At 48.5% G+C, this 55,001-nt stretch carries 60 protein-coding genes, 1 tRNA gene, 6 pseudogenes and 1 riboswitch (2 of these 68 cut by a window edge); of the genes and pseudogenes, 40 read left to right on the forward strand and 27 right to left on the reverse strand.

The annotated features are described in order from the left end of the window. Positions 1–741: the 3' portion of a nucleotidyltransferase family protein gene (locus OGX91_RS20650; protein ID WP_137473365.1), read on the forward strand. Its footprint begins 258 nt before the window's first position; the window shows 741 of its 999 coding nt (coding positions 259–999); its start codon lies beyond the left edge, outside the window; the stop codon is at positions 739–741. 3 nt (positions 742–744) lie between these two features. Further along, complete coding sequence (locus OGX91_RS20655; RefSeq protein ID WP_286627243.1) at positions 745–1,662, forward strand: S-4TM family putative pore-forming effector; 918 nt, start codon at positions 745–747, stop codon at positions 1,660–1,662. A gap of 91 nt (positions 1,663–1,753) precedes the next feature. On the opposite strand, the gene OGX91_RS20660 is transcribed toward OGX91_RS20655, so the two are convergent. The 4 genes and pseudogenes from OGX91_RS20660 to OGX91_RS24105 all read right to left on the reverse strand — a co-directional run bounded on the left by OGX91_RS20660 (position 1,754) and on the right by OGX91_RS24105 (position 3,723). After that, positions 1,754–2,233, reverse strand: coding sequence for a hypothetical protein (locus OGX91_RS20660; protein ID WP_137473366.1), 480 nt, complete (start codon positions 2,231–2,233; stop codon positions 1,754–1,756). After that, entirely contained in the window at positions 2,233–2,508 is a 276-nt protein-coding gene (locus tag OGX91_RS20665) for an ECs_2282 family putative zinc-binding protein (RefSeq protein ID WP_137473367.1), read from the reverse strand. Before OGX91_RS20665 ends, OGX91_RS20660 begins: the two co-directional genes overlap by 1 nt. 98 nt (positions 2,509–2,606) lie before the next feature. Then, a pseudogene (locus OGX91_RS20670) lies at positions 2,607–2,756 on the reverse strand (ISNCY family transposase); the annotation flags it as partial. A 259-nt stretch (positions 2,757–3,015) separates the two neighbouring features. Further along, complete coding sequence (locus OGX91_RS24105; RefSeq protein ID WP_137473368.1) at positions 3,016–3,723, reverse strand: toll/interleukin-1 receptor domain-containing protein; 708 nt, start codon at positions 3,721–3,723, stop codon at positions 3,016–3,018. A 378-nt stretch (positions 3,724–4,101) separates the two neighbouring features. On the opposite strand from OGX91_RS24105, the gene OGX91_RS20685 reads away from it, so the two are divergent. Both OGX91_RS20685 and OGX91_RS20690 read left to right on the forward strand, forming a co-directional pair. Beyond that, a complete protein-coding gene (locus OGX91_RS20685) occupies positions 4,102–4,635 on the forward strand; it encodes a hypothetical protein (protein WP_015059152.1) in 534 nt (177 codons plus the stop codon). Between the two features lie 5 nt (positions 4,636–4,640). Beyond that, a complete protein-coding gene (locus OGX91_RS20690; protein WP_137473369.1) occupies positions 4,641–5,225 on the forward strand; it encodes a tetratricopeptide repeat protein in 585 nt (194 codons plus the stop codon). 450 nt (positions 5,226–5,675) lie between these two features. Here the strand turns inward: OGX91_RS20690 and OGX91_RS20695 are convergent. Continuing rightward, positions 5,676–5,912: pseudogene (locus OGX91_RS20695) on the reverse strand (DDE-type integrase/transposase/recombinase); the annotation flags it as partial. An 18-nt stretch (positions 5,913–5,930) separates the two neighbouring features. On the opposite strand from OGX91_RS20695, the gene OGX91_RS20700 reads away from it, so the two are divergent. Then, on the forward strand, positions 5,931–6,125 hold the full coding sequence (locus tag OGX91_RS20700) for a carboxymuconolactone decarboxylase family protein (RefSeq protein WP_227653126.1): 195 nt from the start codon (positions 5,931–5,933) through the stop codon (positions 6,123–6,125). Between the two features lie 265 nt (positions 6,126–6,390). Here OGX91_RS20700 and OGX91_RS20705 read toward each other — a convergent pair whose 3' ends face one another. The 6 genes and pseudogenes from OGX91_RS20705 to OGX91_RS20725 form a co-directional block, all read right to left on the reverse strand. Beyond that, the gene (locus OGX91_RS20705; RefSeq protein ID WP_071359955.1) at positions 6,391–6,834 is read right to left on the reverse strand and encodes an N-acetyltransferase; all 444 of its coding nucleotides are present in this window, start codon (positions 6,832–6,834) and stop codon (positions 6,391–6,393) included. Between the two features lie 315 nt (positions 6,835–7,149). Beyond that, on the reverse strand, positions 7,150–7,443 hold the full coding sequence (locus OGX91_RS20710) for a hypothetical protein (RefSeq protein WP_224299677.1): 294 nt from the start codon (positions 7,441–7,443) through the stop codon (positions 7,150–7,152). Positions 7,444–7,737: 294 nt separating this feature from the next. Then, complete coding sequence (locus OGX91_RS24110) at positions 7,738–7,878, reverse strand: hypothetical protein (RefSeq protein WP_327641910.1); 141 nt, start codon at positions 7,876–7,878, stop codon at positions 7,738–7,740. Between the two features lie 73 nt (positions 7,879–7,951). Further along, positions 7,952–8,152, reverse strand: a complete 201-nt coding sequence (locus OGX91_RS20715) for a RepB family plasmid replication initiator protein (protein ID WP_224299678.1) — start codon at positions 8,150–8,152, stop codon at positions 7,952–7,954. 15 nt (positions 8,153–8,167) lie between these two features. After that, a pseudogene (locus OGX91_RS20720) lies at positions 8,168–8,476 on the reverse strand (integrase core domain-containing protein); the annotation flags it as partial. 11 nt (positions 8,477–8,487) lie between these two features. Further along, a pseudogene (locus OGX91_RS20725) lies at positions 8,488–8,685 on the reverse strand (hypothetical protein); the annotation flags it as partial. A 177-nt stretch (positions 8,686–8,862) separates the two neighbouring features. On the opposite strand from OGX91_RS20725, the gene OGX91_RS20730 reads away from it, so the two are divergent. Both OGX91_RS20730 and OGX91_RS20735 read left to right on the forward strand, forming a co-directional pair. Continuing rightward, positions 8,863–9,450 (forward strand): LOG family protein, encoded by a 588-nt coding sequence (locus tag OGX91_RS20730; RefSeq protein ID WP_071359879.1) that lies wholly within the window; start codon positions 8,863–8,865, stop codon positions 9,448–9,450. Then, entirely contained in the window at positions 9,443–9,856 is a 414-nt protein-coding gene (locus OGX91_RS20735; protein WP_071359878.1) for an NUDIX hydrolase, read from the forward strand. Before OGX91_RS20730 ends, OGX91_RS20735 begins: the two co-directional genes overlap by 8 nt. Positions 9,857–9,955: 99 nt before the next feature. Here the strand turns inward: OGX91_RS20735 and OGX91_RS20740 are convergent. Further along, positions 9,956–10,069 (reverse strand): annotated as a pseudogene (locus tag OGX91_RS20740) (hypothetical protein); the annotation flags it as partial. Positions 10,070–10,093: 24 nt separating this feature from the next. Here OGX91_RS20740 and relB point away from each other — a divergent pair. From relB to mdtQ, 3 genes are all read left to right on the forward strand, one after another. After that, complete coding sequence (gene relB / locus OGX91_RS20745) at positions 10,094–10,333, forward strand: type II toxin-antitoxin system antitoxin RelB (RefSeq protein ID WP_000534858.1); 240 nt, start codon at positions 10,094–10,096, stop codon at positions 10,331–10,333. Further along, positions 10,333–10,620, forward strand: coding sequence for a type II toxin-antitoxin system mRNA interferase RelE (gene relE / locus OGX91_RS20750; protein WP_191226007.1), 288 nt, complete (start codon positions 10,333–10,335; stop codon positions 10,618–10,620). Before relB ends, relE begins: the two co-directional genes overlap by 1 nt. A 147-nt stretch (positions 10,621–10,767) precedes the next feature. Then, positions 10,768–12,207: a multidrug resistance outer membrane protein MdtQ gene (mdtQ, locus tag OGX91_RS20755; protein ID WP_005129191.1), complete on the forward strand. Its 1,440-nt coding sequence runs from the start codon at positions 10,768–10,770 to the stop codon at positions 12,205–12,207. Between the two features lie 30 nt (positions 12,208–12,237). Here mdtQ and OGX91_RS20760 read toward each other — a convergent pair whose 3' ends face one another. Continuing rightward, entirely contained in the window at positions 12,238–12,813 is a 576-nt protein-coding gene (locus OGX91_RS20760; protein WP_005129190.1) for a DedA family protein, read from the reverse strand. A 162-nt stretch (positions 12,814–12,975) separates the two neighbouring features. Here OGX91_RS20760 and OGX91_RS20765 point away from each other — a divergent pair, with 162 nt between their 5' ends. Both OGX91_RS20765 and pbpG read left to right on the forward strand, forming a co-directional pair. Continuing rightward, positions 12,976–13,563, forward strand: coding sequence for a Yip1 family protein (locus tag OGX91_RS20765; protein WP_005129189.1), 588 nt, complete (start codon positions 12,976–12,978; stop codon positions 13,561–13,563). Between the two features lie 179 nt (positions 13,564–13,742). After that, the gene (pbpG, locus tag OGX91_RS20770; RefSeq protein ID WP_005129188.1) at positions 13,743–14,690 is read left to right on the forward strand and encodes a D-alanyl-D-alanine endopeptidase; all 948 of its coding nucleotides are present in this window, start codon (positions 13,743–13,745) and stop codon (positions 14,688–14,690) included. Between the two features lie 64 nt (positions 14,691–14,754). Here pbpG and dld read toward each other — a convergent pair whose 3' ends face one another. Beyond that, on the reverse strand, positions 14,755–16,467 hold the full coding sequence (dld, locus tag OGX91_RS20775) for a D-lactate dehydrogenase (RefSeq protein ID WP_005129187.1): 1,713 nt from the start codon (positions 16,465–16,467) through the stop codon (positions 14,755–14,757). 232 nt (positions 16,468–16,699) lie between these two features. On the opposite strand from dld, the gene bglX reads away from it, so the two are divergent. The 5 genes from bglX (at position 16,700) to OGX91_RS20800 (ending at position 22,983) form a co-directional block, all read left to right on the forward strand. Then, complete coding sequence (bglX, locus tag OGX91_RS20780) at positions 16,700–18,997, forward strand: beta-glucosidase BglX (RefSeq protein WP_005129186.1); 2,298 nt, start codon at positions 16,700–16,702, stop codon at positions 18,995–18,997. A gap of 231 nt (positions 18,998–19,228) precedes the next feature. Next, on the forward strand, positions 19,229–20,146 hold the full coding sequence (gene osmF / locus OGX91_RS20785) for a glycine betaine ABC transporter substrate-binding protein OsmF (protein WP_142879381.1): 918 nt from the start codon (positions 19,229–19,231) through the stop codon (positions 20,144–20,146). Between the two features lie 15 nt (positions 20,147–20,161). After that, on the forward strand, positions 20,162–21,328 hold the full coding sequence (locus OGX91_RS20790; protein WP_040230632.1) for an ABC transporter permease: 1,167 nt from the start codon (positions 20,162–20,164) through the stop codon (positions 21,326–21,328). Next, positions 21,321–22,268, forward strand: a complete 948-nt coding sequence (locus OGX91_RS20795) for an ABC transporter ATP-binding protein (protein WP_286627246.1) — start codon at positions 21,321–21,323, stop codon at positions 22,266–22,268. The genes OGX91_RS20790 and OGX91_RS20795 overlap by 8 nt, the downstream gene beginning before the upstream one ends. Beyond that, positions 22,252–22,983: an ABC transporter permease gene (locus tag OGX91_RS20800; protein ID WP_286627247.1), complete on the forward strand. Its 732-nt coding sequence runs from the start codon at positions 22,252–22,254 to the stop codon at positions 22,981–22,983. Before OGX91_RS20795 ends, OGX91_RS20800 begins: the two co-directional genes overlap by 17 nt. On the opposite strand, the gene OGX91_RS20805 is transcribed toward OGX91_RS20800, so the two are convergent. Next, the gene (locus OGX91_RS20805; protein WP_003027354.1) at positions 22,964–23,071 is read right to left on the reverse strand and encodes a protein YohO; all 108 of its coding nucleotides are present in this window, start codon (positions 23,069–23,071) and stop codon (positions 22,964–22,966) included. The genes OGX91_RS20800 and OGX91_RS20805 overlap by 20 nt on opposite strands. A gap of 51 nt (positions 23,072–23,122) precedes the next feature. Then, positions 23,123–23,854, reverse strand: a complete 732-nt coding sequence (gene mlrA, locus OGX91_RS20810; protein ID WP_286627248.1) for an HTH-type transcriptional regulator MlrA — start codon at positions 23,852–23,854, stop codon at positions 23,123–23,125. 225 nt (positions 23,855–24,079) lie between these two features. Between mlrA and OGX91_RS20815 the strand changes: the two genes are divergently transcribed. The 3 genes from OGX91_RS20815 to OGX91_RS20825 are packed head-to-tail and all read left to right on the forward strand — an operon-like array spanning position 24,080 to position 26,998. Further along, complete coding sequence (locus OGX91_RS20815; protein ID WP_005129175.1) at positions 24,080–25,765, forward strand: sensor histidine kinase; 1,686 nt, start codon at positions 24,080–24,082, stop codon at positions 25,763–25,765. Next, a complete protein-coding gene (gene btsR, locus OGX91_RS20820) occupies positions 25,762–26,481 on the forward strand; it encodes a two-component system response regulator BtsR (RefSeq protein ID WP_005129174.1) in 720 nt (239 codons plus the stop codon). Before OGX91_RS20815 ends, btsR begins: the two co-directional genes overlap by 4 nt. A 46-nt stretch (positions 26,482–26,527) precedes the next feature. After that, a complete protein-coding gene (locus OGX91_RS20825; RefSeq protein ID WP_005129173.1) occupies positions 26,528–26,998 on the forward strand; it encodes a YehS family protein in 471 nt (156 codons plus the stop codon). Between the two features lie 117 nt (positions 26,999–27,115). Here the strand turns inward: OGX91_RS20825 and metG are convergent, their stop codons facing one another. Further along, positions 27,116–29,149 carry a methionine--tRNA ligase gene (gene metG, locus OGX91_RS20830; protein WP_286627249.1) on the reverse strand — a complete coding sequence of 678 codons (2,034 nt, stop codon included), beginning with the start codon at positions 29,147–29,149 and terminating at the stop codon, positions 27,116–27,118. A 164-nt stretch (positions 29,150–29,313) separates the two neighbouring features. On the opposite strand from metG, the gene apbC reads away from it, so the two are divergent. The 6 genes from apbC (at position 29,314) to OGX91_RS20860 (ending at position 36,065) form a co-directional block, all read left to right on the forward strand. Continuing rightward, a complete protein-coding gene (apbC, locus tag OGX91_RS20835; protein ID WP_040230634.1) occupies positions 29,314–30,423 on the forward strand; it encodes an iron-sulfur cluster carrier protein ApbC in 1,110 nt (369 codons plus the stop codon). A 276-nt stretch (positions 30,424–30,699) separates the two neighbouring features. After that, positions 30,700–30,981, forward strand: a complete 282-nt coding sequence (locus OGX91_RS20840; RefSeq protein WP_040230635.1) for a DUF2574 family protein — start codon at positions 30,700–30,702, stop codon at positions 30,979–30,981. Between the two features lie 277 nt (positions 30,982–31,258). After that, positions 31,259–31,831, forward strand: coding sequence for a fimbrial protein (locus OGX91_RS20845; RefSeq protein ID WP_149691490.1), 573 nt, complete (start codon positions 31,259–31,261; stop codon positions 31,829–31,831). Between the two features lie 51 nt (positions 31,832–31,882). Next, positions 31,883–32,566 (forward strand): fimbria/pilus periplasmic chaperone, encoded by a 684-nt coding sequence (locus OGX91_RS20850; protein ID WP_149691491.1) that lies wholly within the window; start codon positions 31,883–31,885, stop codon positions 32,564–32,566. 12 nt (positions 32,567–32,578) lie between these two features. Beyond that, entirely contained in the window at positions 32,579–35,059 is a 2,481-nt protein-coding gene (locus OGX91_RS20855) for a fimbrial biogenesis outer membrane usher protein (protein WP_149691492.1), read from the forward strand. Between the two features lie 10 nt (positions 35,060–35,069). After that, positions 35,070–36,065, forward strand: a complete 996-nt coding sequence (locus OGX91_RS20860) for a fimbrial protein (protein WP_149691493.1) — start codon at positions 35,070–35,072, stop codon at positions 36,063–36,065. Between the two features lie 63 nt (positions 36,066–36,128). Here OGX91_RS20860 and OGX91_RS20865 read toward each other — a convergent pair whose 3' ends face one another. Then, positions 36,129–36,461: an RcnB family protein gene (locus tag OGX91_RS20865; protein WP_149691494.1), complete on the reverse strand. Its 333-nt coding sequence runs from the start codon at positions 36,459–36,461 to the stop codon at positions 36,129–36,131. A 234-nt stretch (positions 36,462–36,695) separates the two neighbouring features. Continuing rightward, a riboswitch (TPP riboswitch) is annotated at positions 36,696–36,792 on the forward strand. A gap of 31 nt (positions 36,793–36,823) precedes the next feature. Here OGX91_RS20865 and thiM point away from each other — a divergent pair. The 3 genes from thiM to OGX91_RS20880 are packed head-to-tail and all read left to right on the forward strand — an operon-like array spanning position 36,824 to position 39,207. Beyond that, a complete protein-coding gene (thiM, locus tag OGX91_RS20870) occupies positions 36,824–37,612 on the forward strand; it encodes a hydroxyethylthiazole kinase (RefSeq protein ID WP_149691495.1) in 789 nt (262 codons plus the stop codon). Further along, positions 37,609–38,409: a bifunctional hydroxymethylpyrimidine kinase/phosphomethylpyrimidine kinase gene (gene thiD / locus OGX91_RS20875; protein WP_040230642.1), complete on the forward strand. Its 801-nt coding sequence runs from the start codon at positions 37,609–37,611 to the stop codon at positions 38,407–38,409. Before thiM ends, thiD begins: the two co-directional genes overlap by 4 nt. Before the next feature lie 51 nt (positions 38,410–38,460). Continuing rightward, on the forward strand, positions 38,461–39,207 hold the full coding sequence (locus OGX91_RS20880) for a GntR family transcriptional regulator (protein WP_005129153.1): 747 nt from the start codon (positions 38,461–38,463) through the stop codon (positions 39,205–39,207). Here the strand turns inward: OGX91_RS20880 and OGX91_RS20885 are convergent. The 3 genes from OGX91_RS20885 to OGX91_RS20895 are packed head-to-tail and all read right to left on the reverse strand — an operon-like array spanning position 39,181 to position 42,421. Further along, the gene (locus OGX91_RS20885; protein WP_182290257.1) at positions 39,181–40,146 is read right to left on the reverse strand and encodes a PfkB family carbohydrate kinase; all 966 of its coding nucleotides are present in this window, start codon (positions 40,144–40,146) and stop codon (positions 39,181–39,183) included. The genes OGX91_RS20880 and OGX91_RS20885 overlap by 27 nt on opposite strands. Then, entirely contained in the window at positions 40,143–41,147 is a 1,005-nt protein-coding gene (locus OGX91_RS20890; protein WP_005129149.1) for an ADP-ribosylglycohydrolase family protein, read from the reverse strand. Before OGX91_RS20890 ends, OGX91_RS20885 begins: the two co-directional genes overlap by 4 nt. Next, a complete protein-coding gene (locus OGX91_RS20895) occupies positions 41,144–42,421 on the reverse strand; it encodes a nucleoside permease (protein ID WP_005129141.1) in 1,278 nt (425 codons plus the stop codon). The genes OGX91_RS20890 and OGX91_RS20895 overlap by 4 nt, the downstream gene beginning before the upstream one ends. A gap of 252 nt (positions 42,422–42,673) precedes the next feature. On the opposite strand from OGX91_RS20895, the gene fbaB reads away from it, so the two are divergent. Continuing rightward, positions 42,674–43,726: a class I fructose-bisphosphate aldolase gene (gene fbaB / locus OGX91_RS20900; RefSeq protein ID WP_005129139.1), complete on the forward strand. Its 1,053-nt coding sequence runs from the start codon at positions 42,674–42,676 to the stop codon at positions 43,724–43,726. A gap of 21 nt (positions 43,727–43,747) precedes the next feature. On the opposite strand, the gene yegS is transcribed toward fbaB, so the two are convergent. Together yegS and OGX91_RS20910 are read right to left on the reverse strand one after the other, a co-directional pair. Then, positions 43,748–44,647: a lipid kinase YegS gene (gene yegS, locus OGX91_RS20905; protein ID WP_005129138.1), complete on the reverse strand. Its 900-nt coding sequence runs from the start codon at positions 44,645–44,647 to the stop codon at positions 43,748–43,750. A 347-nt stretch (positions 44,648–44,994) separates the two neighbouring features. Beyond that, a tRNA-Ser gene (locus OGX91_RS20910) sits at positions 44,995–45,082 on the reverse strand. A gap of 236 nt (positions 45,083–45,318) precedes the next feature. Here OGX91_RS20910 and ghrA point away from each other — a divergent pair. The 4 genes and pseudogenes from ghrA (at position 45,319) to OGX91_RS20930 (ending at position 48,273) form a co-directional block, all read left to right on the forward strand. Further along, a pseudogene (gene ghrA, locus OGX91_RS20915) lies at positions 45,319–46,257 on the forward strand (glyoxylate/hydroxypyruvate reductase GhrA). A gap of 116 nt (positions 46,258–46,373) precedes the next feature. Continuing rightward, positions 46,374–47,111 (forward strand): phosphatase, encoded by a 738-nt coding sequence (locus tag OGX91_RS20920; RefSeq protein WP_286627250.1) that lies wholly within the window; start codon positions 46,374–46,376, stop codon positions 47,109–47,111. Between the two features lie 23 nt (positions 47,112–47,134). Continuing rightward, on the forward strand, positions 47,135–47,689 hold the full coding sequence (locus OGX91_RS20925) for a TorD/DmsD family molecular chaperone (RefSeq protein WP_005129133.1): 555 nt from the start codon (positions 47,135–47,137) through the stop codon (positions 47,687–47,689). Positions 47,690–47,790: 101 nt separating this feature from the next. Continuing rightward, the gene (locus OGX91_RS20930) at positions 47,791–48,273 is read left to right on the forward strand and encodes a DUF1097 domain-containing protein (protein WP_005129130.1); all 483 of its coding nucleotides are present in this window, start codon (positions 47,791–47,793) and stop codon (positions 48,271–48,273) included. Between the two features lie 45 nt (positions 48,274–48,318). Here the strand turns inward: OGX91_RS20930 and csgG are convergent, their stop codons facing one another. Genes csgG through csgD form a run of 4 tightly spaced genes read right to left on the reverse strand, consistent with a single transcriptional unit; the run spans position 48,319 to position 50,670 of the window. Continuing rightward, the gene (gene csgG, locus OGX91_RS20935) at positions 48,319–49,152 is read right to left on the reverse strand and encodes a curli production assembly/transport protein CsgG (RefSeq protein ID WP_005129128.1); all 834 of its coding nucleotides are present in this window, start codon (positions 49,150–49,152) and stop codon (positions 48,319–48,321) included. 25 nt (positions 49,153–49,177) lie between these two features. Next, positions 49,178–49,591: a curli production assembly/transport protein CsgF gene (gene csgF, locus OGX91_RS20940; RefSeq protein ID WP_005129126.1), complete on the reverse strand. Its 414-nt coding sequence runs from the start codon at positions 49,589–49,591 to the stop codon at positions 49,178–49,180. Positions 49,592–49,616: 25 nt separating this feature from the next. Beyond that, a complete protein-coding gene (gene csgE / locus OGX91_RS20945) occupies positions 49,617–50,015 on the reverse strand; it encodes a curli production assembly/transport protein CsgE (RefSeq protein WP_040230652.1) in 399 nt (132 codons plus the stop codon). A 4-nt stretch (positions 50,016–50,019) separates the two neighbouring features. Beyond that, positions 50,020–50,670: a biofilm master transcriptional regulator CsgD gene (gene csgD, locus OGX91_RS20950; RefSeq protein WP_005129125.1), complete on the reverse strand. Its 651-nt coding sequence runs from the start codon at positions 50,668–50,670 to the stop codon at positions 50,020–50,022. Positions 50,671–51,430: 760 nt separating this feature from the next. Here csgD and csgB point away from each other — a divergent pair. The 6 genes from csgB to OGX91_RS20980 all read left to right on the forward strand — a co-directional run. Then, positions 51,431–51,886 carry a curli minor subunit CsgB gene (gene csgB / locus OGX91_RS20955; RefSeq protein WP_005129122.1) on the forward strand — a complete coding sequence of 152 codons (456 nt, stop codon included), beginning with the start codon at positions 51,431–51,433 and terminating at the stop codon, positions 51,884–51,886. 41 nt (positions 51,887–51,927) lie between these two features. Then, positions 51,928–52,380 carry a curli major subunit CsgA gene (gene csgA, locus OGX91_RS20960; RefSeq protein ID WP_005129121.1) on the forward strand — a complete coding sequence of 151 codons (453 nt, stop codon included), beginning with the start codon at positions 51,928–51,930 and terminating at the stop codon, positions 52,378–52,380. Positions 52,381–52,440: 60 nt separating this feature from the next. After that, positions 52,441–52,773, forward strand: a complete 333-nt coding sequence (csgC, locus tag OGX91_RS20965; protein ID WP_005129120.1) for a curli assembly chaperone CsgC — start codon at positions 52,441–52,443, stop codon at positions 52,771–52,773. A 151-nt stretch (positions 52,774–52,924) separates the two neighbouring features. Continuing rightward, positions 52,925–53,245 carry a YmdA family protein gene (locus tag OGX91_RS20970; protein ID WP_199946885.1) on the forward strand — a complete coding sequence of 107 codons (321 nt, stop codon included), beginning with the start codon at positions 52,925–52,927 and terminating at the stop codon, positions 53,243–53,245. Between the two features lie 100 nt (positions 53,246–53,345). After that, positions 53,346–53,888, forward strand: a complete 543-nt coding sequence (gene ymdB, locus OGX91_RS20975) for an O-acetyl-ADP-ribose deacetylase (protein ID WP_005129111.1) — start codon at positions 53,346–53,348, stop codon at positions 53,886–53,888. Further along, positions 53,824–55,001 carry the 5' portion of a phospholipase D family protein gene (locus OGX91_RS20980; RefSeq protein ID WP_137378516.1) on the forward strand. It continues 310 nt past the right edge of the window, so the window shows 1,178 of its 1,488 coding nt (coding positions 1–1,178); it begins with the start codon at positions 53,824–53,826; the stop codon falls past the right edge of the window. The genes ymdB and OGX91_RS20980 overlap by 65 nt, the downstream gene beginning before the upstream one ends.

Consider the following 55,001-nt stretch of genomic DNA (forward strand, 5'->3'; position numbering starts at 1 on the left):
TACATCGAGAGTGATGGGAAAATATTAATCACTGCGCGTGAAGGAACAGTTCGCTTAAAATACTATAAGCATGATGGCACAAATTTTATTAACTCTAGAAAAATAATAAACAGTTTTATCTCAAGTCTAAATCAAATTCCGCAATATGATAAGGCGGATGTAAAAAGAAATCAGGAAGCAGCTACTCTGAAGCTAAAATCCTATGACTGGAATTTTGATATAGTTCCTGCATTCATTACTACTCCAGACTCATTTGGAAAGACATATTATTTAATACCAGATGGTAATGGTCATTGGAAGAAGACAGATCCACGAATTGACAAGCAAAAAGTCACAGATCTTAATGTTAAACTCTCAGGAAACATGTTAAATGTCATTCGTGTAATAAAATATTGGCAAAAACGTCCTACTATGCCTTCAATGAGTAGTTACTTGTTAGAGACAATGTTACTTAACTACTTCAACGGTCGCCCAGAATGTTATCAATGGGTCGATTTAGAGATTGTCAATGTTTTAGGTTACTTAGCCTCTGCTATATTTAGTCCAGTATACGATCACAAAGGCATACAAGGGAATATAAACAACCTTAGCGATGATGATAAATTAAAGATATCCATCCGCTGTTATCTTGACCAAGGAAAAGCAACGGAAGCCCGTAATTACGAAAGCCAAGATAACCACAGAGCCTCCATTAATAAATGGCAGGATGTTTTTGGTGTCAACTTCCCATCATACGGATGAAAAATGAGTCAAATATTTTTGCGTCAAAATGATAGTAAAAACATTGAGTTACTAATGGCAATGAGGCGGACTTACTCACAGGTTAAATTTGTTAACTGGGTAGTGTTTTTTCTTAGTGTCGTAATATCTGTCGCTATAGTAATATTTACTACAGTGATAAAGAAAATGGGGCTGTTCCCTCATTTGGCTATAGCTCCTTACCTCGGTTATTACGGTATAATTGTATTGGTCATCACAATTATTTTTTCCACAGTGATTTCCTCAATGAAAAAATGTGCAGCCACTATTCAGGAAATGTTTGACTGTGATGTTTTACATATTCCATGGAGTGAATTAAAAGTAGGTAAGCGGGTTGGTAGAGAAGATATTTTTAAGGCTTCAAAGTATTACAAGAAAAGAAACAAAAAGGATGAGTTTCTTAACTGGTATCTAAATAAAGATTACGAAGCCAATGAAAACGTGATGGCATTATTATGCCATGCGAAAAATTTCGGCTGGGATAAGTCACAACGTGATGTTATGAGTAAAATCTACTTTATCACTATGTTACTTTCCTTTTTGATACTTCTTGCATATGGTTTGTGGTCTAAATCTTCACTGGAAGATTTTTTATTTTATATTGTTTTCACGCTTCCTTTCTTTAGACATGTGATAATGTTATACGTTGAAAACAACAAATCAATCAATCGAATTATTCGCGTCAAAGATTTTATTGAGAAAAAAATACAGAGCATAAAGATAAGTGGCATGATAAACGATGATATCTTATCTCATGAATTAAGAGCGATTCAGGATGAGGTTTATGCCCATAGATCGACCTCTAATCCTGTTCCCAATTGTCTCCACAGATTCATGCGAAAGAATAATGAGGCGATTTATGATGATTATTTTGAAGAGAACTTAAAAATCTTACCACAGTAGAGATGTTCGTATACCAGAAAAGTTGAAATGGCCGCTGAGGAAATATCTTCCACAGCGGCTTTTTTGGTTTAAAGTTGTTGAGTGAGTAAATTCATATTGAAATGAAAAACTCTTCTTCATTTCTTTTTTTATAATCATCATCCCATATGAGTTTTATCCGGTATTTGGTTTTACTACCGAAACTTAGCCCCGCAATGATCTCAATTCCGTGTTGCGGATGCAGTATCTCATATGGGAATTTTTCTTCTACATCAGATATTACAAGGTATTCATCACCATCATTGTCAGGGAAATGAATTTCTATATTCCTAGCTTCAACTTTGCCTCTGTTAAATACTTTTAACCTGTAATTATTTCTGGCTATTTTTACCAAGCGAGCACCAAGCTCAGCCTTCATATCATTGATGGCTGACTTTGTTTCTTTTTCCAGAAGCAACTTACGTAACCTATCTTGCTCATCTTTGATAACCTTTTGTTCTCTTTCATTTTTCCTTGATCTAATCTCGGATGATATGATGGTGTAGATTGATACTGCAAGCGCACCTAAAGCGATGACGTCACTTGTCGTCATTATTTTATCCTTATATTTTTACTTCCCTTAAATGCTTTCTTCAGTATGTCGTTAAACTGCTTCTGTATATCCTTCGACAACTCTTCTTTTACTTCATTAACATGCGCATCAATACTTACGCCATTCTCTTGGATTAACTCATCGTTAGTGAATTCTTTTCCGCATCCTACGCATTTGACGTCCTCCAACTCTTCGGTATGCTCCATTTCTGACCCTCCGCATACAGGGCATAATAGAGTAATTTTTCTATTGTATTTCTCAGGATTCAATTTCATATATTTCCACCTTTCTTATTTGCCATTTTTAGGAATGCTATGGACTTAAAAATTGGGGGGTACTTAATTTATCCTTACTTATCATAACACTGAAGCTATTACCTTGTACCGAAGATTTCCTCAGAACGTGACTGTAATGTCTTCAACGCATCGAGCATATCGTCGCCGTTAAGTGAACGTTGGGATTTATTCTCAGTTGGTTTTCTTTTCCGCCGCCAGGGGCCATCTCCGGCAGGGAGAGCCTGAGATGTCAAAGCTCAGTGAAAATGTCTAATCACTGGCTCATTAGAAATGTCCATATGTTGAAAAGGCTGCTGCGAAAATCCCTCCCGCAGCGGCCTATTTAGCATAACGTCATTATGCGAACCTACTATCTTCCTGCGTTACTTGCCGCAAGTAGGACAGGTATTTGCATCACCAAAACGCATAGTACATTTGTTTATACTGGGGGCGGGCCGTCTGCGGGAAGGCTCATCACCAGAACAAGGTAATAATTGTGAGCGATTACTAAACAGTAATCAGTTCTGCGATTTTTGTGGCAACAACTGCCAGCGTATCCTCTCCTGTATCCAGACCACTTCGGGATGCGAGTAAAGGACTGACGTTACGAAGTGCTTCATACGTTGTGTTATGCACGATAGGAACGAGCTGGTTACCAGCCAATAATGCTGAAAGTTCTTTATCAGCAACGCCTTCTTTAGGCAGGCGACTCAGCAATGCAGGGGTTACCAATACCAAGCCGATTCGTGAATTGGCTAAACCTTTATCGATGGCACGCATCATAGGAACACCGAGGGCGAGATCCTTTTCACTGAACCATACTTTGACACCTGCTGCTTCGAGTAAATCATGTAGTTCTTTGGCTATGCCTTGTCTGTCATCCCAGGCATGGCAAAGAAACACGTCACGCAAATCTGGCTGTTCAGCGGCAAGTTTCTCAACCACTTGTCGAATCGGCGTGAGTGATTGTACTTGGGCAGTCGTATAAGATACTGAAGAACTTGATTTTGACCAGCGAGGCTTCGTACTACTGCTGGAACCGCCGCCACTCCTGCCATAGCTTCCGCCGCCGCTATTGCCCGAAGAGGGGTAAGAAGAATAACTATCATAACCGTAGCTACCACGACTATAGCTACCACGATTGCGACATGCTGGACAGGCAGCCGCTGCTGCTGATGAGCTGTGTCCACGTACAGGAGCTGTACATCTTGCCATACTCGGGTTCCCCTTATTATTCTGGAATATATCTGCTGTGATAGTAAGAGCAGAACAGTAATGAGGGTTCTTGGTTATAAAACCAACTGGCGTGTTTTCAGAAGTTTGCACTCCATCACACTGCTAAGGGACGTTATGGTAAATACCATTCTGCAATAACTATCCATGTATAGATCATCCTTTATCTCCGTATGGCATAACCCATCTGAATCCATTAAGCATGACAAAACCTTCTTTATAAATAGCACTTTCAGTAGTACTTGATGTAGAAAATTGATTGGCATTTGTGTTTTTACTTGATATCTCCGCAATATACTGATATTAATTAAAGCGTAAATTATCTAAACCTAGATTTTCAATATGTTATAGGTGGTTCAAATGCCAGGTACTAAGTGTGTTACTGTTCTTACTGCTCGTGGAATTACTGAGATTTTAAAAACAGGTGGAAGCAAAGCCTGGAGACTCAATGCAACCCATGCAGGAAAATGTTCGTATGTTGTTTGCGTTCAGAACTCGAAGATTGATTGGGGAACCCAGGAGGCAAAGCATCACCATGCTTTTATGATTGGCCGTATTTCTGGGATTAGCAGGATTCCAGACCATCCCAAGAAGCGTTGGATAATCAACATTGATTCTTATGCTGAGATTGATATCCCTGACCAATGGGATGGAAACCGGAATCCGGTTTCTTACCGAAACCTTGAGGATATGGGGATAGATCTTGATACTCTCGATTTTAAACCTGTTGGTCATATTGTATCTGGAATAAAACAGACTAGTGGTGACGAATACGATGAGTATGAAGAAGTTGATGTCAGCGATAGACCTTTAAGCCTGAAAGAAGCTAAGGCTGGTCTAGCACTTCATTTTGGCGTCAATGAGGATGACATTCAGATCACTATTAAGGGGTGACCTTTATGGAATCATTCTCTGTTGAGCATTGGTTACCACAGGCTACTGCTGGAGATAGTCAGGCTAGATTTTATTTGGGGAAGATATTCTCATGCGGGCTGGGTGTTCATCAGGATTATAAGCTGGCTATATACTGGTTTCAGCTTGCAGCGGAGCAAGGCCATGATGATGCCCAGTTTAATCTTGGGTGGGTATATCATTTGGGGTTAGGTGGATATAAACATGTCCAAAAAGCGTCTGAATGGTATCAGAAGGCCGCTCTGCAAGGTCATGCAGAGGCTCAGTTTCATCTAGGAAGGCTGTATGCTTTCTCTGATTTAAGAAATGATGGGCTTGCAGTTGAATGGTTTCTCTGTGCCGCGAAGCAAGGCTATAGTAGTGCGCAATTTAAACTTGGCTGGATGTATCATCTCGGTATGGGCGTTAAGCAAAGTGACAGGCAGGCTTTCCATTGGTTTATTCGGGCTGCTGAGCAAGATCATGCAGGGGCTCAGGCATCTCTTGGTGAGATGTATAAGCATGGGTGGGGAGTCGAGCAAGACGAAACGATGGCACAGTATTGGTTTCGACTCGCAAGAACAATGCCATAGCATCAAGCCCGCCCTGCGGGCTTTTTTATGTCTGCGCATAATGCGGCGTTATGGTAAATAGCCTATGCTAATGTCCGCTAAGAGCGAAGAGCGGAAGTTCGCAATTGTTCTCACAACTGGTTAAGGCATTACTAACATCACGATGTATTAATTAACGGGGAGCAGGTCAAATCCTCAGTACATCGGCAGAAGGTGGGCTGATGGTTACGATTGACTTCCCAAATCACAAGTCCGACTGAAAGAAAACACAAAGTTGATCCGCCCCGGCGGAGGTCATCTACCTGGATGATGGAGTTAAAAGAGAAATACGTTACCCTGGCAAGCCTGTTATTTTCATTCTCACTTAGTGGGTGCGCTATTACCGTCAGCGAACTAAAAAGCCGTCACTCCTCTTTTGATGGTAGTTTCATGAGCAAGGCAAAGTCTTCTGATACCTATCGAACCATAAGGCACATCAGCGTTCATTCGTCCGCCCATGCTCCAGCCGATAACCCTGCGTGAGAAGAGATCGAGAACAACAGCCAGATACAGCCAGCCATCATGCGTCCTTATATAAGTCATGTCACTCACCCAATGCGTATTTGGGGTTGGGACAATGAACTGGCGTTCAAGGTAATTTGGACTGGCAAAAGAAGGCTTTCCGCCACCGTAATAGCGTCGTTTTCGGTATCCAGTCTGAGATGCTAGTTCAGCGAGCCTCTTCGAATTTCTGAGATTAATGGTTGTGCATTCTGTGTTCGCCTTCACACTCAAGATGTTGCTAAATGCAATATCAGTACCGATAAAATAGCCTTAGTGGCCGCATGGCAGGAGGCTGAATATTTCTCAGAAAAAGAAAAATCAGCGTTAGCTTTAGCTGAGGCTGTAAATTTAATAAATAAAGGACACGTCCCAGATTAAATTTATAAAGAAGCTACTCATCATTGGGATGATATACAAATAGCAGCAATAGAATGGCTATCTACTATCATGGGTACTTTTAATCGTATCTCTATCACAAGTCGCTATATTGTTAAGCCGTAAATTTTGATAAATCAATATATTGAGATTGTTTAGTCATTACTACTAATATCAAAGGCCATCTAAATGGTCTTTGATATAATAAAGGTCCACTGCAGTTAGGCGCCAGATTTTCCATCCATATCCCTTTTATGTTAAATAGGTTTCAAAAAATCCTATCCCATCGCATTAGAAATTCTTTTGATTCAGTTTCTTCATCTAAGGTTTCTTCTACAACTTTAAAACCAACAGACTTATAAAACCTGACGCTGTTCGTATTTTGTTGATATACATTTAATTCTAAGTTATCTCTAATTCCCTTCGCATGATTAATTAGTAATTTACCTATCCCTTTACCTTGCTGTTCAGGTGATACGAAAATTGCAGCTATCGTATTTTCGACTAAAGCAATAAATCCATAAATATTATTTACATTTTCTACAAGGTAAACTTCTGACATTGGAAGATAGATATCTTGCATTTGTGCTTTATTATATTCCCAATATATTTCTGGAATAAAATCATGAGCTTTAACTGATGCATTAAACCAGATATCTGTTAACTTACTAAAGTCATGAATATTCGCCTGTCTAATTTCTATTGAACTCATAATGTTTAACTCTAAAATTAACATAATCGTGCTTTAAGCGACCCAACGTTTAGGAACTCAATCAAAAAAACGCCTTCAATCACTCAAAACCCCCTATCTTCCTACCGTAAAAAGCCCCATTTCTGTGTTGCTCATTTGTTATCAAAATGGCGATTTTAGTTTCAGAGAAAAAATGAAACCAATCAGCTATTTCTTCCAGAATTGCCATGATTTTTTGGCTGGCACTGGTGCAACGGGTTCAGGTGTGGTTGGTAGTTTTGATTCGATTAACAACATGGCATTTTTTAAACTATCGACATGAGCGATTTTATCTTATCATCTTTTCTTTAAAAACTCAATTTCTTTTTTCAGTAACTCATTTTCTAATTTTGAACTGTCATTATCATGGGTGATACAATGTGACATCGTCACTATCTTTGGTGTGTTGTTGGGTGTGACCTCTTCTTTATTTATTTCACCAAAAACTCTTATAAGTTCTGATATATCAATGTTTTTTTCTGTTGTGTCATTATGTGATAATGATAGCTTTCCTGTCGCGACATAACGTTGTATTGTCCTGCGACTTTTTCCCGTTAGTCTCGCCGCTTCACTAATTGATACCTGTGCCATGAGTACCTCAGATCCGTCCGTATTTAGCTAAAATTTTCTCTAGCGTAATATGTTGTTTTTGAGTGAGCCATGAGAACGAGCCGTTTAGATCATATTTGCTCTGCATGTCACTCAGAAATTTAGCTTCAAAGCTGGTAAGTTGAATTTTTGCTGTTAAGGCATCGTGTAATGTTATTTTTAGTCCTTCATATAGATGGTGAGCAGGTGATAGTTTGACTGATTTGGTCGTTTTTCCTAGTGTTGGTATCTGGTCTTTAGCTAACTCTGTTACTAGATCAATTTGTTTATCAATTTCTACTGAAGTATCAGTGTGTTAGTAGGTCGACCACGTTTTTTAATCGCTAGTTTCATATTGCTGTAGATATACAGATCTTTGGCTATTGGTTTTAGAACCCATTGGTTAAGCCTTTTAAATTCTGGGTGTTTTTTTTTCAATCATCAGTATGAACTTAAATTCATCAAGGCTGATTTCAATATTGGCTTTATGGTTTTTTCTGTGTTAATTCTTTTAGGAGCCACTCATAAATTCGCATGGAATAATTTTTTCAAAGGCTTTGACATGCTCAAGGTTATATTTGATAAATTTCTTTAACTGAAACAAATACGGTAAAAATTCTTCACTGAAAATCAATTCTAATTTTTCACTGGAAATTTTCGCATAGTTAGTCCACTGGAAAATTTCAAAACCTTTAACTAAAGGATCTCGCATGTGAGTATCCCAGCTTTAGTTCCACACACTTTTTGAGATTTCCGGTTTCTCAGTCATCAGCCGATATTCTTCCGGCGTCAGATTATTCAGGGATTCATGAGGCCGCTCACTGTTGTATTCCATGAGCCAGCGTTCCGTGATTCCCCTGACTTCATTCAATGTTCTGAACAGATAAAAATCCAGTATTTCAGTCCGATACGTTCGGTTAAATCGTTCTATAAACGCGTTCTGTGTTGGTTTACCCGGTTTGATAAATTCCAGCATCACGCCATGCTCTTCAGCCCATTGCGCCAGAGTAATTGAAACAAGTTCAGGTCCATTCTCATTTTCAGTGGATAAGGCGTAAACACCACCGCCACAATCCAGGAAGCAATCAGGGCGATACCGACAATCCAGAACATTTTGCTGGTATATTCGCCGGCTGTGGACTGGGCAAAACCGTTGGGCATGAATCCGACGGCGGTGACCAGTGTGCCTGCCAGCATCGGGGCCGCCGAATGGCTCCAGGCATAGGCCGAGGCTTTGATGCGATCGCAGGGTCACTGGGTTGGAGGTCCGCTGTGAGCGAAGAGCAGTCGTTTGGTCTTCAAATCATTTGCCTTGTTTTACTGAAGAATAGCATTTATCCACTTTCCCGCGGGGGACATGTTAAGATGTGCCTCCCTGAATCTCCCATCACGGGGATTTGTTTATTTTTTTGAGGAGAAAATATGCACACCGTGGGTATATTCTGTGGTTCTTCTGAAGGCTGTACACCGGCGTACATGGAGGCTGCTCGTCATGTTGGTAGATGTTTAGCTGAACAGAGTATAAATATCGTTTATGGTGGCGGGCGCGTTGGTTTAATGGGTGCCATAGCCGACTCAGCTCTCGCATATGGTGGTCATGTAACGGGTGTTATTCCAAAATCCTTACTGGAACGTGAAATTGCCCACACCGGGTTGTCCGAGTTGCAGGTGGTGGATAATATGCACCAGAGAAAATCTGTGATGGCAGAATTAGCATCCTGTTTTATCGCATTACCCGGTGGTGCAGGAACTGCTGAGGAGATATTTGAACAGTGGACTTGGGCCCAATTAGGAATACATGATAAACCTTGTGCGTTTCTGAACGTTAATCACTTTTACAATCCTCTAAGAGTGATGGTACATCAGATGGTAAGTGAAGGTTTTATGAAACAGGATTATGCCGATATGCTTCTTTTTTCTGAGAATTTGCACGATATTATCGATTATTTTAAAACCTATACACCACCTGCTTCAAAATGGACAACGTGGAACGGAAATCGCTATGCTTGAGCAAAAAACGATTCATATTGCTGCTGCTGTCATGAGAGATGACAAAGGGCGATTGCTTCTGGTCAGGAAGAGAGGCACCGTGTATTTTATGCAACCCGGAGGGAAAATTGAGCCAGGAGAAAACGCTCGCTCAGCACTGATTCGGGAACTCAGGGAAGAGCTTAATCTTGAACTATCACAAGAAGAGCTTATCCCGCTTGGCGAATTCACAGATAGCGCTGCTAACGAACCCGGACATCTGCTTCATGCCTGCATGTTCAGCATGGAAAGGCACATTCAGGATGTGAAGCCTGCTGCTGAAATTGAGGAAATTCTCTGGTTATCTCCTTCCAATATCTCGTCCAGTCAACTGGCACCGCTAACGTTAAACAAAATTGTCCCACACGTCTGGCCATCGACACCGTAGTCAATCTGTTGCCCGGTTTCAGATAGCCATCTCTACCATCGTCTGGAAGGTGGCTATATTATTATAAAAGTCCCTCATCAATGAACCCTACCTGATGTTAGATACTTCCGCTATTGGCACAAAGCGGACAGTGATCACCGTTCTTACGACTACTTTCTGACTTACTTCGTGACTTGCCCTAAGCATGTTGTAGTGCGATACTTGTAATGACATTTGTAATTACAAGGGGTGTAAGACATGGGTAGCATTAACCTACGTATTGACGATGAACTTAAAGCGCGTTCTTACGCCGCGCTTGAAAAAATGGGCGTAACTCCTTCTGAAGCGCTTCGTCTCATGCTCGAGTATATCGCTGACAATGAACGCTTGCCGTTCAAACAGACACTCCTGAGTGATGAAGATGCTGAACTTGTGGAGATAGTGAAAGAACGACTTCGTAATCCTAAGCCAGTACGTGTGACGCTGGATGAACTCTGATGGCGTATTTTCTGGATTTTGACGAGCGGGCACTAAAGGAATGGCGAAAGCTGGGCTCGACGGTACGTGAACAGTTGAAAAAGAAGCTGGTTGAAGTACTTGAGTCACCCCGGATTGAAGCAAACAAGCTCCGTGGTATGCCTGATTGTTACAAGATTAAGCTCCGGTCTTCAGGCTATCGCCTTGTATACCAGGTTATAGACGAGAAAGTTATCGTTTTCGTGATTTCTGTTGGGAAAAGAGAACGCTCGGAAGTATATAGCGAGGCGGTCAAACGCATTCTCTGAACCAAAGCATGACATCTCTGTTTCGCACCGAAGGTGACACTTCTGCTTTGCGTTGACAATTTCAAAAGATGTATTGCCACGCGTAACTAAAAAAGAGAATGTGGTAAGTCGTACTCTCTGTGCATCTTTTCTAACCTGTATATTCCCATGAATCGTAATTCTGTTCTTGTTGCAACGGCATGTTTGCCGCTGCTTATTTTGATGGTTGGTTGTGCACCCATGCATGACAATCGTCAATCGCTGTCACAGCAGACGCCCACTGTGAACGTTGATTCCGCGTTGCCTGCGGCATTAAAAAATGGTTGGCCGGATAGCCAATGGTGGAAGGCGTATCACGATCCACAGCTGAATGCGTTGATTGACAGCACCCTCAAGAATTCTCCAGACATGCAGGTAGCAGAACAGCGCATTCAACTGGCAGAAGCGCAGGCTAAAGCGGTTGAGGCGCAGGATGGTCCAGAAGTTGATTTTTCCGCAGACGTTGAACGTCAAAGAATGTCGGCAGAAGGTTTAATGGGACCGTTTGCCATTACCGATCCTGCGGCAGGCACGACCGGGCCGTGGTACACCAATGGAACCTTTGGTTTAACCGCAGGCTGGAACCTGGATCTGTGGGGTAAAAACCGGGCTGAAGTGGCGGCGCGTATTGGTGAGGTGAAAGCGCGTGAGGCTGAACGTGAGCAAACTCGCCAGTTACTGGCGAGCGGCGTATCGCGTCTGTACTGGGAGTGGCAGACGCAGGCGGCGCTTAAAACCGTTCTGACGCAGATTAAAACCGAGCAACAGAACGTCATCACCGTCGATCGTCAACTGTATCAAAACGGGATTACCTCTTCTGTCGAAGGTGTTGAAACGGATATTGACTCCAGTAGAACGGAGCAGCAGCTGAACGATGTCAGCGGCAAAATGAAGGTGATAGAGGCGCGGCTGAGCGCACTGACCAACTCGCAATCTTCCGTCATGAAGCTTAAAGCGACGACGCTACCAGCGGTAGAAAGCCAGCTACCGTCCCAGCTTGGTTATTCGCTGCTGGCCCGCCGCCCTGATTTACAGGCCGCACACTGGTACATCGAGTCATCGCTGAGCAGCATTGATGCGGCAAAAGCGGCATTCTATCCGGACGTTAACCTGATGGCGTTTTTACAGCAGGATGCGCTGCATCTGAGTGATTTATTCCGCCATTCCGCGCAGCAGATGGGGGTGACGGCTGGGCTGACACTGCCTATTTTTGATAGCGGCAGACTGAATGCGAATCTCGATATCACGAAAGCGCAGAGCAACCTGACGGTGGCAAATTACAACAAGACAGTGGTCGATGCGGTGAATGACGTTGCTCGTGCGGCATCACAGGTAGAAACGCTGGCGCAGAAGAACCAGCATCAGCAGCAAATTGAACATGACGCACAGCGCGTTGTGGGGCTTGCGCAGGCACGATATAGCGCCGGTATCATTGCGGGTTCCCGGGTTAGCGAGGCCAAAATTCCGGCGTTACGCGAACAGCTTAATGGTCTGGTTCTACAGGGACAGTGGCTGGATGCTTCTATACAGCTGACCAGCGCACTGGGCGGCGGTTACCGCGCCTCCTGATAGTCTGACCCGGCAGAAGTCTCTGTCGGGTCAATTTGCATGTTCTTTGCGTTTACTTCGCTGTTTCATCCACCAGCGGGCAGCCACCACAACGCCGATAACCAGAACCAACCACACCGCATGTTTAATATGCTGGTCGAGGCTATGCAACCATGGGGCAATCACTTCACCGCCCACATAGCCGAGCGTGGTAAACAGCAATGCCCAGACAAACGCCCCCAGGATATTCAGTGGGATGAAAATCTTCGGTGGCAGGTGGCTGGCCCCAATCAGCAACGGGCCAATGACGCGAAAACCGTACATAAAGCGCGTGCCGACCACAAACAGGTAGGGACGCCGTTGGATCATCTTCTGCGCGTAGTGGATTTTTGCCCGATGACGCGAGAAACGACGTAAGATTTTGCCGCCATAACGACGCCCAAGTAAAAAGAGTAATTGATCGCCAATCATCCCACCCAATGCGACGGAGAGCACCACCAGCGGAAATTTAAGAATTCCCTGGTGCGCAGCAACACCGCCTAGCAAGGTAATGGTTTCGCCTTCGGCAAGGCTGCCAATAATCAGCGCCGCATAGCCGTATTGCTCAACATAATGCGTTATATCCATACGTTGTATGACCTCCACGCTCCATAGCATACACCCAGTGAATTGTTCATGCCGGAAAAGCAGCAACTCAGCGTATCGGTATTTTTCATGTGTACATAAAATAATCAAAAGCTGAATTATACTTGAAGTGTTGAGGTCCGGAGCTGACAAGAAGGGGGCGGTATGAACCATGTCTGGGGGCTGTTTTCCCATCCCGATCGTGAAATGCACGTGATCAACAGCGAAAACGAAAGTGTTTCGCATCACTATACCCACCATGTACTGCTGATGGCGGCAATCCCGGTGATTTGTGCGTTTATTGGCACCACGCAAATTGGCTGGAATTTTGGCGACGGCAATATACTGAAGTTATCCCTGTTTACCGGATTTGCGATGGCAATTCTGTTTTACGGCGTGATGCTGGCAGGTGTGGCTATCATGGGCAGAGTTATCTGGTGGATGGCGCGTAATTACTCGCGACGCCCGTCGCTGGCACATTGTATGGTCTTTGCCGGATATGTTGCCACGCCGCTGTTTTTAAGCGGGCTGGTGGCGCTGTATCCGCTGGTCTGGCTGTGTGCGCTCGTGGGAACCATCGCGCTGTTTTACACCGGCTATTTACTCTATCTCGGTATTCCAACGTTCCTGAATATCACTAAAGAAGAAGGGCTGAGCTTTTCCAGTTCAACGCTGGCGATTGGCGTGCTGGTGCTGGAGGTTCTGCTGGCGATTACGGTGATCCTGTGGGGCTACGGGTACCGATTGTTCTAGGTGTACAACCTGTCTGTGCCGCGTTGTTGGCGTAAAAGCCAGCAACGCAGCATTTCGAGATGATTCTTCTGTAGCGGCAAACCTGCCGGATCGCTATGATGCCAGAGCTAGCCTGAGATAATCCTTATTTCAGGCGGTGTGCGTTGTGACGTGCGTGAACCATTATCAGAAACCTCATCATGCTGAAATTCCGAGTTTCATTATTAAGTCTTGCCCTGGTGCTGGCCGTTCCTTTTGCACCCCAAGCCGTAGCGAAAACGGCGACTACTGCAGCGGCATCTCAACCTGAGATTGCTTCTGGTAGTGCGATGATTGTTGATCTGAATACCAACAAAGTTATCTATTCGAACCACCCGGACCTCGTGCGTCCGATTGCGTCGATTACCAAATTAATGACGGCGATGGTGGTGCTTGATGCACGACTGCCGCTGGATGAAAAACTGAGAGTTGATATCAGCCAGACGCCGGAAATGAAAGGCATCTACTCTCGTGTGCGTCTGAACAGTGAGATCAGTCGTAAGAATATGCTGCTACTGGCGCTGATGTCCTCAGAAAACCGCGCAGCGGCAAGCCTGGCGCACCACTATCCGGGCGGTTATAACGCATTTATCAAAGCGATGAATGCGAAGGCGAAGTCGTTGGGAATGACCCAGACGCGCTTTGTGGAACCGACCGGGTTATCGATTCATAACGTCTCGACGGCGCGTGATTTAACTAAACTGCTGATTGCCAGCAAGCAGTATCCGCTGATTGGTCAGTTGAGTACGACGCGTGAAGACATGGCGACCTTTGCTAATCCGGCTTATACGTTGCCGTTCCGTAACACCAACCATCTGGTATACCGCGATAACTGGAACATTCAGCTCACCAAAACTGGGTTTACTAATGCCGCTGGTCACTGCCTGGTGATGCGTACGGTCATTAATAACAAGCCGGTAGCGCTGGTGGTCATGGATGCCTTTGGCAAATATACCCACTTTGCTGATGCCAGTCGTTTACGCACCTGGATCGAAACCGGCAAGGTGATGCCTGTTCCGGCCGCGGCGCTGAGCTATAAAAAGCAAAAAGCCGCACAGATGGCGGCGGCAGGTACAGCGACGGGCGAGCAAACGGCGCAAAACGATTAAACCGTAGGCCGGGCAAGCGAAGCGCCCCCGGCAACGTGCCCGATGGCGCTTACGCTTATCGGGCCTACGATTCTTTCCAGTACTTCTGCTTACTGGTTTTACCAATACCTGGATTCATACTGTTGGTCGGGTCGTTCTCGCGATAAAAACGCGTCAATGTTTCTGGTGCTTTATACAGATGCCCCACGTTATGTTCTGCAGGGTATTGTGCCCCGCGCTCACGCAGTAACACCAGCATTTGCTCTTTCAGTTCGTGAGCATCCACACCTTTCTTCACGATGTAATCCTGATGGAAGACATAGCACATAAAGTGGCCGTAATAGAGTTTGTGCACCAGCTTGCTGTCTATTTCCGGCGGCAGGTGCTCATACCATTCGGTATCGTTACGACGCAGCGCAATATCCAGCGCCAGAATATCTTCCACTTCATCCGCATGGACGGCCTGATATCGAATGGCCGCGCCCGCCGCTGCGAAGCGGTGCAAAAATGCCTTGCTACCTTCTTCCGGCGTACAGGCAAAGAAATCACCTTCGGCGGTTTTGAAAAACTCAGTCAGCCAGCTCTGTGCTTCTGCTACGCCGCCACCGGCCATTTTTAACAGCAGATGATGTTCGTATTTATCACGCCAGCTTTTCATCCGTGCCGGTAAATGGCTGGGGAATAAATGGCCGAACTTCTGCATTGCCCGGTCGGTAAAGTGCGGGCGGAAAATTTTCACTTTTTCCAGCATCGCATCGGTGCGGCCTTTCAGCGTAAAGAAAAACGGCATTTTGTCAGTGCCGAGTTTGTCGATCATCAGAAACGTATCTTTGCCATAGGTTTCGGCGATGTCATAGATATCGCGGTGCATATATTCACCCGCGACCGGCAGATGTTCAAATTTGGCCAGAATATGACGACGGATTTCCGTCAGCACTTCTGGCTGGTTGGTACCGATATAAAAGACCTGCTGGTTTTTCTCTGCTTCAAAGGTATCCAGGCGCACGGCGAACACTGCAAGCTTTCCGGCGCAACCAGAAGATTCAAACAGACGCTCAGGGTCTGCGTTATAGCGTGCCGGCGTATCGGCCTCAATATCTCTGACGCGGGTGATGTAATCATGATCGTGTGCATGACGCCCATCGTGCTGGACATCATCATCTTTGATCTGCTCGTCATCAAGTTTGCTCAGGATCTGCTCTGGTGTCTGACCCAGCTCGATACCCAGATGGTTGACCAACTGCAATTTACCTTGTTCGTCAATACGCGCAAACAGCGACATTTCTGTGTATGCCGGACCGCGTTGTACCAGCGAGCCGCCAGAGTTGTTGCAGATACCGCCGATCACGGAAGCACCGATACAGGAAGAGCCGATCACCGAATGCGGTTCACGGCCAAAAGGTTTGAGCGCCTTTTCCAGCGAATAAAGTGTCGTACCGGGATAAGCCAGCACCTGTTCACCGTTGCCGATGACGTGCAGCTTATCGAGGCGCAGGGTGCTGATGATGACGATGTCGCGATCGTAATCATTGCCGCTAGGCGTGGAGCCTTCGGTCAGACCGGTATTGGCGGCTTGCATCAGAATTATTTTGTCAGCCGAGACGCAGGCGTTGAGGACACGCCACAGTTCTAATAGCGAGCCAGGGAAAACGACGGCGAGCGCATCGCCCTGACCCGAGCGAAAGCCTTTACGATAACGGGCAGTTTTGGCCGCTTCGGTGAGCAGGTGTGAATGGCCGACCAGTCGGGTCAATTCAGTCAGAAACGCTTTATTATCAGTTGTTGTAATGGAAGACATTCTCCACTCCTTGTGGTGGGACTCAATATCAGGAACAAGCATAGCGCTATGTATGACAATACGCTTTCTCATTCGCATTGTCTCTGTGTTGTATCCCACTGATTCATGCTGGTTTTGAAAATTCAGAGAATATCCTTAGCTTTCTTCCCCACTCCCGTTTAGGCTTACGGCAAGCTGCGGTTTTTGTTATATTTTCGCTGCCTCGTCGGGTAGAAATTAAGAGAGAATCAACATGAAATGGCTATGTTCTGTAGGTGTCGCGGTGGGCCTGGCGTTGCAACCAGCGCTGGCGGACACCTTGTTTGGTAACCATCCACTGACGCCTGAAGCGCGGGATGTGTTTGTGACCGATTTACTCAAACAGATGACTGTGGATGAGAAAATTGGGCAACTACGCTTGATAAGCGTCGGGCCTGATAACCCGAAAGAAGCCATCCGCGAGATGATCAAAGACGGGCAGGTTGGGGCAATTTTTAACACCGTCACGCGCCAGGATATCCGTAAGATGCAGGATCAGGTCATGGAACTTAGCCGCCTGAAAATCCCTCTCTTTTTCGCCTATGACGTGCTGCATGGTCAACGCACCGTGTTTCCGATAAGCCTTGGCCTGGCATCCTCTTTTAACCTTGATGCGGTCAGAACCGTTGGTCGGATTTCTGCGTATGAAGCCGCAGACGATGGTCTGAACATGACCTGGGCGCCGATGGTCGATGTCTCCCGCGATCCGCGTTGGGGCCGTGCGTCCGAAGGTTTTGGTGAAGATACGTATTTAACTGCCATCATGGGCAAAACCATGGTGGAAGCGATGCAGGGGAAAAGCCCGGCCGACAGGTATTCAGTGATGACCAGCGTCAAGCACTTCGCTGCTTATGGCGCCGTTGAGGGCGGAAAAGAGTACAACACTGTGGATATGAGTCCGCAGCGTTTATTCAACGACTATATGCCGCCCTACAAGGCCGGACTGGATGCCGGTAGCGGTGCGGTGATGGTGGGGCTTAACTCACTGAATGGGACGCCAGCCACCTCTGACGCCTGGCTGCTCAAAGACGTGTTGCGCGATAAGTGGGGCTTTAAAGGCATAACGGTTTCCGATCACGGCGCAATTAAAGAATTGATTAAACATGGAACCGCGTCCGACCCCGAAGATGCTGTGCGCGTGGCGATCACGTCCGGTATTAACATGAGCATGAGCGATGAATACTACAGCAAGTATCTACCGGGACTGATTAAGTCGGGTAAGGTTACGATGGCGGAACTCGACGATGCCGCGCGCCACGTGCTGAACGTGAAATATGATATGGGGCTGTTTAACGACCCGTACAGTCATCTGGGGGCCAAAGAATCTGACCCACAGGACACCAACGCGGAAAGCCGTTTGCACCGCAAAGAGGCGCGTGAAGTGGCGCGAGAAAGCCTGGTGCTGCTGAAAAACCGTCTGGAAACATTGCCGCTGAAAAAATCCGCCACCGTGGCAGTCGTCGGTCCATTGGCCGACAGCAAGCGTGATGTGATGGGCAGTTGGTCCGCTGCCGGTGTTGCCGATCAGTCGGTAACGGTGCTGACGGGGATTAAAAATGCCCTCGGCGAGCAGGGTAAAGTGGTGTACGCCAAAGGGGCGAATATCACCAACGACAAAGGCATTGTCGATTTCCTCAACCTGTATGAAGAGGCGGTGAAGGTTGACCCGCGCTCGCCGCAGGCAATGATTGATGAAGCCGTTAATGCGGCGAAGCAGTCTGACGTGGTTGTTGCGGTAGTGGGTGAAGCGCAGGGGATGGCGCATGAAGCCTCTAGTCGAACCGATATCACTATCCCGCAAAGCCAGCGTGATCTGATTGCTGCGCTGAAAGCGACCGGTAAACCGCTGGTGCTGGTGCTGATGAACGGTCGTCCACTGGCATTGGTGAAAGAAGATCAGCAGGCTGATGCGATCCTCGAGACCTGGTTTGCCGGCACCGAAGGCGGTAACGCCATTGCCGATGTGCTGTTTGGCGATTATAACCCGTCAGGTAAGCTGCCGATGTCTTTCCCACGATCGGTGGGGCAGATCCCGGTCTATTACAGCCATCTTAATACTGGTCGCCCGTATAACGCCGATAAGCCGAACAAATATACGTCGCGCTACTTTGATGAAGCGAATGGCCCGTTGTATCCCTTTGGCTATGGTCTGAGCTACACCACGTTTACCGTGTCTGATGTGAAGCTCTCTGCACCGACAATGAAACGTGACGGAACAGTGACTGCCAGCGTGCAGGTAACCAACACCGGTAAGCGTGAAGGCGCGACAGTCATTCAGATGTATTTACAGGATGTGACGGCCTCAATGAGTCGTCCGGTAAAACAGCTGAAAGGTTTTGAGAAAGTGAACCTCAAGCCAGGTGAAACCCAGACCGTTAGCTTCCCCATTGATATTGACGCGCTGAAGTTCTGGAACCAGCATATGAAATACGATGCGGAGCCGGGCAAATTTAACGTCTTTATCGGCGTAGACTCCGCCAGAGTGAAGCAGGGCGAGTTTGAACTGCTGTAATGGCTGAATAAACCACGCACAGTGCCTGATAGCGCTACGCTTATCAGGCCTGCGAAATCCTATCATCCGGTAAATTCACGTTGGGTTTGCCGGATTTTTTTTATTTTGTTCTCGCCTTACCGCTAATAACTCTCAGTGTTACCCCCCAATAGCCAGGTTAAGACTGGATTTTTCAACTATGCTTTTTCCTCAAGTCTCTGAAAAGGGCAGCAAAAGGATGAGGAGAGCAGCATGATAATCTCAAAGGTATGGGTGGGTTCGCTGGCGCTGTTAGCGACGATAAGCTTGCCCTTACAGGCCGCGTCACCCGTCACGGTCGGTTCAAAAATAGATACCGAAGGGGCGCTGCTCGGCAATATTATTTTGCAGGTGCTTGAAAGCCACGGCGTGAAAACTGTCAATAAAGTACAACTGGGCACTACGCCCGTGGTGCGTGGGGCCATCACTTCCGGTGAGCTGGATATTTATCCGGAATATACCGGCAATGGCGCATTCTTTTTTAAAGATGAAAACGACCCCGCCTGGAAAAATGCGCAGGCAGGTTTCGAGAAAGTGAAAAAACTGGACGCTGAGCAAAATAAACTGATTTGGCTAACGCCTGCTCCCGCCAACAATACCTGGACTATTGCAGTACGTCAGGATATCGCTGAAAAAAACAAACTTGTCTCTCTTGCGGATTTAGGCCGCTACCTGAAAGAGGGGGGGACGTTCAAACTGGCGGCCTCTGCTGAGTTTATTGAACGTGCAGATGCGCTGCCCGCATTTGAAAAAGCGTATGACTTCAAGCTCAATCAGAACCAATTGTTGTCACTGGCAGGGGGCGATACTGCGGTGACAATTAAAGCTGCGGCGCAGCAGACTTCAGGGGTCAATGCGGCGATGGCCTACGGCACCGACGGCCCGGTTGCGGCGCTCGGTTTGCAAACATTGAGCGATCCAAAAGGCGTCCAGCCCATTTATGCGCCTGCGCCCGTCGTGCGTGAATCGGTGCTGAAGGACTACCCGCAAATGGGGGAATGGCTACAGCCGGTCTTTGCCAGTCTGGATGAAAAAACGCTGCAACAGCTGAATGCCAGCATTGCCGTGGAGGGACTGGATGCGAAAAAAGTTGCTGCAGATTACCTGAAGCAAAAAGGATGGGTGAAGTAACGGCCTTTGCAGCGGATGGGTGTTTTGTCGAAAATCTCAATCAATCGGGTGCTGTTGCTGCTGGTGTTTCTCACCTTCGCGGCGGCAGCGCTTCCTTTCATCAGTTATGCCCCTAATCGTCTGGTTTCCGGTGAAGGTCGTCAACTCTGGGAGGTCTGGCCCAACATGGCGTGGGGACTGGCGGCGACACTTTTACTGCTCGTGGTTTTATGCATCATACCCGGTAAATCCGGCAGTGTTTTGACGCTGGTTGTTGTCCAGTTACTGGTGATTGCGGCGTTGTTTATGGCCGGGAAAGCGGCAACGCACCTGGCTCAGACAGGAACTTCTGTCGCCAGAACCAGCCTGGGGAGCGGTTTCTGGCTTGGGTCAGGGGTGTTGTTGCTGGCTGGCAGTGACGCCATTCGACGTATTACCACTCAGCCACTGTGGCGCTGGGTACTGCATGCGCAAATTGTCACTGTACCAGTGGCGCTGCTGCTGTCCGGTACCCTTAACGATCTTTCTTTGCTCAAAGAATATGCTAACCGCCAGGATGTGTTTGATGATGCTCTGGCGCAGCACCTGACTATTCTGTTCGGTACTGTGGTGCCTGCGCTGTGTATTGGCGTGCCGCTGGGCATCTGGTGCACTTTTTCTGCTTCGCGTCAGGGGCCAATATTTGCTGTGCTGAATATCATCCAGACGATCCCCTCCGTCGCGTTGTTTGGTTTGTTGATTGCGCCGCTTGCTGGACTGGTTAAGCATTTCCCGTGGCTTAGCTCGCTCGGCGTAGCGGGAACGGGCCTGACGCCTGCGCTGATTGCGCTGGTGCTGTATGCCTTATTGCCATTGGTTCGTGGCGTGGTGGCCGGGCTGAATCAGGTTCCGCGCGATGTGCTGGAAAGTGCGCGGGCTATGGGGATGAGCCCATGTCAGCGTTTTCTTTCGGTGCAACTTCCGTTAGCGCTACCCGTTTTCCTGCGCAGTTTGCGGGTGGTGATGGTACAGACGGTGGGGATGGCGGTCATTGCCGCATTGATTGGGGCTGGCGGATTTGGCGCGCTGGTTTTTCAGGGACTGCTCAGTAGCGCCGTTGATTTAGTGCTACTGGGCGTGATTCCGGTGGTGGTACTGGCAGTGCTGATTGATGCGCTGTTTGATTTAGGCTTAGCACTGCTGAAGGTGACAAACGATGATTGAATTTAGCCATGTCAATAAAACCTATAACCAGCAACAGGCCGTGAGCGATCTCAATCTGCATTTAGGCGAAGGTAGTTTTTCGGTATTAATCGGGACCTCCGGTTCGGGGAAGTCCACCACGTTGAAAATGATCAACCGGCTGGTCGAGCATGATAGTGGGCAGATCCGTTTTGCCGGGGAAGAGATCCGTAGCCTGCCGGTGCTGGAATTAAGACGACGTATGGGCTATGCCATCCAGTCGATTGGCTTATTTCCACATTGGACTGTCGCGCAGAACATTGCCACCGTACCACAGCTGCAAAAGTGGTCACGTGCGCGTATTGATGACCGAACAGAAGAACTGATGGCGTTGCTGGGGCTGGAAGCGGATTTGCGTCACCGCTATCCGCATCAGCTTTCCGGCGGCCAACAGCAGCGGGTCGGTGTGGCACGCGCGCTGGCGGCTGACCCTCAGGTCCTGCTGATGGACGAACCTTTTGGCGCGCTGGACCCGGTAACACGCAGTGCGCTACAGCAGGAGATGACCCGTATCCACCGTCTGTTGGGTCGTACCATCGTGTTAGTGACGCATGATATCGATGAAGCGCTGAGACTGGCGGAGCACCTGGTGTTAATGGATGCGGGCAAGGTGGTGCAGCAGGGCACGCCGCTGTCGATGTTGACGGCACCAGTGAATGATTTCGTGCGGACCTTTTTTGGCCACAGTGAACTGGGTGTAAGACTGCTGTCACTGCGCACAGTGGGGGATTTTACCCGTCGTGGTGAACAGTTGGCCGGTGAGCCGTTAGTGGATGAGATGACGTTACGTGATGCGTTATCTGTTTTTGTCGCCCGTGGCTGTGATGTGTTGCCGGTGGTTAATGCCCAGGGCGTGGTCCGTGGTACGCTCCATTTTCACGATCTGCTTTCGGAGACACCGCACAGTGAAACATCTGTTTGATCCTCTGCTGTGGCTCATTGCGCTGTTCCTGGTGTTGCTGGTGGGATTGCCCCACAGCCAGGCACTGTTCAGCGCGTTGTTTCCCCAATTGCCGCGTCCTGTTTATCAGCAAGAGAGCTTTATGGCGCTGGCGCTGGCGCATTTCACTCTGGTGGGCATTTCAAGCCTGATTGCTGTCATTATTGGGGTTGGGGCAGGTGTAGCGGTAACCCGTTCATGGGGAGTAGAGTTCAGACCTTTGGTCGAAACGATTGCCGCGGTGGGGCAAACTTTTCCACCGGTTGCGGTGCTGGCGATCGCCGTACCGGTGATGGGGTTTGGCCCGGAGCCTGCGATTATCGCGCTGATCCTGTATGGGGTGTTACCGATCTTACAGGCAACGCTGGCAGGGCTGGGAGGGATCTCTGCCAGCGTGATAGATATCGCCAGCGGGATGGGCATGAGTCATGGGCAACGGCTACGCAAAGTCGAACTTCCGCTTGCGGCGCCGGTTATTCTGGCCGGGATTCGCACGTCAGTCATTATTAATATTGGCACCGCAACGATTGCCTCTACCGTTGGTGCGAATACGCTGGGAACACCGATTATTATCGGGTTAAGCGGGTTTAATACCGCCTATGTGATCCAGGGGGCGCTGCTGGTCGCATTGGCCGCAGTTATTGTCGATCGCGGGTTTGAGCGATTAGCGTACTACCTTACCCGGCACGTAAAATAAAGGTATAACCTGCCAGCATCACGCCGCCGATACCACCGATAGCCATCAGCAGGAAGAGGGTTATAACACCGATTTTAGCTGCGCTCATTTTGTACTCCTTATGTGAATTCAAGGATTGTACACGTTTGTTAATAAAATATTAAACACCGAGTGGATAAATATCATGACCCAACGCGCGCCATTCATCCAGTTGTTGGTGTTGTGCAGGGGTTTGGTTCTCTCCACACCAGACGAGCAGGGTGCGCCCTTCAAACAGCTCGGGCCGTAGCTGATTGAGCGAGTGGGCCAGTATATCAACACGCCATCCTTGCTGGCTGGCGACCCAGCCTTCCAGCCATAAGCGGGTGGTATCGTGGATATTCCAGCCGACTACCAGGGCATCTTTACCCTGTTTTTTACGCGCCGAAGCAAGACAAATCGCAATATAATTGATGAGTACACCGTCAAGGATCCCCAATAGCGCCTGGAGAATGGGCTGCTGACATTGCAGACGTCGGCGCAAGGGAATAAACAAATGTGTATTGAGCGTTTGTGCAGGGTAATCCTGACCACGCTCTTTGATCCACAACCTGAGGCTGTGCAAATTGTTACGTTGCAAATAGCTCAATAGCGTTTCTTGCTGCTCACGCCAGCCGTTATGCACATCAATGTTCTCATTGCTGAGTAACATTTTAACTTTACTGACCTGAACGCCATTATTTATCCAGCGTTTTATCTCACGGATCCTGTCAATGTCCGCATCGTTAAACAGGCGATGCCCCCCGTCTGTACGCTGAGGTTTTAGTAATCCGTAACGCCTCTGCCATGCACGTAAAGTGACAGGGTTGATATCACAAAGCAAAGCCACTTCACCTATCGTGTAAAGCGCCATCGTTGTCTCACTCTTGCTCGCGAGGTCCCAGTTTTACTTTAGACGCTCTTTTGCGAACCAGGTAGTTTTGTCTGTTTTTTGATCAGAGCAAGGGTGAGATTGTCGCCATACTCGCGCTTTCGAGTGATCGTTCTCACAAATTCCTGTTTTTTTGCAACAGTTCAAAGAAAGTTACGCGCAGCCCATGTATGTTACGCGCTTTTAAGAAATGTGTGGTTGGCGGGTATGTACGAGTTTAATCTGGTGTTGCTGCTGCTTCAGCAGATGTGCGTGTTTCTCGTTATCGCGTGGCTAATGAGCAAGACGCGTCTGTTTATCCCGCTGATGCAGGTCACTATCCGACTGCCGCACAAACTTCTGTGTTACGTCACCTTCTCCATCTTTTGCATTATGGGCACCTACTTTGGGCTGCATATTGAAGACTCCATTGCGAATACTCGCGCCATCGGCGCGGTGATGGGCGGTCTGCTTGGCGGTCCAGTTGTTGGGGGACTGGTTGGCCTGACCGGCGGTCTTCATCGCTATTCGATGGGGGGCATGACGGCGCTCAGTTGTATGATTTCGACCATCGTGGAAGGCCTGCTTGGGGGACTGGTACACAGTGTACTTACCCGACGTGGTCGTACTGATAAAGTGTTTAGTCCGCTGACGGCTGGCGCGATTACCTTTGTCGCCGAACTGGTGCAGATGCTGATCATTTTGCTGATTGCACGTCCCTTTGAGGATGCCTTGCACCTGGTCAGTAACATTGCCGCGCCGATGATGGTGACCAATACCGTTGGCGCTGCGTTGTTTATGCGTATTCTGCTCGACAAACGCGCGATGTTTGAAAAATACACCTCGGCGTTTTCTGCCACTGCGCTAAAAGTTGCCGCCTCTACGGAGGGGATTCTGCGACAGGGATTTAACGAGGTTAACAGCATGAAGGTCGCTCAGGTGCTGTATGAAGAGCTGGATATCGGTGCGGTGGCGATTACTGATCGCGAGAAGTTGCTGGCGTTTACCGGCATTGGTGATGACCACCATCTGCCAGGCAAGCCCATATCCTCTTCATACACCCAACGGGCGATTGAAACCGGAGAAGTCGTGTATGCCGACGGTAACGAAGTGCCTTATCGCTGTTCACTGCATCCGCAATGCAAATTAGGGTCGACGCTGGTGATCCCGTTGCGGGGTGAAAACCAGCGGGTGATGGGGACGATTAAACTGTATGAAGCCAAAAACCGTCTCTTTAGCTCAATTAACCGCACGCTGGGAGAAGGGATCGCCCAGTTGCTTTCCGCGCAAATCCTGGCCGGACAATATGAGCGACAAAAAGCGATGCTGACGCAGTCAGAAATCAAACTTCTGCACGCTCAGGTTAATCCCCATTTTCTGTTTAACGCGTTGAATACGATTAAAGCCGTGATCCGTCGTGACAGCGAGCAGGCCAGCCAACTGGTGCAATATCTCTCGACTTTCTTTCGTAAGAATTTAAAACGCCCGTCGGAAATTGTGACGCTGGCTGATGAAATCGAACACGTAAATGCCTATCTACAAATTGAAAAGGCACGATTCCAGTCCCGTCTGCAGGTGACGTTAACGGTCCCGGAAGCGCTTGCGCATCAGCAATTGCCTGCGTTTACTCTGCAACCGATAGTCGAGAATGCGATTAAGCATGGCACTTCCCAGCTACTTGATACCGGAGAAGTCTCCATCACTGCTCGCCAGGAAGGACAGTATCTGATGCTGGATATTGAAGATAATGCCGGACTGTATCAGCCCACGACTGAGTCCAGCGGGCTTGGAATGAGTCTGGTGGACAAACGCCTGCGGGAACGGTTTGGCGATGATTTTGGCATCAGCGTAGCCTGTGAGCCTGAGCTCTTTACCCGAATTACTTTACGACTTCCCCTGGAGGAACTGGCATGATCAAAGTGCTGATTGTCGATGATGAACCGCTAGCGCGGGAGAACCTGCGGATCCTGTTACAGGAGCAAAGCGACATCGAGATAGTCGGAGAGTGTTCGAATGCGGTAGAGGCCATTGGTGCAGTGCATAAGCTGCGCCCGGATGTGCTGTTCCTCGATATCCAGATGCCGCGTATCAGCGGGCTGGAAATGGTGGGTATGCTGGATCCCGAGCATCGCCCGTATATCGTTTTTCTCACCGCTTTTGACGAATATGCAGTGAAAGCCTTTGAAGAACATGCTTTTGATTATCTGCTTAAGCCGATTGAAGAAACGCGGCTGGAGAAAACGCTGATCCGTTTACGTCAGGAGCGAACAAAGCAGGATGTGTCGTTACTGCCGGAACATCAGCAGGCGCTTAAATTCATTCCATGTAGCGGTCATAGCCGAATCTATCTGCTGCAAATGGATGATGTGGCGTTTGTCAGCAGTCGTATGAGCGGCGTTTATGTGACCAGTAGCGATGGCAAAGAAGGATTCACCGAGCTGACGCTCAGAACGCTGGAGAGCCGTACTCCGCTGCTGCGTTGCCACCGACAATACCTGGTCAACATGGCCCATTTGCAGGAGATCCGTCTGGAAGATAACGGTCAGGCTGAGCTGATTTTACGTAACGGACTGACTGTCCCGGTGAGCCGTCGGTACCTCAAAAGTCTAAAAGAGGCGATTGGCCTGTAAAACTGGTACACTGCGCGCCATTGCATCACCGACAGTTGAAGGCTCTATGCTAAGTAACGATATTCTTCGTAGCCTGCGCTACACCCTGAAAGCGAATAATAACGATATGGTGCGCATTCTTGCGCTTGCTGAGATGGAATCCACCTCTGCAGGTTTCGACACCTGGATGACAAAAGAAGATGAGGACGGGTTTGTTCGCTGCCCGGATATCATCCTCTCCGGTTTCCTGAACGGTCTTATCTACCATCTGCGTGGCAAAGATGATTCTGCGCCGGAACTGGCGATTGAACGTCGTGTTAACAACAATACGGTGCTGAAAAAACTGCGTATCGCGTTTTCACTGAAAACCGATGATATTCTGGCCATCATGACCGAACAGAAATTTCGTGTATCGATGCCGGAAATCACCGCGATGATGCGTGCACCGGACCATAAGAACTATCGCGAATGTGGCGATCAATTCTTGCGCTATTTCTTGCGCGGTTTAACTGCGCGAGTACATAACGCGAAGTCGTGATGGTTGCCCAGCGGCGCTGTGCTTGCAAAGTCTACGGGATTTGAAGACCGGGTAAGGCGAAACCGCCAGCCGGAGTAAAAGCAAAAGAAAAGCCGGAGATAATCTCCGGCTTTTTTGTTATTTCACCTGCTGACCAGGTTTCGCACCGTCATCCGGGCTTAACAGGAAGATGTCTTTTCCGCCAGGGCCTGCTGCCATCACCATCCCTTCAGAGATACCGAAGCGCATCTTACGCGGAGCCAGGTTCGCCACCATAATGGTCTGGCGGCCAATCAGGGCTTGCGGATCCGGGTAAGCAGAGCGAATACCGGAGAAGACGTTACGCTTCTCACCGCCGAGATCCAGCGTCAGGCGCAGCAGTTTGTCGGAACCTTCCACGAACTCGGCGTTCTCAATCAGCGCCACGCGCAGATCGACTTTGGCGAAATCGTCAAAGGTGATGGTGTCCTGGATAGGGTCATCCGCCAGCGGGCCGGTCACCGGTGCGGCTGCGGCTTTCACTTCTTCTTTGGACGCTTCCACCAGCGCTTCAACCTGTTTCATGTCGATACGGTTGTAGAGCGCCTTAAAGGTGTTGACCTTGTGACCGAGCAGCGGTTGCTCAATGGCATCCCAGGACAGGTCGCTGTTCAGGAATGCCTCAACACGTTCAGCAAGCGTCGGCAGTACCGGTTTCAGGTACGTCATCAGGACGCGGAACAGGTTAATACCCATGGAGCAAATTGCCTGCAGGTCGGCGTCACGGCCTTCCTGTTTAGCCACGACCCACGGAGCCTGTTCGTCAACGTAGCGGTTAGCCACATCGGCCAGCGCCATGATTTCGCGGATTGCTTTACCGAATTCACGGCTTTCCCACGCTTCGCCAATCACCGCTGCGGCGTCGGTAAAGGTTTTGTACAGCGCCGGATCGGCCAGTTCAGCCGCCAGTACGCCGTCAAAACGCTTACTGATAAAGCCCGCGTTACGGGACGCCAGGTTGACCACTTTGTTGACGATATCAGCATTGACGCGCTGGACAAAATCTTCCAGGTTCAGGTCGATATCATCAATACGCGAAGAAAGCTTCGCCGTGTAGTAGTAACGCAAACTGTCGGCATCAAAGTGTTTCAGCCAGGTGCTGGCTTTAATGAAGGTACCGCGAGACTTGGACATCTTCGCGCCGTTCACCGTCACATACCCGTGAACGAACAGGTTAGTCGGTTTGCGGAAGTTGCTGCCTTCGAGCATGGCAGGCCAGAACAGGCTGTGGAAGTAGACGATATCTTTACCGATGAAGTGATACAGCTCAGCATCGGAGTCTTTCTTCCAGTATTCGTCAAAGCTTGTGGTATCACCGCGCTTGTCGCACAGGTTCTTGAAGGAACCCATGTAGCCGATTGGCGCATCCAGCCAGACGTAGAAATATTTGCCCGGTGCGTTCGGGATTTCAAAGCCGAAGTATGGTGCGTCGCGGGAGATATCCCACTGCTGCAGGCCAGATTCAAACCATTCCTGCATTTTGTTCGCCACTTGCTCCTGCAACGCGCCGCTGCGCGTCCACGCCTGCAGCATTTCGCTGAACGACGGCAGGTCAAAGAAAAAGTGCTCGGAGTCACGCATTACCGGTGTGGCACCGGAAACGACGGATTTCGGCTCGATAAGTTCGGTCGGGCTGTAGGTTGCGCCGCACACTTCACAGTTATCGCCGTACTGGTCCGGAGACTTACATTTCGGGCAGGTGCCTTTAACGAAACGATCCGGCAGGAACATGCCTTTTTCCGGATCGTAGAGCTGGGAGATGGTGCGGTTCTTTATAAAACCATTCTCCTTCAGGCGCGTATAAATCAGTTCAGACAGCTCGCGGTTCTCTTCGCTGTGCGTTGAGTGGTAGTTGTCATAGCTGATGTCAAAACCTGCAAAATCAGTCTGATGCTCCTGACTCATTTCACCGATCATCTGCTCTGGCGTGATCCCAAGCTGCTGTGCTTTCAGCATGATTGGCGTACCGTGTGCGTCGTCCGCGCAGATGAAGTTAACCTGGTGGCCGCGCATTCGCTGGTAACGGACCCAGACATCAGCCTGGATGTGCTCCAGCATATGGCCGAGGTGGATTGAGCCGTTGGCGTACGGCAGCGCGCACGTTACCAGAATTTTCTTCGCGACTTGAGTCATAGTGGGCAATTACTTCTTTTGTAGTGAAAAGGGCTTTGATAGTACCAAAATGGTAATTACTGCGCCAAGCGATAAGGGCATTTATCCGTAAATGAATAATTGTTGCGGTTGGAGTAAACTACCTGGTGACTATTGTACTTTCAGAACAACAAAAAGGAGTCGGGATGAACGCACAATCCCAGGCCAAATCACCAGAGACCCTGCGCGCCATGGTCGCCGGGACGCTGGCGAATTTTCAGCATTCAACCCTGAAGCATAATCTGACGACGCTGAAAGCGTTGCATCATGTCGCCTGGATGGACGACACGTTGCACGTTGAGCTGGTCATGCCATTCGTCTGGCACAGCGCGTTTGAGGCATTAAAAGAGCAATGTAGTGCCGATTTACTGCGTATTACTGGTGCTAAAGCTATTGACTGGAAGCTGTCGCATAACATTGCGACGCTGAAGCGTGTGAAAAACCAGCCGGGTATTAATGGTGTGAAAAACATCATTGCCGTGAGTTCCGGCAAAGGTGGTGTGGGTAAATCCTCTACTGCGGTGAACCTGGCGCTGGCGCTGGCAGCCGAAGGGGCGAAAGTGGGCATCCTGGATGCTGACATTTATGGCCCGTCCATTCCGACCATGCTCGGTGCGGAAAATCAGCGTCCAACCTCGCCAGACGGCACCCATATGGCGCCGATTATGTCCCATGGCCTGGCAACCAATTCCATTGGGTATCTGGTAACCGATGACAATGCGATGGTGTGGCGTGGTCCAATGGCCAGCAAAGCGTTGTTACAAATGCTGCAAGAGACCTTATGGCCGGATCTTGATTATCTGGTTCTGGATATGCCGCCGGGCACCGGTGACATTCAGCTGACGCTGGCGCAGAACATTCCGGTAACGGGCGCGGTAGTGGTCACGACGCCGCAGGACATTGCGCTTATCGATGCGAAAAAAGGCATCGTGATGTTCGAAAAAGTGGAAGTACCTGTGCTGGGCATTGTTGAAAATATGAGCATGCATATTTGTAGCAACTGCGGTCATCATGAACCGATTTTCGGCACGGGTGGCGCACAAAAGCTGGCTGAGCAATATCACACCCAACTGCTGGGACAGATGCCGCTGCATATTTCCTTGCGTGAAGATCTCGACCGCGGTATGCCGACGGTTATCAGTCGTCCTGACAGTGAATTCACCGCGATTTACCGCGATTTGGCCGGCCGTGTTGCCGCCCAGCTCTACTGGCAGGGTGAAGTGATTCCAGGCGAGATTGCCTTCCGTGCAGTGTAATTTTTTCTGATGCGAAAGGTGTTGTACTTATTCACCGTATCAATTATATATTGATGCGGTGAATATATTGAGTGAGCAAACAGCCCAATATTATTCATCATGCCATTATAATCCGCGTCCTTTTCCTAATGATTCCCCTTAATGCATCATTCAAATTGATCATACCAATCTCATTAATCTACAATTTCAATTGGTTTTAGCAGGGAAGTTATCTCATAATTCAACGGACAAGCCGCTTACACGCTGTTTCTGACCCCTTACAGGAATAATGAAAAAATGAAAATTAGTTTATTCTTGGGAATTATCACACTGGCTTATGGAATTAACACGTCTGCTTTTGCTTCTGATACCGCGACCTTGACCATTACCGGCAAGATAGTTGAACCTACCTGTAGCACTGATGTCGTGGCTAGTACTGTGCAACAGCAGTGTGGTCAGACTCTGCATAGTGCAGATATCAACAATGTGATGACTGCTCCAGCACAAGGCGTTGTGACCCATATCGTCGCTATTCCAGGGGACTCTTCGCGACAGATAGTATTAAATTGCTACGACTAAAAAAGCGTAGTGCATAGTAGGCCCCCATCATTTTAATGAGTGATGGGGGCTTTTTTTGGGCCTGAATAATGATATCTAACGATTAATTACGTTAATTTATTAAAGTCGATGATGATAGTCATGATATTCATTTGTTGCAAATATATTGCTATTTGTAACTTGTTTTAAATCAAAAAAACAACGCGTTTACATTGCGGTAACGTTTGTGCTGTGCGAATTTAATTTCAAGGGCCGACCCCTGGTAATAAATAGAAATTACTTTATTAAGGAAGATATTATGAAACGCTCAATTATTTCTGCTGCTGTACTGTCTGCTGTGTTTATGAGTGCCGGGGCTTTTGCTGCTGGGGAAGAAGGGACGTTAACAATCGAAGGTACTATTATTAATAGTTCTTGCCATTTTGCAGACAACATGAATTCAAGTGTTATCACATTGCCGGAAATTGATGCTTCACGTTTTTCTGGATTGTCTGCAGGTGTAGTTGTTGGTACTGAAGTATCTGATTCAACACCAATGAAGATAATATGTCCCGCAGGTACAAAATTAAATACAATAAGAATTTCTAATGGAGAATTTACTACAGAGGGTGTACTTAAAAATACAAAAGAAGTAAACGGTGAAGTTGATGCGTCTAAGGGCGTTGGTGTTAAATTGAAATTAGGTAACAAGTCTATTACTAATGATCAGGAAACTAATGTCAAAGATATTATTACCGCAACTAAAGATGATTCTTCAGGGGTGGAATATACTCTGGGATTTTCAGCGCAGTACGCTAGATTAAATACAGCAACCCCCGTTGTTGCAGGGGAAATATCATCAGTTTTAACTATTTCCGTTTCTGCAGAATAAATTTCTATGCCGGTGTGTTCACCGGCTGTTTTTTTAAAGGACGAACGCAACATGAAATGGATTCTAAGCGCTTTATTAATCGTATCTGTGCAACCCGTCCATGCTGGCATTGTGATCTATGGCACTCGTGTTATTTACCCAGCAGAAAAGAAAGAAGTATTGGTACAATTGATGAATCAGGGTGAACGCTCTGCACTGGTACAGTCATGGATTGATGACGGCGACAGTTCGTTGCCACCGGAAAAAATTCACGTACCATTTATGCTGACTCCTCCGGTGGCTAAGATAGCTGCGGATTCTGGTCAGCAGTTGAAAATTAAAAAAATGCCGAATATGTTGCCCAATAACAAAGAAAGCTTGTTTTATCTTAATGTACTGGATATTCCACCAAATAACCCTGACAACACTGGGAAAAATGTATTGAAGTTCGCGATGCAGAATCGTATTAAATTATTTTATCGTCCTAAAGGTATAGCGGCCGTTAATAAAAATACTTTCCATAAACTGTCGTTAACACGCAGTGGTAATGGTTATTCTATTAGAAATGATGCTGCTAACTGGGTTACGGTGACAGAAGTTAAAGCTAATAATGTCAAAATCAACAATGAAAGTATTATGCTTGCTCCGCTCTCCAGTGAAAAAGTGGCATTGAAGAATAGCAACGCCAGCCAGTATAAATTGACCATTATTGATGATCACGGCAATTATATTAGCGATAACGTCAGCCTAAAATAACAGGAGCTGATTATGTTAAGGATGACTCCGCTTGCTTCGGCAATACTGCTGTTGTTGGTTGGCATTGACGCCCAGGCCGCAGAAGAGACGTTTGACACCCACTTTATGATGGGCGGTATGAAAGGCGAAAAGGTCTCAAATTTTCGCCTCGATGATAATCAACCACTGCCAGGCCAATATGATATTGATATCTACGTCAATAAGCAGTGGCGTGGTAAGTATGAAATAACCGTTAAGGATAATCCGGATGACACTTGTTTATCCCGTGACGCATTAACGCGTCTGGGAATAAGCACGCAAGCTTTGGACAAGAAAAATGAATGCCCAACCTTGAAGCAGGCGGTGCAAGGGGGCAGTTACGCCTGGAATATCGGCACGTTTCGTCTTGATCTCAGCGTACCGCAGGCGTATGTCGATGAGCTTGAGAATGGCTATGTTCCTCCGGAAAACTGGGATCGTGGCATCAATGCCTTCTATACCTCGTACTATGCCAGCCAGTATTACAGCGACTATAAGGATTCTGGTAACAGTAAAAGTACCTATGCACGTTTTACCAGTGGGTTAAATCTGCTGGGCTGGCAGTTGCATTCCGATGCCAGTTATAACAAAACCGATGACAGCAGCGGTGAATGGAAAAGTAATACCCTGTATCTGGAACGTGGCATACCGCAAATTCTGGGCACGCTGCGTGCCGGGGATATGTATACCTCATCAGATATTTTTGATGCGGTGCGCTTTCGTGGCGTGCGGCTGTATCGCGATATGCAGATGTTGCCAAGTTCTAAACAAAATTTCACGCCGTTAGTGCAGGGGATTGCACAGAGTAACGCGCTGGTCACCATTGAGCAGAACGGCTTTGTGGTTTATCAAAAAGAGGTTCCTCCAGGACCGTTTTCCATCGCCGATTTACAATTGGCAGGTGGCGGCTCAGATCTTGATGTCAGTATCAAAGAGGCTGACGGTTCAGTAACCACTTTTCTGGTACCGTATGCAGCGGTGCCCAACATGCTGCAACCGGGTGTTTCAAAATATGATTTTGCCGCTGGACGTAGCCATATCGAAGGCGCCAGTAACCAGACCGATTTTGCGCAGATGAGCTATCAATACGGGCTGAATAATCTGTTAACGCTGTACGGCGGTTCCATGCTGGCGAACAACTACAATGCTTTCACTGTGGGGACCGGCTGGAATACGCGCATTGGCGCAATTTCCCTCGATGCAACCCAGTCCCATAGTAAACAGGACAATGGTGACGTGTTTGATGGGCAGAGCTACCAAATTGCCTATAACAAATATCTGGCACAAACCGCCACCCGTTTTGGCCTGGCGGCGTATCGCTACTCTTCCAAAGACTATCGCACGTTTAACGATCACGTCTGGGCAAACAATAAAAACAGCTATCATCGTGATGAAAATGATGTGTACGATATCGCGGACTATTATCAAAACGATTTTGGTCGTAAGAACAGTTTTTCGGCTAACGTCAGCCAGTCTCTGCCGCAAGGTTGGGGTTCGTTTTCGCTCAGTACCCTGTGGCGCGATTACTGGGGGCGTGGCGGCAGCAGTAAAGATTACCAGTTGAGCTATTCCAATAGCTGGCAGCGAATTAGCTACACCTTTTCAGCCAGCCAGACCTATGACGAAGATCACCACGAAGATAAGCGTTTTAACGTCTTTATCTCTATACCTTTCGATTGGGGAGATGATATTAGCGCTCCGCGCCGACATCTGTACGTGTCTAATTCCACGACCTTTGATGATGATGGTTTTGCGTCTAACAATACCGGGCTTTCCGGCACTGCAGGCAGTCGCGATCAGTTTAACTATGGGGTGAATCTGAGTCATCAACGTCAGAACAGCGAAACAACGGCGGGCGGTAATCTGACGTGGAATGCGCCGGTCGCGACGCTTAACGGCAGCTACAGTCAGTCTTCTAAATACACACAAACTGGCGGCAGTATTTCAGGCGGCCTTGTGGCCTGGTCTGGTGGCGTGAATTTAGCCAATCGGCTATCAGAAACGTTTGCCGTGATGCATGCGCCGGGTCTGGAAGGGGCATATGTGAATGGGCAGAAATACCGTACCACCAACCGCAATGGCGTGGTGGTCTACGACGGCTTAACGCCTTATCGTGAAAACCACTTGACGTTGGATGTGTCTAATGCCAAGAGTGAAACCGACCTGCAAGGTAATCGCCGTAGCGCAGCGCCGTACCGGGGAGCGGTTGTGCTGGCAACGTTTGATACCGACCAACGTAAACCTTGGTATATCCGGGCGCAGCGCCCTGATGGTTCACCACTGACGTTTGGTTACGAAATCGAAGATAGCCACGGGCACAATATCGGCGTGGTAGGCCAGGGGAGTCAGCTCTTTATTCGCACCAATGAAGTGCCATCAGAGATAAAAGTGGCGGTCAATAAACAACAGGGACTTTCATGCTCAATCACTTTCGGCAAAACGATTGATGAAAGTAAAGTTTATATTTGTCGGTGAGGGATAAATCATGAGATTATTTTTTTTACTTGTTGTTTTTTTTAGTTTTAACTCCATTGCCAATTGCTATATTCCTGATGGCGGAATCGAAAGTGTAGAAAGAAACGAGGTGTTATCTATTTCGACAATGAATGGAAATGAACTTGTTTTGCAAAACTTTGGATTCACGAAAAAACCAATGTGCAGGAATATATTAGGTTGGGGCGTTGAAACAATTTTTGACATTAAATATCCAACTTCACCTTACTTTAAATATGATGTTGGGGGAGGGCGATTTATTTATCTAAAAGCAAACTACCCTAGCTCACCAAATACTGTAGAATATAAAATCAATTTTTATGAAACGAACTATAAAGCTCAAGATATAAATGAAATTAACAAGCAAAACCTAAAATTCACGTTTGATGTTATTTCTGCTAATAATCAAAACTCCATAAATGCTGCAAATTTGTCCGATGGTTTTGAAATTAGGTTTGAACCTAGAGAAAGTACAGGTATTGGCGCTACATCAAATAAAGGCCATAAGTATGTTTTTAAAATAAATCCTGATGTGAAATTAATAATTAAAACATGCAAATTTTTAGATGGAGTGCTTAGTGCGCCAGATATATCTATTAATGACCTGAGAGGTACACCGCAGAGTTTCTTTAGGTTAGAAAAGACGGCCGGTGAGGTTGCTTTTAAGTGTACTACAGGGGTGTCATCTGATTCGTTTCGATATCATTTTGAGTCAAGCAATGCAGTTGGTAGTATTCTTAAAAACGAAGATGCGCGAAATGCTACAGGTGCGGGTGATGTCGGATTTGAGATTTCATTAGATGGCGCTAACAAGATATATTTCGATAGTGGTAGTAGTAAGAGCTATAATCTTTTGAGTTTTAATGAAATTAGTTCGATTGAGCAAAAAATGGACCTTGTTTTATATGGAAAATACGTGGTGTATAGCGATGATTTTCATTCGGGAAGTGTAAGAAGTCTTGTGAAAGTAGTAGTGGAATATTATTAATACTTTTAGATGGTTATAATTTTTAATAAGCGCTCTCACTTAGTTGAAAGCGCGTTATCTTTTTCACCGGTGATAAAAAATCTCGCCGTCGTAGGCTTTAATGATCTTAGCATCAGCATCATTGACCAGCACATACGCGCCGCCCATGTAGGTCCAGTGGGTGCCTGGCGTCGGCGCGGGCAGGTTGCGCAGATTCCACTGCTTAATGGTGTATTCTTCGGTGAGATACAGTGGTGGAACCTTGTCACCGGGTTTGAAGTGGGTGAAGTCAGCAATAAAGCTGCTCAGCTCATACTTATCGATACCGGTGGGGGCGGCTGTTGCGGCCGGCGCGGCCCAGACGACGCTGCTCGCGAGCAGGAGTGCACCCAGCAACATTTTATTCTTCATACCCATCCTCTCTACTTATTCGGGTCGTCAAAATCAGTCGTGTATCATTCCTGGCATACCGGATGTCTGACAAGCATTTTTTTGTGATCACGCCAGTTATTTCGTAAAAAGTGTAAATGAAAGTACAGAAATCTAGCAACCGTGACCAGCGGTTTCACCGTCAAAGCCTGTTCCGCGCCAATTTACATCGTTAAGCGCAGGCAGTATCCTGTTGCCGAAACCTGAATATCATATTTGTGTTTCAACGACTCGGGGTGCCCTTCCTGGTGAAGGCTGAGAAATACCCGTACCACCTGATCTGGATAATGCCAGCGTAGGGAAGTCTGACACTGCTCGTGTCCCTTCTTCACGCGGACAGGAGTTGAATCATGCAGCCTGACCGGCACAGCCGCGCCCTTGCAGCTCACACCTTACAGCAATTTAGAACGCTTTCCCCACTCACGCACTGTATGACCAACGAGGTTGTGCAAAGCTTCACCGCCAATACGTTACTCGCACTTGGCGCATCGCCCGCGATGGTGATCGAACCTGAAGAAGCCAGCCAGTTTGCGGCTATCGCCAGTGCGCTGCTGATTAACGTGGGTACGCTGACCGAGAGCCGCGCCATTGCCATGCGCGCGGCGGTCGAACAGGCGCAGCAGGCGAAAACCCCCTGGACGCTGGATCCTGTTGCCGTTGGCGCACTGGATTTTCGTCGTCGCTTTTGCCTGAACATACTTGCGCTGCGCCCGGCTGCAATTCGTGGCAACGCGTCAGAAATACTCGCCCTGGCCGGGATGAACGCCGGTGGGCGCGGGGTGGATACCACCGACACCGCATTGGCTGCGATTCCGGCAGCACAAACACTGGCACGCCAGGTTGGAACCATTGTCGCGGTTACCGGAGAAGTGGATTTCGTCACAGATGGTCAGCGGACGGTGAGTATTCATGGTGGCGATCCGCTGATGACACGGGTAGTGGGGACCGGATGCGCACTGTCAGCGGTAGTCGCAGCCAGTTGCGCCCTGGAGGGCGACCGGTTGAATAATGTTGCTTCTGCCTGTAGCTGGATGAAGCAAGCCGGACAACGCGCCACTGAACAATCGACGGGACCGGGAAGTTTTGTTCCGGCATTTCTCGACGCTCTCTATAACCTGAACGCCCAGGAGCAAGCATGAAACGGATTAACGCATTAACGATCGCCGGAACCGATCCAAGCGGTGGTGCGGGTATTCAGGCCGATTTAAAAACCTTCTCGGCGCTTGGCGCATACGGCTGCTCAGTTATTACCGCGTTGGTGGCACAAAATACGCGCGGGGTGCAGTCGGTGTATCGCATTGAACCTGACTTTGTTGCTGCACAGCTGGACTCGGTGTTCAGCGATGTGCGCATCGATACCACCAAAATCGGTATGCTGGCAGAAACCGACATTGTCGAAGCCGTTGCCGAACGTTTACAGCGTCACCGGGTACAAAACGTCGTACTGGATACGGTAATGCTGGCAAAAAGCGGCGATCCGCTGTTGTCTGCCTCTGCGGTTGAAACGCTGCGTACCCGTCTGTTACCGCAAGTGTCGATTATTACCCCTAATCTGCCGGAGGCGGCGGCGTTGCTCGGGGCATCGCATGCCCGAACGGAGCAGGAAATGTTAGAACAGGGACGGGCGCTGCGAGCGCTGGGCTGTGAGGCGGTATTAATGAAAGGAGGGCATCTTGATGATGAGCAAAGCCCTGACTGGCTCTTTACCCGTGATGGCGAACAGCGTTTTACCGCGCCAAGGGTGATGACCAAAAATACCCATGGCACCGGTTGTACGCTGTCGGCAGCGCTGGCGGCACTGCGTCCACGTCATGTTAACTGGGCTGATACGGTACAGGAGGCTAAGTTGTGGCTCTCTGCGGCGTTGGCGCAGGCGGATACGCTGGAAGTGGGCGAGGGGATTGGTCCGGTGCATCATTTCCACGCGTGGTGGTGATGAGCAGAAATGGTATACTGGCTGCAGAAACGGCCGCCAGGAAAAAGATAAATGGAACAAGCGCATACCCAGCTTATCGCGCAACTGAATGAACGTATTTCAGCGGCGGACAACACGCCGCTGTATATGAAATTCGCTCAAACGGTTAAGAACGCTGTGCGCAGTGGGATCCTGGAGCATGGCAATATCCTGCCTGGCGAGCGCGATCTCAGCCAGTTGACTGGCGTTTCACGCATTACGGTGCGGAAAGCGATGCAGGCGCTGGAGGAAGAGGGGGTGGTGACGCGTGCGCGTGGCTACGGGACGCAAATCAATAACATCTTCGAGTATTCGCTCAAAGAAGCGCGCGGTTTTTCACAACAGGTGGTGTTGCGCGGTAAAAAGCCGGATACGCTGTGGGTGAATAAACGTGTGGTGCCCTGCCCGGAAGAGGTGGCTCAGCAGTTGGCCATTGCTGTCGGCAGTGAGGTCTTCTTGCTTAAGCGAATTCGCTATGTTGATGAAGATGCTGTGTCTATTGAAGAATCATGGGTACCCGCCCATCTTATCCATGACGTGGATGCCATTGGCGTTTCACTGTACGACTATTTCCGCAGCCAGCATATCTTTCCACAGCGCACACGCTCACGTGTCAGTGCGCGGATGCCGGACGCAGAGTTCCAGTCACATATCCAGATGGACAGCAAAGTGCCGGTACTGGTGATCAAGCAGGTAGCACTTGATCAGCAGCAACGGCCTATTGAATACAGTATCAGTTACTGTCGAAGCGACCTATACGTCTTTGTGTGCGAGGAGTAACGCCTCGCACGAAGGGGCGCAGTCGCCACCGCGGTGACCCACCACCCAGGATGCTACCGCATTGCCAAGCAGGACGGCATCGCCCAGCGACCAACCTGATGCCAGCCCAGCCAGCATGCCGCCTGCGTGACTGTCTCCCGCACCGATGGTATCAACGACTGTGGTCGGAAAGGCGGGTACGCAACCGGATGTGTGCTCAGTAAAATACCATGCCCCATCTTTATCGTGACGTACCACCACGGGTGTGGCAAAGCGCTTCAGCCATGCGGCACCAAAATCCGCTATGTCGTAACTTAATGCAAACCGCTCGGCGGCAATTTCCGCCTCCTGGCGATTGAGTGATACCAGCGGGCGGCAGGCCATAATGCGGTTCATCAAGGCCTCGGATATGTCACCGATGCGTGGACCAAAATCGATAAATGGCGTCACTTCATCCAGACTTTCCAGCCACTGCACCAGCAGTTCACCGCATCCAGAGGCTAACTGATAGCCCGAGAGATAAAGCAGGCTGTGGCGCGGGATAGTTAGCTGTGCCAGCCAGTCAGCATTCCACTGATTTTCGACGCCGCTAAAGGACATAAATGTGCGTTCACCGTCCGGCTCGACCAATGCCAGACACCAGCCGTTATCGCCCTCGGCATTATCGATCAGGCTGTGCAATCCTTCTTTCGCCATGCGCTTGCGGATAATATCGGCCCATACGCCCTGACCCAGCGGTAAAGCATTACTGGCGTCGATACCTAAACGCTTAAGCGCCACGGCGATGTTGAGCGCACAACCGCCCACGTTCACCCCTTGCTGTTTGAGTTCAATATCACAGCCGCGCCAGGGAAGAGCATACGCATCGGCAATCACATCAATAACCGCCGCACCGACTACCGTTACCGGTCGCTGGCTGTGCAACTGTGGGAGAAGCGTTTGCAGACGCGTAGCACTCATAGCGCCTCCCGTAGCTCGCGCAGTCGCACTAGCGCACTGGCATAGCGGGTGAAATCGAGCTTATTCACCGCATCCAGCTCCTGTTTTAACGTCGGATTAATCGCGCTTACGCCGTGTAGCGCACCACAAATAGCGGTTGCCATTGCTCCGATGGTGTCAGTGTCGCCGCCGAGGTTCGCGCACAGAATGGCGCAGCGGTTAGGATCGGTTTGTGCCAGTTCGACCATCGCGATGGCGCAAGGCACGGATTCAATAGTACTGGTTCCGGCTCCGACCACCTGATACAGCTGTTCACTGGCAGACTCAATGCCGTCGGCATTACGGACGATTTTCAGCGCCAGTTCAAGGCGTGCAGAGAGTGATGCGCTAAAGGTGGTGATCCGTTTTTGTTGGGCATGCCGGGCAATGGCAGGCAGTGCGTCGACAATCTCTGACCATTTTCCGCCATCAATAGCGCGTGATACCGCCCATGCGACCACGACCGCACCGGCGATAGCCAGATCCGATTTATGCGTCGGGCTGGAGGCCAATGCCACATCATCAACAAACACATCAACATCGTGGGCGGGCAGCAGGCATCCCAGCGGCGACACGCGCATAGCCGCTCCATTGGTGACACCGTTGTTTTCCAGCTCAGCAACGGGCTTACCGTCGCGGATGGCATTGAGCGCAATTTTTGAGGTGGGACCCAGCACGTTTTTATTGAAAGCATCAAAACGTTCAGCCCAGGCGAGGATATTGCGGCCAATAACGTCCGGAACAATTTCTCCGTTGCACTCGAGAAGGGCATCTGCCAGACACAGCGCCATAGACGTGTCATCAGTAAACTCCGCCTGGTTAAAGTAGCAGGCGGCATTATTTTCCGCCGGACCTGGCAAAAAACGGTCGATCCAACCGAAATGGGCTTTAACCCGGGTTCTTGGCCACAGTTCCGACGGCATACCCATCGCATCCCCTAACGCCTGCCCATAAAGAGCACCGAGAATACGTTCTGCTTTCATTTAATTTCCCCTTGTTGCAATGCGATATCGCGGTCGTCCACCTTAATGGCGGTAATTTCTTTGTCTGACTCGCGAAAGAAAATCATAAACAGCACGGCGATAACGGCGATCATGATCGCACCAAATCCCCACATGCCAGCCCAGTTAAAGGTGAGTCCATTAACCGGCTCTTTATAAGCAAACATTTTTTCCATCATCACCCCACCCAGGCGGTAGCCGAGCAGGCTGCCAAATCCCTGACAGCAGAGAGTGATTAACCCCTGCGCAGCGGTACGCATGTGCACTGGCGCTTTTTTATCGACATAGATGTAGGCCGTAACGTAGTAGAAGTCGTAGCTAACGCCATGTAGCAGAATGCCGAGAAATAGCAGGGCGTAGGTGAAATATTCTTCCGCGCCGCCGTAAACAAAAAATCCGTAGCGGATCGCGGCAGTGATAAGACCAAGCAACAGTACCTTTTTAATGCCAAAGCGTTTGGTGAAGAACGGCAGTGCCAGCATGAAGAAAATTTCAGAGAACTGGCCCAGCGTCATCCAGCCGGTCGCATTTTTCATCCCAACTTCTGTCAGGTAGCCGTTGGCGAAGATGTAGTAAAACGCCAGCGGCATGGCAAACAGAAAAGAGCAGAAGAAAAAGACCAGGAAGTTCTTATCACGCAGCAGGATCAGCGCATCCAGACCCAGCATGACTTTGAAATCCATCTTGCCGGTACTTTTCGGCGGCGTATCCGGTAAAAAGAAAGCGAAGATACCCAGTAACGCGGAACTCGCGGCTGTAATGAGCAGTGGAATGTTGGTCGGTGAAATGTCGTTATAGCCGAGCATTTGCGGTAAGAACCCACAAGCCAGGCCGGATGCAATCCAGCCGATCGTGCCCATTACGCGAATGCGTGGAAAATCACGTTCGACATCCGGGACGTTGGCGAAGGCGATACTGTTGGTTAGTGCAATCGTCGGCATATAGGTGAGTGAATACGCCAGCAATAGCGGAAAGAATCCGCCGAACGTCGTCTGTTGCGCTGCAAAATACATCAAAATCGCGCCGACAAACATCAGCACAGCCAGTACTTTTTGCGCAGAGAAAAAGCGGTCAGTGATCGAACCGACGAAGATCGGTGAGAGGATCGCGGCAATGGCGGTGCAGGCATAAGACCAGCCAATTTCACCGGCAGTAAAGCCGTTTTTACTCAGCCAGAGCCAAAGCGGCACAAACCAGGCGCCCCAGATAAACCACTCCACAAACATCATGAACGACAGCTTAACTGTAGTTTTCATCTTTAAATCCTTCATGACAGGTAAGGTACGTCTGGATAGTACCACTTGATAATACCTTTTAAATACCTTTGTGGTCTAAGTTTGACCGCTGTATCATTTTTTGATGCCTGAATCGAGCCAGCGGAAATCGCTGAAAAGTGCGCTAAAGATGGAAAAAATGCGCAGTCAGTACCAGGCTTATTGCTGCCCGCCATCAGGCGGGTCAGGACAATCCACTTCCGAGATCAAATCGGAACTTACGGGAGCATAGCTATGACTGATATTGCGCAGTTGCTTGGCAAAGATGCCGACAACCTTTTACAGCATCGTTGTATGACCATTCCTTCTGACCAACTTTACCTGCCAGGACATGATTACGTCGACCGCGTGATGGTTGACAATAACCGTCCACCCGCCGTGCTGCGTAATATGCAGACGCTGTACAACACCGGACGGCTCGCCGGGACCGGCTATCTGTCGATTCTACCGGTGGACCAGGGCGTGGAGCACTCCGCTGGGGCATCGTTTGCCGCTAACCCGCTGTATTTTGATCCTAAGAATATTGTGGAGCTGGCTATCGAAGCAGGGTGTAACTGCGTGGCATCGACCTATGGCGTGCTGGCGTCTGTTTCCCGTCGCTACGCGCACCGCATTCCGTTCCTCGTGAAGATTAACCACAACGAAACGCTGAGCTACCCCAATACGTTCGACCAGACGCTGTATGCCAGCGTAGAACAGGCGTTCAATATGGGCGCGGTAGCGGTAGGGGCAACCATTTATTTCGGTTCAGAGGAGTCGCGCCGCCAGATTGAAGAGATCTCTGCGGCCTTTGAGCGCGCCCATGAGCTGGGCATGGTGACGGTACTGTGGGCCTATTTGCGCAACTCTGCGTTTAAGAAAGACGGTGTGGATTATCATGTTTCGGCTGATTTGACCGGGCAGGCAAACCATCTGGCGGCGACTATCGGCGCGGATATCGTTAAACAGAAAATGGCGGAAAACAACGGCGGGTATAAAGCGGTTAACTTCGGCTATACCGACGATCGTGTCTATAGCAAGCTGACCAGTGATAACCCGATTGACCTGGTGCGTTATCAACTGGCGAATTGCTATATGGGTCGCGCCGGACTCATTAACTCCGGTGGTGCGGCCGGCGGAGAAACCGATCTCAGCGATGCGGTGCGTACTGCGGTGATTAACAAGCGTGCCGGTGGGATGGGGTTAATTCTTGGACGTAAAGCGTTCAAGAAAACCATGGCTGACGGCGTGAAGCTGATTAATGCCGTCCAGGATGTTTATCTGGATAACAAAGTCACGATTGCCTGATGTCAGTAGAGTGCCGTCGGATTAGCGCAATAATGGGCAACCCGGCGGTAGCCTGCAGCGCAGGGCTGCAGGCAGGATTTCAACATGAAACTCTTGCCCGCTGAGCGGTTCACCATCCAGATTGAAGGTAATTTCATGTGGCGCACGGATATCAAACCATGATGATGTGCCATCAATGATATTCGGATTGTCTTCGGACTGAGTTATCGCCGATAGCAGTGCCGGAATCAGCTCCTCACCGGTAAAGATTCGCAGTTGCAGCAGACCGTCATTAATGAGCGCTGTCGGGCAAAGTTGCTGTCCGCCACCGGCCTGACGCCCGTTGCCAATACCAATCACCAGCGCATCCCCCTGCCAGTGAAAGTTTTCGCCGCGAATTTCGCAACTGTCTGGCTTCAGCGTATCCATGCGCATTAACCCGTGAATAAAGTACGACACACCGCCCAGGGCGGCTTTGAGTTTCTCCGGTGTTTCGCTGGTGATCCGCGTACCGAACCCTCCGGTCGCCATATTGATAAAGCAGGTTTTATCGTTGACCTGCGCCATATCAATCTCTACCGCGTTCCCGGCAATAGCCAGCTTTAATGCCTTGTCCAGCGCTTCAGGAATGCCAACGCTGGTAGCAAAATCATTTGCCGTTCCCAATGGCAAAATCCCAAGTGCCGGAACATTCTCCCCCTGACAGTGGATCAGCGCAGTGGATACTTCGTTGATGGTACCGTCACCACCGCCGGCAATCACCGTTGCCACGCCCAAGCGGAGCGCTTCATCAACGTAACGTTGCGCATCGCCTTTTTCCCAGGTCACGCGAACATGGATTTCGACACTCTCATTGCGCAGTTGAGCAATAGCGTCACGCAGGGGAAGGTTATCAGCACTTTTTCCATTCAGGATCAGTAAGCTGGCCGGGAATGCTATCATCCTGTTGCCTCACTTTTATCGTTTTAACTAGTGTATGTCAGGAATGCGTTTATGGCGTAGGAACTTGCTGAAAGCGAAGACCCATCGACGGGTTCTGAGGGGGGATAGCCTGTATGGGTCAGAGGCGAAAAAAAGCCCGTACTTGCGTACGAGCTCTTCTCAAGATATGGCGGTGAGGCGGGGATTGACTCGCGTTGCTCGCCCTTCGGGCAGCCTGCTCACTGCATTCGCAGTCTGTCCAACTGGCTGTGCCAGTTGTCGAACCCCGCTCCGGGCTTCTCATCCCCGCCAGGCTGTGAAACAGGCAAAAAAAAGCCCGTACTTGCGTACGAGCTCTTCTCAAAATATGGCGGTGAGGCGGGGATTCGAACCCCGGATACGTTGCCGTATACACACTTTCCAGGCGTGCTCCTTCAGCCACTCGGACACCTCACCATATTGTTGTTCCTGTACTGCTGGAACGGGCGCTAATGTAGGGGAAATACCGCCCCGGCGTCAATCTACTTTTTCAAAAAAACGTGCATTTACACAAACTTCAAGCAACATGGGGCTTAAATGAGCGGGAATTGTTTTTTTTGCCAGCACCCTGAAATTTGCTAATCTGATGTTCCCTCGGAAAATGATGATAATAAGTGCGAGAATGTTCCGCATAACAATGTTCAGGAGACAATATGGAAATAATTTTCTATCACCCTACATTTGATACGGCCTGGTGGGTAAAGGCGCTGACGAAAGCCATCCCTGGTGCTAACGTTCGCGAGTGGAAAGCAGGTGATAATGCCCATGCCGACTATGCGCTGGTCTGGCATCCGCCGGTTGAAATGCTGGCAGGGCGAAAGTTAAAAGCTGTCTTTGCATTGGGAGCCGGAGTGGACTCCATCCTCAGTAAGCTTAAAGCACACCCGGAGATGCTGGATACCTCGATTCCACTTTTCCGTCTGGAAGATACCGGTATGGGTCTGCAAATGCAGGAGTATGCAGTGAGTCAGGTGTTGCACTGATTCCGCCGCTTTGATGACTATCAGGCATTAAAATCCCAGGCGAAGTGGCAGCCGTTGCAAGAGTATACCCGTGATGAATTTACCATCGGCATCATGGGGGCCGGTGTATTAGGGGCTAAAGTGGCAGAGAGCCTGCAGGCATGGGGATTCCCACTGCGCTGTTGGAGTCGTACCCGTAAATCCTTGCCTGGGGTGGAAAGTTTTGCGGGCACGGAAGAGTTGAGTGCATTTTTAAGCCAGACGCGTGTGCTGATTAATCTTCTGCCCAATACGGCAGAAACGGTAGGCATTATTAATGCCGGACTGTTGAATCAATTACAGGATGGAGCCTATGTGCTGAACCTGGCGCGTGGTGTTCATCTCAATGAAGACGATCTTCTGGCATCACTGGATAGCGGAAAACTGAAAGGTGCTATGCTGGATGTCTATAGCCGAGAACCGCTACCGGAAGACAACCCATTGTGGAAACACCCGCGTGTGGCGATGACGCCGCACATTGCTGCGGTAACGCGCCCAGCGGAAGCGGTGGATTATATTTCTCGTACAATCCTGAGCCTGGAAAGTGGCAAAGCGGTTACCGGTCAGGTCGATCGTGTTCGGGGTTACTGATAACAATGTCAACCCGGCCAGCGCCGGGTTTCGACTAAATACAACCCGAATTATTTAGGGTATTAATGGCGGCGATACCTGCTATCCTTGACGGAAAACGACTACAGGAGAGAGTTATGTATCCCGTTGACCTGCATATGCATACCGTTGCCAGCACCCACGCCTACAGCACCCTGAGTGATTACATCGCTGAAGCTCATCGAAAAGGTATCAAGCTGTTTGCCATCACCGATCATGGACCGGACATGGCGGATGCGCCACACCACTGGCATTTTATTAACATGCGTATTTGGCCGCGCGTGGTGAACGGCGTGGGGATCCTGCGAGGGATAGAAGCGAACATTAAGAATATTGAAGGGGAAATCGACTGCTCAGGGCCGATGTTTGACTCACTCGATCTGATTATTGCGGGCTTCCATGAGCCGGTTTTTGCCCCTCACGATAAAGAGACCAATACTCAGGCGATGATCGCCACGATGGCGAGTGGCAATGTGCATATTATCAGCCATCCTGGAAATCCCAAATATCCCGTCGATATCACCGCAATTGCACAGGCGGCGGCAAAATACCAGGTCGCGCTGGAAATCAATAATTCCTCGTTTTTGCATTCGCGTAAGGGCAGTGAAGATAACTGTCGCGCTGTGGCTGCGGCAGTACGTGATGCAGGTGGCTGGGTGGCCCTGGGTTCAGATTCCCATACCGCATTCACGTTGGGAGAGTTCGGTGAATGCCGTAAGATTCTGGATGATGTGGGCTTCCCGGAAGAGCGAATTCTGAACGTTTCACCAAAACGCTTGCTGTCGTTTCTGGAATCGCGGGGCATGGAGCCTATCGCGGAATTTGCTGAACTTTAATTGTTACTAACTGGAATATATCAATGAACGAGTTTTCTATCCTGTGCCGTGTACTGGGCTCGCTGTTTTACCGCCAACCGCAGGACCCTTTACTGGTTCCCCTGTTTACCTTGATTAGCGAAGGTAAACTGTCTGCTAACTGGCCACTGGAACAGGATGAGCTGTTGGCCCGTTTGCAGAAAAGCTGTGATATGCCCCAGCTTGCTGCGGATTACAACGCGCTGTTTGTCGGGAAAGAGTGTTCAGTGCCGCCTTATCGTAGCGCCTGGGTAGAAGGGGCGAAGGAAGCGGATGTTCGTGCATTCTTGTCTGCGCGTGGAATGCCGCTGGCGGATACACCAGCCGATCATATTGGTACCTTGTTGCTGGCGGCATCCTGGCTTGAAGACCAGTCCGCAGAAGATGAGAGTGAAGCACTGGAAACCTTGTTTGTTGACTACCTGCTTCCCTGGTGCGACACGTTCCTTGGTAAAGTTGAGGCGCATGCGAATACCGCTTTCTGGCGAACTATGGCGCCGCTGACGCGCGATGCAATTAGCGCAATGTGGGATGAATTGCAGGAAGATACAGACGAGTAAATGTGATCTAAGTCACTATATACTGCAACGCAATTTATCATCTTGCATAAATTGTGTGCACGATCTCATTACCATGCCGTTTTTCTGCTAAGATGCGCGGCATGAACATACTTCTCTCTATTGCAATCACAACGGGCATTCTCTCCGGACTCTGGGGATGGGTGGCCGTTTCTCTTGGTTTACTCAGTTGGGCTGGCTTCCTGGGCTGTACAGCCTATTTTGCCTGCCCACAAGGTGGACTGAAAGGGCTGTGGATCTCGGCGTGTACGCTGCTAAGCGGTGTGGTGTGGGCGTTGGTGATTATTAATGGTAGTGCACTTGCCCCGCATATGGACATCCTTGGCTATGTCATAACGGGAATTGTCGCATTTATGATGTGTATCCAGGCAAAGCAATGGCTGCTTTCATTTGTGCCGGGCACGTTTATTGGCGCATGCGCAACATTTGCAGGACAGGGCGACTGGCAGTTGGTTCTGCCGTCTCTGGCGCTGGGTCTGGTATTCGGCTATGCAATGAAAAACAGCGGATTGTGGCTGGCATCTCGTCGCGAAAACCCGGCTTCATCCACGCTGACCAGTAAATAAAAAAAGCGTGAGGGTTCCCTCACGCTTTTTATTCTCTCTTTAGTATCAGGACTCTGGAGGTACCGACATATGGCGATATTTAACCAGAATGTCGTTATCAACTTGTTTCTTATCCTGCAAGTCCCACAAGCCGCGATCGATACCGTCATTTATCAGGAAGATAACGCCAGTTTCAATGGCTGACATCAGGCAAAGCATGACCGGTTCGTTAGAGGTATAACCAATTTCCCCTTCCAGAAGCCGTTGGTAGTCAATGAAACGGAATACCCCTGCCTGCACTTCATAAGACAGGATGGTTTTACTGGTGTTGACCGAAGAAAGGATCTCACCGGTACTGACGTTAACTACGCGCAGGTTTACCGCTATCTGGTCGAGTTGATATTGCGTATCGGCACCAATACCGAAATAACGCGCGCCGACACCACCTGATTTAACGTTGCTTTCATAGCCGATGATTGAACCTTCCACCATCACGTTAGCTGCGGTTAATGATTGCAGCGGAATTCGGTTGTTAATGGCAACCGTGCCGTTTTCCTGTGCCGCACGGATGATTTTCCGTTCGTTCAGTAAGTTCTGTAATCCCTGACGCTCCAGCGGGATGAACCAACGCGAATCTTTCAGTGCGGTAACCAGCATTGCCGTGGCACTTTGCGGTACGGCAGTGGAGAAGTTACTTGCCGGATAAGGTTTAAACTGACCCGTTTCATCCTGGATATTGTAAACCGATACAAAGATTTTACCCGTAGGCATCGGGAGATGCGTCAAGTCTTTGTAACTTTGGGCGCGAGGCATTAATGTCGGTTTAGCGGCTTCTTGCGGTGGGGACGTTAAGCATCCGCTGAGTAAAAATACTGCAACCATTATAAGTAAGCGCTGCATGATTTTTTCCTTTCGTGGCTATAGCTTAGAAATCGGTTGACTGTGTTTGTAAACCCGACACTTCGATCGTTGATGTTTTTCCCGATTTCCTGTCGGTAACATTCAATTGCAACTGCCCGTCCCGGTTAGCGATATCAATGATAAAATCATTGGTCACCATTCTTCCCGGCTTACCGGTATTAATGTTGGTGAGCAGGCCGCCGAGAATTTGTGACTGAATCGCCTGAGTAAAGTTATCCAGCGCTGACGGTGTTTCAATTCCGTAATCGCTATAGCTCGGATCTTTATAGGAGTTCTGCGCCTGAGCGCTGTTCAACAAAAAAGCCCCGTTATTCGGGTTGCCACCAAAGTTTGGGTTTCGGAACTGGAACGTCATGTTTCCGGCCCAACTTAATGGTGAAATTAGCATGAGCAAAACCACTGCATGTTTGACACGCATGAAAGCCTCCGGACAAAATCATGTTTTAGAATTCATCGCGCGCTAAATCGCTCGTGCTTAATAGAGTTTGATCTATTTGCCGGCGATTTAATGCTTCCTCAGTTTGTGCCAATGCGAAGACGACAATTTTGTCGAAGTCTCTTTTCGTGGGGAATAAAAAAGTCTGGAAGATAACGTCCTGATTGACCGTTATGGTGATCCAACTTCCCCAACGCGCACTGGGTCTTTCATTGATAGTTAAATTTCCTGTGTACTCACTTTCCCACTTGTCACTAAATGCACGATAAAAATCATGCCCGATTGAAGAGACAGTGTGGTCAGTTAACAGTCCGGGAACCTCCACCTCTACGCTTGTAGTCGCGTGCAAATTCCCGGCAGCAAAGAATAAATTTGCTGCCACAATCCAGGTCAAATAGCGTTTCATGGCTTTATCGCCTGAGGTTATCATTGGCCCATGAGACCGCCTGCGTACGATTTTTGACAGCTATCTTTTTGAAAAGATTATAAAGATGTGTTTTTACCGTATTTTCACTAATAAATAGTGAGCGAGCGATTTCAATATTTGAGGCGCCGATACGCAATTTATTAAGTATTTCTTTTTCACGGTGTGTCAGCAGCGCCGATTCCGTGCTGTTATAACGATAATTTCCAGAATGCGTGATCAGATAACTGGCAAGCTTTTGCGTGAAGTAACATTCACCGCGTAAGACACCCTGCAAGCCGCTAACAACACGCTGTTCATCTTCAGTTGCGTAAAACACGCCATTGATATGTGGCCAGTTTTCGATATCCCGATAAGGGTAGTCATCAGGGGTATTCAACAATAACGTCTTTATATTGTTGTTTTTTCTGCTCAAATTATCTTGCCAGTAATGGATCAGTTTTTTATCTGCCTCCATCATATCCAGTAAAACAATGCAGCTAGAGGAAATATCATCCAGAGAACGTTGAATATTATGTAGTTTTCCGGTTAGCGCCAGTGATTGTTTTAAATGTTGTAATAATGCAGTTGCCTGCAAAGAAGGTTTCGTGATCAACAATAATGTATGACCATGAATGCTATGGACTTCATTAAACATGATGAAACTCCACTTTTTAGTCGCACACCTGACAGCTGTCTCTACTAAAATAGAGGCACCAGAAGTACTGACAGATGTTGCACTGCTGTGTAGAAATAAAATATCGACCCAAAGGGGTGAAAATATTAAAACAAATGGACTTCAACTGATTTCAATCTAGCTATTACAAATCTTAAAGCAAGTGTTAAACATGTAACAGAATGTAAAATTATATATTAAAATGTGATTTTTAGGTTTTGTTGGAGTTTAGATTTGATAGGAAAGTTGTACATTTTACCGTTACTGCATAGATTTAAAAAATCATACAAATTATAATAACATATTGATTTTTAATATTTTAATTAACGATTGGCGAGTTTTAGATTTCTAATGAATTCTAAATTATTTGTCCCACTTTACGTTGGACAATTTTAAGCGGAAAAAACTGACCTTTGTCACGACTTGCATCGGTGACTATCGCGACACGGTGCTGCGAAGCCCTGAAATCGTGGAAAATGCACTTTTTCAGTGACTGCATAGAAATTCATTCCTGATGGCGAAATAAAAACAAAACCTATACCTGTAGCGGTGTTATTCACTGTTAATTAGTACTTTGGTGTGAATCTGGATATCAAAATACCACTCGCGGGTGAGTTATTTAAAATGTTTCAACGGACATACTCTTCATCGTAACGTGGCGTTAACAAATGTAAGTCATGTTAACAACAATTTGAGTGGTAATTAATTTAACTTCATGTACGACCAGGTCCAGGGTGACAGCATGAAAAACAAGTTGTTATTTATGATGTTGACAATACTGGGTGTGCCTGGGATTGCATCCGCAACCAGTTATGATTTAGCTAATTCAGAATATAACTTTGCGGTAAATGAATTAAGTAAGTCTTCATTTAATCAGGCAGCCATTATTGGTCAGGTTGGCACTGCTAACAGTGCAAATACCCGCCAGGAGGGCAGCAAGTTATTGTCGGTCATTTCGCAAGAAGGTTCAGGTAACCGGGCGAGAACAGATCAGACAGGATCATATAATTTTGCATATATTGATCAAACAGGCAGCTCTAATGATGCGAGTATTAAACAAAGTTCTTACGGTAATACAGCGATGATTATCCAGAAAGGTTCTGGTAATAAAGCAAATATTACCCAGTACGGTACACAAAAAACAGCAGTTGTGGTGCAGAGACAGTCGCAAATGGCAATTCGCGTTACTCAACGCTAATCCGTAAACGACGTTTAAATCAATCCGATGGGGGTTTTACCATGAAACTTTTAAAAGTGGCAGCATTCGCAGCAATCGTAGTTTCTGGCAGTGCTCTGGCAGGCCTTGTTCCGCAATTGAACAGCAATGGTCACCATCACGGTGGCAGTAATTATGGCCCGGACTCTTCATTGAGTATTTACCAATATGGGTCAAGTAACGTTGCGAATGCGTTGCAAAGTGATGCACGTAAATCAGATGTGACCATCACGCAACACGGACATGGTAACGGTGCTACCGTCGGGCAAGGTGCTGATGACAGTACCATTAGCCTGAAACAGACTGGCTTCCAGAACAGCGCTGATATCAATCAGTGGAATGCAAAAAATGCTGACATCAGTGTAACTCAGTTCGGTGGTCGTAACGGTGCGGTGGTTAATCAGACTGCATCTGACTCGAATGTTCTGATTCAGCAGGTTGGTTATGGCAACAATGCGACAGCTAACCAGCACTAATTCAGTTTTATAACTGATAATAAACAGGGCGAAAGCCCTGTTTTTTTTCGGGAGCATATTATGCATACGCTATTACTCATTGCCGCGCTTTCAAATCAAATAACTTTTAATACAGCCCAGCAAGGTGAGATGTATACCATTATTCCGCAGGTGACATTATCGCAACCCTGCGTGTGCCAGGTACAAATTCTTGCCATACGTAAAGGGGCGGGGGGGCAAAGCCAAACACAACAGAAAACAAGCCTGTCGATCCCTGCTAATCGGCCGATTGAATTAACAAAACTGAGCTTTAATATTTCACCTGAAGATACGGTCAACATTGTCGTTACCGTTTCGGATGGGCAGTCATTGCATCTGTCCCAGCAGTGGCCTGATTCAAGCAATCGCTCATGATTTTTTGCTGTATTTGCTTTAAGGGTGTGGCTGGGAAAGCGGTGCTGTTCTATGAATATAGAGACGTGAAAACGTTTTTATTTGGTCGTTAATCACAGCGGTGAAGGATCACTTTGATCCCTCAAGGATGGTTTATCATTGAGGAACCCTTATGAGCACCTTATTAAAACGTATTTTAAGTACCAGTTTATGTGTTACTTCTTTTTTTATGTTCCCCGCAACGGCGCAGCAAATCACACCTGGCGGGATTATCCATTTTCGTGGCGCAATAGTTGAATCGCCTTGTGAAGTGAACTCGCAACAACAACAGATTGAAGTGTCATGTATACGTGATGGTAAGTTACGGAGTAGTCGCTATAACACACAACAGATAGCGATGGCTCCTGAAAGCCTCCAGCAAATTGTCAGTATGAGAATGCAGTACCTTAATGAACAGAAAAATCTGGCGATTCTTAATATTGAATATAAATGAATCGTTCTGGCGTAGATATGCACCTGTATGGTTAAAAAGTGAGATTTCATAGAAAACCCTGCTGTACACTTAACAGAGAGTGTTTTGTCAGGGGGAACTTATGCAATCGCGTGTTCATGTTTTACAGGGCGACATTACGGCAATCGCCGTTGATGTGATTGTCAATGCGGCCAACTCCTCGTTGCTGGGCGGCGGTGGCGTTGATGGAGCGATTCATCGCGCCGCTGGACCTGCACTGTTGGAGGCCTGCAAACAGGTATTACAGCAACAGGGCGAATGCCCAACCGGTCATGCGGTTATTACCCTGGCGGGAAATCTCCCCGCCAAAGCGGTGATCCACACTGTTGGGCCCGTCTGGCAGGGCGGCGATCATCATGAAGCAGAACGCCTTGAAGAGGCCTATCGCAATTCATTACAACTGGCACTGGCCAATGGCTATCAATCCATTGCGTTCCCGGCTATTAGCACCGGAGCCTACGGATATCCACGTGCGGCGGCGGCGGAGATAGCGGTGAATACGGTGCTGAAATTTATCACCCGCCGTGCGCTACCTGATCAAATCTACTTCGTGTGTTTTGATGAGGAAAATGCCGGGTTATACAAGAGATTACTCACCCAACAAGGCGATGATAACACGGCCTGATATGACGCGACTTGAGCGTGCCATTACCCCATTGTGCGCAAGCCATCCGAACCAGTGCGGCATTCTGGCACTGGATGACAGTCTGGATGCTTTCGCAGCCCGTTATCGGCTGACAGAAATGGCGGAACGAACGCTGGATGTGCAGTATTACATCTGGGAGAACGACATGTCCGGGCTGCTGCTGTTTTCTGTTCTGCTGGCCGCGGCGAAACGCGGGGTACGGGTTCGCTTGCTGTTGGATGATAACAACACGCCGGGCCTTGATGACACGCTGCGTCTGCTGGATAACCATCCGAATATTGAAGTCCGCCTGTTTAATCCCTTCTCATTTCGCATCCTTCGCGCGTTGGGGTATTTAACCGATTTCGCCCGGCTCAATCGCCGCATGCACAATAAAAGTTATACCGCGGACGGTGTAGTGACGCTGGTTGGCGGGCGTAATATCGGCGATGCCTATTTCGGTGCGGGTGAAGAACCGTTGTTTTCCGATCTTGACGTGATGGCCATCGGTCCGGTGGTGAAAGAGGTCGCGGATGATTTTGAGCGATACTGGCAATGTCAGTCAGTTTCAACGTTACAAAGAGTCCTGGAGTTGTCTGAGCCAGAAACGACTCAACGCATTGAACTGCCTGAATCGTGGTATAACGACGATATTACCCGACGCTATTTGCACAAACTGGAGACCAGCCAGTTTATGACGCATCTTGATCAGGGTTCACTGTCGCTGATTTGGGCCAAAACGCGCCTGCTCAGTGACGATCCGGCAAAAGGAGAGGGGAAAGCGCCGCGTCACTCGCTATTACCGCAACGTTTGTTTGACGTCATGGGCTCACCCACTGAGCGTATTGATATAATTTCCGCTTACTTTGTGCCGACACGTGCCGGAGTCGCACAGCTCCTGCGCCTGGTCCGAAAAGGGGTAAAGATTGCTATTTTAACTAACTCGCTGGCCGCGAATGATGTGGCAATTGTGCATGCAGGATACGCGCGCTGGCGGAAAAAATTGCTGCGCTATGGTGTAGAACTGTATGAGCTAAAACCAACCCGCGATCGCGGTGCGGTGGTACACGATCGCGGGTTGACCGGCAATTCAGGCTCTAGTCTGCATGCGAA

The organism is Citrobacter sp. Cpa228 (assembly GCF_030333085.1).
Classification (GTDB): domain Bacteria; phylum Pseudomonadota; class Gammaproteobacteria; order Enterobacterales; family Enterobacteriaceae; genus Citrobacter; species Citrobacter pasteurii.

Bases quoted from the DNA above. Each gene is read 5' to 3' on its own strand.
- OGX91_RS20655 (WP_286627243.1), top strand. From the start codon at position 745: ATGAGTCAAATATTTTTGCGTCAAAATGATAGTAAAAACATTGAGTTA.
- OGX91_RS20660 (WP_137473366.1), bottom strand. From the start codon at position 2,233: ATGACGACAAGTGACGTCATCGCTTTAGGTGCGCTTGCAGTATCAATC.
- OGX91_RS20665 (WP_137473367.1), bottom strand. From the start codon at position 2,508: ATGAAATTGAATCCTGAGAAATACAATAGAAAAATTACTCTATTATGC.
- OGX91_RS24105 (WP_137473368.1), bottom strand. From the start codon at position 3,723: ATGGCAAGATGTACAGCTCCTGTACGTGGACACAGCTCATCAGCAGCA.
- OGX91_RS20685 (WP_015059152.1), top strand. From the start codon at position 4,102: ATGCCAGGTACTAAGTGTGTTACTGTTCTTACTGCTCGTGGAATTACT.
- OGX91_RS20690 (WP_137473369.1), top strand. From the start codon at position 4,641: ATGGAATCATTCTCTGTTGAGCATTGGTTACCACAGGCTACTGCTGGA.
- OGX91_RS20705 (WP_071359955.1), bottom strand. From the start codon at position 6,834: ATGAGTTCAATAGAAATTAGACAGGCGAATATTCATGACTTTAGTAAG.
- OGX91_RS20710 (WP_224299677.1), bottom strand. From the start codon at position 7,443: ATGGCACAGGTATCAATTAGTGAAGCGGCGAGACTAACGGGAAAAAGT.
- OGX91_RS20715 (WP_224299678.1), bottom strand. From the start codon at position 8,152: ATGCGAGATCCTTTAGTTAAAGGTTTTGAAATTTTCCAGTGGACTAAC.
- OGX91_RS20730 (WP_071359879.1), top strand. From the start codon at position 8,863: ATGCACACCGTGGGTATATTCTGTGGTTCTTCTGAAGGCTGTACACCG.
- OGX91_RS20735 (WP_071359878.1), top strand. From the start codon at position 9,443: ATGCTTGAGCAAAAAACGATTCATATTGCTGCTGCTGTCATGAGAGAT.
- relB (WP_000534858.1), top strand. From the start codon at position 10,094: ATGGGTAGCATTAACCTACGTATTGACGATGAACTTAAAGCGCGTTCT.
- relE (WP_191226007.1), top strand. From the start codon at position 10,333: ATGGCGTATTTTCTGGATTTTGACGAGCGGGCACTAAAGGAATGGCGA.
- mdtQ (WP_005129191.1), top strand. From the start codon at position 10,768: ATGAATCGTAATTCTGTTCTTGTTGCAACGGCATGTTTGCCGCTGCTT.
- OGX91_RS20760 (WP_005129190.1), bottom strand. From the start codon at position 12,813: ATGGATATAACGCATTATGTTGAGCAATACGGCTATGCGGCGCTGATT.
- OGX91_RS20765 (WP_005129189.1), top strand. From the start codon at position 12,976: ATGAACCATGTCTGGGGGCTGTTTTCCCATCCCGATCGTGAAATGCAC.
- pbpG (WP_005129188.1), top strand. From the start codon at position 13,743: ATGCTGAAATTCCGAGTTTCATTATTAAGTCTTGCCCTGGTGCTGGCC.
- dld (WP_005129187.1), bottom strand. From the start codon at position 16,467: ATGTCTTCCATTACAACAACTGATAATAAAGCGTTTCTGACTGAATTG.
- bglX (WP_005129186.1), top strand. From the start codon at position 16,700: ATGAAATGGCTATGTTCTGTAGGTGTCGCGGTGGGCCTGGCGTTGCAA.
- osmF (WP_142879381.1), top strand. From the start codon at position 19,229: ATGATAATCTCAAAGGTATGGGTGGGTTCGCTGGCGCTGTTAGCGACG.
- OGX91_RS20790 (WP_040230632.1), top strand. From the start codon at position 20,162: ATGGGTGTTTTGTCGAAAATCTCAATCAATCGGGTGCTGTTGCTGCTG.
- OGX91_RS20795 (WP_286627246.1), top strand. From the start codon at position 21,321: ATGATTGAATTTAGCCATGTCAATAAAACCTATAACCAGCAACAGGCC.
- OGX91_RS20805 (WP_003027354.1), bottom strand. From the start codon at position 23,071: ATGAGCGCAGCTAAAATCGGTGTTATAACCCTCTTCCTGCTGATGGCT.
- mlrA (WP_286627248.1), bottom strand. From the start codon at position 23,854: ATGGCGCTTTACACGATAGGTGAAGTGGCTTTGCTTTGTGATATCAAC.
- OGX91_RS20815 (WP_005129175.1), top strand. From the start codon at position 24,080: ATGTACGAGTTTAATCTGGTGTTGCTGCTGCTTCAGCAGATGTGCGTG.
- btsR (WP_005129174.1), top strand. From the start codon at position 25,762: ATGATCAAAGTGCTGATTGTCGATGATGAACCGCTAGCGCGGGAGAAC.
- OGX91_RS20825 (WP_005129173.1), top strand. From the start codon at position 26,528: ATGCTAAGTAACGATATTCTTCGTAGCCTGCGCTACACCCTGAAAGCG.
- metG (WP_286627249.1), bottom strand. From the start codon at position 29,149: ATGACTCAAGTCGCGAAGAAAATTCTGGTAACGTGCGCGCTGCCGTAC.
- apbC (WP_040230634.1), top strand. From the start codon at position 29,314: ATGAACGCACAATCCCAGGCCAAATCACCAGAGACCCTGCGCGCCATG.
- OGX91_RS20840 (WP_040230635.1), top strand. From the start codon at position 30,700: ATGAAAATTAGTTTATTCTTGGGAATTATCACACTGGCTTATGGAATT.
- OGX91_RS20845 (WP_149691490.1), top strand. From the start codon at position 31,259: ATGAAACGCTCAATTATTTCTGCTGCTGTACTGTCTGCTGTGTTTATG.
- OGX91_RS20850 (WP_149691491.1), top strand. From the start codon at position 31,883: ATGAAATGGATTCTAAGCGCTTTATTAATCGTATCTGTGCAACCCGTC.
- OGX91_RS20855 (WP_149691492.1), top strand. From the start codon at position 32,579: ATGTTAAGGATGACTCCGCTTGCTTCGGCAATACTGCTGTTGTTGGTT.
- OGX91_RS20860 (WP_149691493.1), top strand. From the start codon at position 35,070: ATGAGATTATTTTTTTTACTTGTTGTTTTTTTTAGTTTTAACTCCATT.
- OGX91_RS20865 (WP_149691494.1), bottom strand. From the start codon at position 36,461: ATGGGTATGAAGAATAAAATGTTGCTGGGTGCACTCCTGCTCGCGAGC.
- thiM (WP_149691495.1), top strand. From the start codon at position 36,824: ATGCAGCCTGACCGGCACAGCCGCGCCCTTGCAGCTCACACCTTACAG.
- thiD (WP_040230642.1), top strand. From the start codon at position 37,609: ATGAAACGGATTAACGCATTAACGATCGCCGGAACCGATCCAAGCGGT.
- OGX91_RS20880 (WP_005129153.1), top strand. From the start codon at position 38,461: ATGGAACAAGCGCATACCCAGCTTATCGCGCAACTGAATGAACGTATT.
- OGX91_RS20885 (WP_182290257.1), bottom strand. From the start codon at position 40,146: ATGAGTGCTACGCGTCTGCAAACGCTTCTCCCACAGTTGCACAGCCAG.
- OGX91_RS20890 (WP_005129149.1), bottom strand. From the start codon at position 41,147: ATGAAAGCAGAACGTATTCTCGGTGCTCTTTATGGGCAGGCGTTAGGG.
- OGX91_RS20895 (WP_005129141.1), bottom strand. From the start codon at position 42,421: ATGAAAACTACAGTTAAGCTGTCGTTCATGATGTTTGTGGAGTGGTTT.
- fbaB (WP_005129139.1), top strand. From the start codon at position 42,674: ATGACTGATATTGCGCAGTTGCTTGGCAAAGATGCCGACAACCTTTTA.
- yegS (WP_005129138.1), bottom strand. From the start codon at position 44,647: ATGATAGCATTCCCGGCCAGCTTACTGATCCTGAATGGAAAAAGTGCT.
- OGX91_RS20920 (WP_286627250.1), top strand. From the start codon at position 46,374: ATGTATCCCGTTGACCTGCATATGCATACCGTTGCCAGCACCCACGCC.
- OGX91_RS20925 (WP_005129133.1), top strand. From the start codon at position 47,135: ATGAACGAGTTTTCTATCCTGTGCCGTGTACTGGGCTCGCTGTTTTAC.
- OGX91_RS20930 (WP_005129130.1), top strand. From the start codon at position 47,791: ATGAACATACTTCTCTCTATTGCAATCACAACGGGCATTCTCTCCGGA.
- csgG (WP_005129128.1), bottom strand. From the start codon at position 49,152: ATGCAGCGCTTACTTATAATGGTTGCAGTATTTTTACTCAGCGGATGC.
- csgF (WP_005129126.1), bottom strand. From the start codon at position 49,591: ATGCGTGTCAAACATGCAGTGGTTTTGCTCATGCTAATTTCACCATTA.
- csgE (WP_040230652.1), bottom strand. From the start codon at position 50,015: ATGAAACGCTATTTGACCTGGATTGTGGCAGCAAATTTATTCTTTGCT.
- csgD (WP_005129125.1), bottom strand. From the start codon at position 50,670: ATGTTTAATGAAGTCCATAGCATTCATGGTCATACATTATTGTTGATC.
- csgB (WP_005129122.1), top strand. From the start codon at position 51,431: ATGAAAAACAAGTTGTTATTTATGATGTTGACAATACTGGGTGTGCCT.
- csgA (WP_005129121.1), top strand. From the start codon at position 51,928: ATGAAACTTTTAAAAGTGGCAGCATTCGCAGCAATCGTAGTTTCTGGC.
- csgC (WP_005129120.1), top strand. From the start codon at position 52,441: ATGCATACGCTATTACTCATTGCCGCGCTTTCAAATCAAATAACTTTT.
- OGX91_RS20970 (WP_199946885.1), top strand. From the start codon at position 52,925: ATGAGCACCTTATTAAAACGTATTTTAAGTACCAGTTTATGTGTTACT.
- ymdB (WP_005129111.1), top strand. From the start codon at position 53,346: ATGCAATCGCGTGTTCATGTTTTACAGGGCGACATTACGGCAATCGCC.